Annotated in this window: 62 protein-coding genes, 1 other RNA gene and 1 pseudogene (1 of these 64 running past the window's edge); 21 read left to right on the forward strand and 43 right to left on the reverse strand. The window is 43.8% G+C overall.

What is annotated here, in order from left to right; genetic code table 11:
• The 15 genes from pgi to B9T20_RS08675 all read right to left on the reverse strand — a co-directional run.
• Window positions 1-1364: glucose-6-phosphate isomerase (pgi, locus tag B9T20_RS08605; RefSeq protein WP_148138455.1), on the reverse strand; the 1364-nt coding region annotated here is incomplete at its 3' end.
• Window positions 1352-2530 (reverse strand): UDP binding domain-containing protein, encoded by a 1179-nt coding sequence (locus B9T20_RS08610; protein WP_094490676.1) that lies wholly within the window; start codon window positions 2528-2530, stop codon window positions 1352-1354. The genes pgi and B9T20_RS08610, both read right to left, overlap by 13 nt.
• Complete coding sequence (gene galU, locus B9T20_RS08615; RefSeq protein ID WP_094490677.1) at window positions 2530-3402, reverse strand: UTP--glucose-1-phosphate uridylyltransferase GalU; 873 nt, start codon at window positions 3400-3402, stop codon at window positions 2530-2532. The genes B9T20_RS08610 and galU overlap by 1 nt, the downstream gene beginning before the upstream one ends.
• Window positions 3403-3487: 85 nt before the next feature.
• On the reverse strand, window positions 3488-4765 hold the full coding sequence (locus B9T20_RS08620) for an exopolysaccharide biosynthesis polyprenyl glycosylphosphotransferase (RefSeq protein WP_094490678.1): 1278 nt from the start codon (window positions 4763-4765) through the stop codon (window positions 3488-3490).
• A gap of 58 nt (window positions 4766-4823) precedes the next feature.
• Window positions 4824-5954 (reverse strand): glycosyltransferase family 4 protein, encoded by a 1131-nt coding sequence (locus B9T20_RS08625; RefSeq protein ID WP_094490679.1) that lies wholly within the window; start codon window positions 5952-5954, stop codon window positions 4824-4826.
• A 4-nt stretch (window positions 5955-5958) separates the two neighbouring features.
• Window positions 5959-6849 (reverse strand): glycosyltransferase, encoded by an 891-nt coding sequence (locus B9T20_RS08630; RefSeq protein ID WP_094490680.1) that lies wholly within the window; start codon window positions 6847-6849, stop codon window positions 5959-5961.
• Window positions 6842-7837, reverse strand: a complete 996-nt coding sequence (locus B9T20_RS08635) for a glycosyltransferase family 2 protein (RefSeq protein ID WP_094490681.1) — start codon at window positions 7835-7837, stop codon at window positions 6842-6844. The genes B9T20_RS08630 and B9T20_RS08635 overlap by 8 nt, the downstream gene beginning before the upstream one ends.
• Window positions 7834-8949 carry an EpsG family protein gene (locus B9T20_RS08640; protein ID WP_094490682.1) on the reverse strand — a complete coding sequence of 372 codons (1116 nt, stop codon included), beginning with the start codon at window positions 8947-8949 and terminating at the stop codon, window positions 7834-7836. The genes B9T20_RS08635 and B9T20_RS08640 overlap by 4 nt, the downstream gene beginning before the upstream one ends.
• 25 nt (window positions 8950-8974) lie before the next feature.
• Window positions 8975-10219 carry a flippase gene (locus B9T20_RS08645; RefSeq protein WP_094490683.1) on the reverse strand — a complete coding sequence of 415 codons (1245 nt, stop codon included), beginning with the start codon at window positions 10217-10219 and terminating at the stop codon, window positions 8975-8977.
• On the reverse strand, window positions 10219-11493 hold the full coding sequence (locus B9T20_RS08650) for an exopolysaccharide biosynthesis polyprenyl glycosylphosphotransferase (RefSeq protein ID WP_233491655.1): 1275 nt from the start codon (window positions 11491-11493) through the stop codon (window positions 10219-10221). Before B9T20_RS08650 ends, B9T20_RS08645 begins: the two co-directional genes overlap by 1 nt.
• A 149-nt stretch (window positions 11494-11642) precedes the next feature.
• A complete protein-coding gene (locus tag B9T20_RS08655; RefSeq protein WP_094490684.1) occupies window positions 11643-12614 on the reverse strand; it encodes a glycosyltransferase family 52 in 972 nt (323 codons plus the stop codon).
• A complete protein-coding gene (locus tag B9T20_RS08660) occupies window positions 12596-13807 on the reverse strand; it encodes an oligosaccharide flippase family protein (RefSeq protein WP_094490685.1) in 1212 nt (403 codons plus the stop codon). Before B9T20_RS08660 ends, B9T20_RS08655 begins: the two co-directional genes overlap by 19 nt.
• Window positions 13804-14478: a cytidylyltransferase domain-containing protein gene (locus tag B9T20_RS08665; RefSeq protein ID WP_158520536.1), complete on the reverse strand. Its 675-nt coding sequence runs from the start codon at window positions 14476-14478 to the stop codon at window positions 13804-13806. Before B9T20_RS08665 ends, B9T20_RS08660 begins: the two co-directional genes overlap by 4 nt.
• Window position 14479: 1 nt before the next feature.
• Window positions 14480-15616, reverse strand: coding sequence for a UDP-N-acetylglucosamine 2-epimerase (gene neuC / locus B9T20_RS08670; RefSeq protein ID WP_094490687.1), 1137 nt, complete (start codon window positions 15614-15616; stop codon window positions 14480-14482).
• Window positions 15609-16640, reverse strand: coding sequence for an N-acetylneuraminate synthase family protein (locus B9T20_RS08675; protein WP_094490688.1), 1032 nt, complete (start codon window positions 16638-16640; stop codon window positions 15609-15611). The genes neuC and B9T20_RS08675 overlap by 8 nt, the downstream gene beginning before the upstream one ends.
• Before the next feature lie 183 nt (window positions 16641-16823).
• Here B9T20_RS08675 and ung point away from each other — a divergent pair, with 183 nt between their 5' ends.
• Window positions 16824-17501, forward strand: coding sequence for a uracil-DNA glycosylase (gene ung, locus B9T20_RS08680; protein ID WP_094490689.1), 678 nt, complete (start codon window positions 16824-16826; stop codon window positions 17499-17501).
• On the opposite strand, the gene B9T20_RS08685 is transcribed toward ung, so the two are convergent.
• The 11 genes from B9T20_RS08685 to B9T20_RS08735 form a co-directional block, all read right to left on the reverse strand.
• Window positions 17493-17924 carry a GNAT family N-acetyltransferase gene (locus B9T20_RS08685; RefSeq protein WP_094490690.1) on the reverse strand — a complete coding sequence of 144 codons (432 nt, stop codon included), beginning with the start codon at window positions 17922-17924 and terminating at the stop codon, window positions 17493-17495. The genes ung and B9T20_RS08685 overlap by 9 nt on opposite strands.
• On the reverse strand, window positions 17905-18795 hold the full coding sequence (locus B9T20_RS08690) for an NUDIX hydrolase family protein (RefSeq protein ID WP_094490691.1): 891 nt from the start codon (window positions 18793-18795) through the stop codon (window positions 17905-17907). The genes B9T20_RS08685 and B9T20_RS08690 overlap by 20 nt, the downstream gene beginning before the upstream one ends.
• Window positions 18796-18803: 8 nt before the next feature.
• Window positions 18804-19391 (reverse strand): ABC-type transport auxiliary lipoprotein family protein, encoded by a 588-nt coding sequence (locus tag B9T20_RS08695; RefSeq protein ID WP_063504048.1) that lies wholly within the window; start codon window positions 19389-19391, stop codon window positions 18804-18806.
• A 9-nt stretch (window positions 19392-19400) separates the two neighbouring features.
• Window positions 19401-20342 carry an MlaD family protein gene (locus B9T20_RS08700; RefSeq protein WP_094490692.1) on the reverse strand — a complete coding sequence of 314 codons (942 nt, stop codon included), beginning with the start codon at window positions 20340-20342 and terminating at the stop codon, window positions 19401-19403.
• Window positions 20332-21117: an ABC transporter ATP-binding protein gene (locus tag B9T20_RS08705; protein WP_094490693.1), complete on the reverse strand. Its 786-nt coding sequence runs from the start codon at window positions 21115-21117 to the stop codon at window positions 20332-20334. The genes B9T20_RS08700 and B9T20_RS08705 overlap by 11 nt, the downstream gene beginning before the upstream one ends.
• Window positions 21117-22232 carry an ABC transporter permease gene (locus B9T20_RS08710; protein ID WP_094490694.1) on the reverse strand — a complete coding sequence of 372 codons (1116 nt, stop codon included), beginning with the start codon at window positions 22230-22232 and terminating at the stop codon, window positions 21117-21119. The genes B9T20_RS08705 and B9T20_RS08710 overlap by 1 nt, the downstream gene beginning before the upstream one ends.
• On the reverse strand, window positions 22229-22843 hold the full coding sequence (locus tag B9T20_RS08715) for a PH domain-containing protein (RefSeq protein WP_094490695.1): 615 nt from the start codon (window positions 22841-22843) through the stop codon (window positions 22229-22231). The genes B9T20_RS08710 and B9T20_RS08715 overlap by 4 nt, the downstream gene beginning before the upstream one ends.
• Window positions 22844-22859: 16 nt before the next feature.
• Window positions 22860-23471, reverse strand: a complete 612-nt coding sequence (locus tag B9T20_RS08720) for a thermonuclease family protein (protein ID WP_233491657.1) — start codon at window positions 23469-23471, stop codon at window positions 22860-22862.
• On the reverse strand, window positions 23464-23961 hold the full coding sequence (locus B9T20_RS08725) for a phosphatidylglycerophosphatase A (RefSeq protein ID WP_094490696.1): 498 nt from the start codon (window positions 23959-23961) through the stop codon (window positions 23464-23466). Before B9T20_RS08725 ends, B9T20_RS08720 begins: the two co-directional genes overlap by 8 nt.
• Before the next feature lie 13 nt (window positions 23962-23974).
• A complete protein-coding gene (orn, locus tag B9T20_RS08730; protein ID WP_094490697.1) occupies window positions 23975-24517 on the reverse strand; it encodes an oligoribonuclease in 543 nt (180 codons plus the stop codon).
• A 79-nt stretch (window positions 24518-24596) separates the two neighbouring features.
• Window positions 24597-25199: a TIGR00730 family Rossman fold protein gene (locus B9T20_RS08735; protein ID WP_094490698.1), complete on the reverse strand. Its 603-nt coding sequence runs from the start codon at window positions 25197-25199 to the stop codon at window positions 24597-24599.
• A 102-nt stretch (window positions 25200-25301) separates the two neighbouring features.
• Here B9T20_RS08735 and ubiD point away from each other — a divergent pair, with 102 nt between their 5' ends.
• The 10 genes from ubiD to B9T20_RS08785 all read left to right on the forward strand — a co-directional run bounded on the left by ubiD (window position 25302) and on the right by B9T20_RS08785 (window position 35344).
• Entirely contained in the window at window positions 25302-26774 is a 1473-nt protein-coding gene (gene ubiD / locus B9T20_RS08740; RefSeq protein ID WP_094490785.1) for a 4-hydroxy-3-polyprenylbenzoate decarboxylase, read from the forward strand.
• Window positions 26764-27348, forward strand: a complete 585-nt coding sequence (locus B9T20_RS08745; protein ID WP_094490699.1) for an SIS domain-containing protein — start codon at window positions 26764-26766, stop codon at window positions 27346-27348. The genes ubiD and B9T20_RS08745 overlap by 11 nt, the downstream gene beginning before the upstream one ends.
• A gap of 13 nt (window positions 27349-27361) precedes the next feature.
• Window positions 27362-27838 (forward strand): Slp family lipoprotein, encoded by a 477-nt coding sequence (locus tag B9T20_RS08750; RefSeq protein WP_094490700.1) that lies wholly within the window; start codon window positions 27362-27364, stop codon window positions 27836-27838.
• On the forward strand, window positions 27838-28935 hold the full coding sequence (locus B9T20_RS08755) for a glycosyltransferase (RefSeq protein ID WP_233491659.1): 1098 nt from the start codon (window positions 27838-27840) through the stop codon (window positions 28933-28935). The genes B9T20_RS08750 and B9T20_RS08755 overlap by 1 nt, the downstream gene beginning before the upstream one ends.
• A 90-nt stretch (window positions 28936-29025) precedes the next feature.
• On the forward strand, window positions 29026-30303 hold the full coding sequence (hemA, locus tag B9T20_RS08760) for a glutamyl-tRNA reductase (RefSeq protein WP_094490701.1): 1278 nt from the start codon (window positions 29026-29028) through the stop codon (window positions 30301-30303).
• 26 nt (window positions 30304-30329) lie between these two features.
• The gene (locus tag B9T20_RS08765) at window positions 30330-30884 is read left to right on the forward strand and encodes a hypoxanthine-guanine phosphoribosyltransferase (RefSeq protein ID WP_094490702.1); all 555 of its coding nucleotides are present in this window, start codon (window positions 30330-30332) and stop codon (window positions 30882-30884) included.
• Window positions 30885-30906: 22 nt separating this feature from the next.
• A complete protein-coding gene (tolB, locus tag B9T20_RS08770) occupies window positions 30907-32163 on the forward strand; it encodes a Tol-Pal system beta propeller repeat protein TolB (protein WP_094490703.1) in 1257 nt (418 codons plus the stop codon).
• 41 nt (window positions 32164-32204) lie between these two features.
• Window positions 32205-32726 (forward strand): peptidoglycan-associated lipoprotein Pal, encoded by a 522-nt coding sequence (pal, locus tag B9T20_RS08775; RefSeq protein ID WP_094490704.1) that lies wholly within the window; start codon window positions 32205-32207, stop codon window positions 32724-32726.
• A 104-nt stretch (window positions 32727-32830) separates the two neighbouring features.
• On the forward strand, window positions 32831-34582 hold the full coding sequence (msbA, locus tag B9T20_RS08780; protein WP_094490705.1) for a lipid A export permease/ATP-binding protein MsbA: 1752 nt from the start codon (window positions 32831-32833) through the stop codon (window positions 34580-34582).
• A 243-nt stretch (window positions 34583-34825) separates the two neighbouring features.
• Window positions 34826-35344 carry an OmpA family protein gene (locus B9T20_RS08785; protein WP_008316219.1) on the forward strand — a complete coding sequence of 173 codons (519 nt, stop codon included), beginning with the start codon at window positions 34826-34828 and terminating at the stop codon, window positions 35342-35344.
• 55 nt (window positions 35345-35399) lie between these two features.
• Here B9T20_RS08785 and B9T20_RS08790 read toward each other — a convergent pair whose 3' ends face one another.
• From B9T20_RS08790 to rpiA, 10 genes are all read right to left on the reverse strand, one after another.
• A complete protein-coding gene (locus tag B9T20_RS08790; RefSeq protein ID WP_094490706.1) occupies window positions 35400-35948 on the reverse strand; it encodes a 5-formyltetrahydrofolate cyclo-ligase in 549 nt (182 codons plus the stop codon).
• A gap of 10 nt (window positions 35949-35958) precedes the next feature.
• Window positions 35959-36144, reverse strand: a non-coding RNA gene (ssrS, locus tag B9T20_RS08795) — 6S RNA.
• Between the two features lie 26 nt (window positions 36145-36170).
• Window positions 36171-36860 carry a ComF family protein gene (locus B9T20_RS08800; protein WP_094490707.1) on the reverse strand — a complete coding sequence of 230 codons (690 nt, stop codon included), beginning with the start codon at window positions 36858-36860 and terminating at the stop codon, window positions 36171-36173.
• Complete coding sequence (locus B9T20_RS08805; protein WP_094490708.1) at window positions 36861-37847, reverse strand: tetratricopeptide repeat protein; 987 nt, start codon at window positions 37845-37847, stop codon at window positions 36861-36863.
• Entirely contained in the window at window positions 37835-38677 is an 843-nt protein-coding gene (locus tag B9T20_RS08810) for an endonuclease/exonuclease/phosphatase family protein (RefSeq protein WP_094490709.1), read from the reverse strand. The genes B9T20_RS08805 and B9T20_RS08810 overlap by 13 nt, the downstream gene beginning before the upstream one ends.
• 3 nt (window positions 38678-38680) lie before the next feature.
• The gene (gene sbcB, locus B9T20_RS08815; RefSeq protein ID WP_094490710.1) at window positions 38681-40093 is read right to left on the reverse strand and encodes an exodeoxyribonuclease I; all 1413 of its coding nucleotides are present in this window, start codon (window positions 40091-40093) and stop codon (window positions 38681-38683) included.
• A gap of 2 nt (window positions 40094-40095) precedes the next feature.
• Window positions 40096-40818, reverse strand: a complete 723-nt coding sequence (gene lptB / locus B9T20_RS08820; protein WP_008316211.1) for an LPS export ABC transporter ATP-binding protein — start codon at window positions 40816-40818, stop codon at window positions 40096-40098.
• Window position 40819: 1 nt separating this feature from the next.
• On the reverse strand, window positions 40820-41305 hold the full coding sequence (lptA, locus tag B9T20_RS08825) for a lipopolysaccharide transport periplasmic protein LptA (RefSeq protein ID WP_233491662.1): 486 nt from the start codon (window positions 41303-41305) through the stop codon (window positions 40820-40822).
• A complete protein-coding gene (gene lptC / locus B9T20_RS08830) occupies window positions 41289-41876 on the reverse strand; it encodes an LPS export ABC transporter periplasmic protein LptC (RefSeq protein ID WP_094490712.1) in 588 nt (195 codons plus the stop codon). The genes lptA and lptC overlap by 17 nt, the downstream gene beginning before the upstream one ends.
• Complete coding sequence (gene rpiA, locus B9T20_RS08835) at window positions 41877-42536, reverse strand: ribose-5-phosphate isomerase RpiA (protein ID WP_094490713.1); 660 nt, start codon at window positions 42534-42536, stop codon at window positions 41877-41879.
• Between the two features lie 157 nt (window positions 42537-42693).
• Between rpiA and B9T20_RS08840 the strand changes: the two genes are divergently transcribed.
• The 6 genes and pseudogenes from B9T20_RS08840 (at window position 42694) to B9T20_RS08865 (ending at window position 46386) form a co-directional block, all read left to right on the forward strand.
• On the forward strand, window positions 42694-43179 hold the full coding sequence (locus tag B9T20_RS08840; RefSeq protein ID WP_008316206.1) for a peptidylprolyl isomerase: 486 nt from the start codon (window positions 42694-42696) through the stop codon (window positions 43177-43179).
• Window positions 43180-43196: 17 nt separating this feature from the next.
• On the forward strand, window positions 43197-43937 hold the full coding sequence (gene minC / locus B9T20_RS08845) for a septum site-determining protein MinC (protein ID WP_094490714.1): 741 nt from the start codon (window positions 43197-43199) through the stop codon (window positions 43935-43937).
• A gap of 23 nt (window positions 43938-43960) precedes the next feature.
• Window positions 43961-44770: a septum site-determining protein MinD gene (gene minD, locus B9T20_RS08850; RefSeq protein WP_094490715.1), complete on the forward strand. Its 810-nt coding sequence runs from the start codon at window positions 43961-43963 to the stop codon at window positions 44768-44770.
• A 3-nt stretch (window positions 44771-44773) separates the two neighbouring features.
• Window positions 44774-45031: pseudogene (gene minE / locus B9T20_RS08855) on the forward strand (cell division topological specificity factor MinE); the annotation flags it as partial.
• A 67-nt stretch (window positions 45032-45098) separates the two neighbouring features.
• On the forward strand, window positions 45099-45467 hold the full coding sequence (locus tag B9T20_RS08860; RefSeq protein WP_094490716.1) for an RNA-binding S4 domain-containing protein: 369 nt from the start codon (window positions 45099-45101) through the stop codon (window positions 45465-45467).
• Window positions 45460-46386 (forward strand): tyrosine recombinase XerC, encoded by a 927-nt coding sequence (locus tag B9T20_RS08865; RefSeq protein WP_094490717.1) that lies wholly within the window; start codon window positions 45460-45462, stop codon window positions 46384-46386. The genes B9T20_RS08860 and B9T20_RS08865 overlap by 8 nt, the downstream gene beginning before the upstream one ends.
• Window positions 46387-46416: 30 nt before the next feature.
• Here the strand turns inward: B9T20_RS08865 and B9T20_RS08870 are convergent, their stop codons facing one another.
• Window positions 46417-46992 (reverse strand): peroxiredoxin, encoded by a 576-nt coding sequence (locus B9T20_RS08870; RefSeq protein ID WP_008316196.1) that lies wholly within the window; start codon window positions 46990-46992, stop codon window positions 46417-46419.
• Window positions 46993-47189: 197 nt separating this feature from the next.
• Window positions 47190-48803 (reverse strand): DUF2813 domain-containing protein, encoded by a 1614-nt coding sequence (locus B9T20_RS08875; protein ID WP_094490718.1) that lies wholly within the window; start codon window positions 48801-48803, stop codon window positions 47190-47192.
• Window positions 48804-48951: 148 nt separating this feature from the next.
• Between B9T20_RS08875 and cysS the strand changes: the two genes are divergently transcribed.
• The 3 genes from cysS (at window position 48952) to B9T20_RS08890 (ending at window position 51123) form a co-directional block, all read left to right on the forward strand.
• Window positions 48952-50328, forward strand: a complete 1377-nt coding sequence (cysS, locus tag B9T20_RS08880; RefSeq protein WP_094490719.1) for a cysteine--tRNA ligase — start codon at window positions 48952-48954, stop codon at window positions 50326-50328.
• A 20-nt stretch (window positions 50329-50348) separates the two neighbouring features.
• Window positions 50349-50624: a DUF493 domain-containing protein gene (locus tag B9T20_RS08885; RefSeq protein WP_094490720.1), complete on the forward strand. Its 276-nt coding sequence runs from the start codon at window positions 50349-50351 to the stop codon at window positions 50622-50624.
• Between the two features lie 103 nt (window positions 50625-50727).
• A complete protein-coding gene (locus tag B9T20_RS08890; RefSeq protein WP_094490721.1) occupies window positions 50728-51123 on the forward strand; it encodes a hypothetical protein in 396 nt (131 codons plus the stop codon).
• On the opposite strand, the gene B9T20_RS08895 is transcribed toward B9T20_RS08890, so the two are convergent.
• From B9T20_RS08895 to B9T20_RS08915, 5 genes are all read right to left on the reverse strand, one after another.
• Entirely contained in the window at window positions 51120-51965 is an 846-nt protein-coding gene (locus B9T20_RS08895) for a DUF805 domain-containing protein (RefSeq protein ID WP_094490722.1), read from the reverse strand. The genes B9T20_RS08890 and B9T20_RS08895 overlap by 4 nt on opposite strands.
• 159 nt (window positions 51966-52124) lie before the next feature.
• Window positions 52125-55316 carry an efflux RND transporter permease subunit gene (locus B9T20_RS08900; RefSeq protein WP_094490723.1) on the reverse strand — a complete coding sequence of 1064 codons (3192 nt, stop codon included), beginning with the start codon at window positions 55314-55316 and terminating at the stop codon, window positions 52125-52127.
• Between the two features lie 17 nt (window positions 55317-55333).
• On the reverse strand, window positions 55334-56527 hold the full coding sequence (locus tag B9T20_RS08905; RefSeq protein WP_094490724.1) for an efflux RND transporter periplasmic adaptor subunit: 1194 nt from the start codon (window positions 56525-56527) through the stop codon (window positions 55334-55336).
• A 23-nt stretch (window positions 56528-56550) separates the two neighbouring features.
• Window positions 56551-56994, reverse strand: coding sequence for a MarR family winged helix-turn-helix transcriptional regulator (locus tag B9T20_RS08910; protein ID WP_094490787.1), 444 nt, complete (start codon window positions 56992-56994; stop codon window positions 56551-56553).
• A 103-nt stretch (window positions 56995-57097) separates the two neighbouring features.
• On the reverse strand, window positions 57098-57535 hold the full coding sequence (locus B9T20_RS08915) for a universal stress protein (protein ID WP_094490725.1): 438 nt from the start codon (window positions 57533-57535) through the stop codon (window positions 57098-57100).
• Window positions 57536-57632: 97 nt separating this feature from the next.
• Between B9T20_RS08915 and ispD the strand changes: the two genes are divergently transcribed.
• Window positions 57633-57671, forward strand: the start of a protein-coding gene (gene ispD, locus B9T20_RS08920; RefSeq protein ID WP_094490726.1) for a 2-C-methyl-D-erythritol 4-phosphate cytidylyltransferase. 660 nt of this gene lie beyond the right edge of the window; 39 of the gene's 699 nt are visible here — the first part of the coding sequence; its start codon is at window positions 57633-57635; its stop codon lies off the right edge, out of view.

Here is a 57671-nt window from a genome sequence, read left to right on the forward strand (position 1 = left end):
CCATCATAATGCTGATATCGTGGCAAGTGTGCCAATTCATCTGTAGACAAGGATTGACTGCCAAAGGCCAACAAACGCGATTGCGCCAAGCAATTGGCCAAGGCCAAATGGTGCTGTTCAATGAGCGCTGCTTCACTTTCAGCATAGGTAAATTGCTTGGCTGTATAGCGCTCAATGGGTGCAATGAAGTCACAACTCACCGCGTGCGTGCCTTGGTGCAATAACTGATAAAACGCGTGCTGTGCATTTGGCCCCACTTCGCCCCAGACAATTGGGCAGGTGCTCCATTCAACGGCCTCGCCATTTCTTTGCACCGATTTACCATTCGATTCCATCTCCAATTGCTGCAAATAAGCGGCAAAATATTTTAAGCGGCCATCGTATGGCAAAACAGCGTGGGTTTGAATGTTCAAATAATTGGCATTCCAAATGCCAATCATGGCCAGCAACATCGGAAGATTCTCTTTAAATGGCGCTTGTCTAAAATGCTCATCCATCGCGTGTGCACCTGCTAAGAGCGATTGAAAGCCATCGATGCCAATGGTTAATGCAATCGGCAAACCAATGCAGGACCACAATGAATAACGGCCGCCCACCCAATCCCATAATTGCAATTGATGATCCGGATGAATGCCCCATGCGGTCATTTTTTCAACATTGGTAGAAACGCCCACAAAGTGATTTTTTAAAACACGTTCATGATGCCCAAGCGCCTTTTCTAGCCATACGCGCACCGTTTGCGCATTAGACAATGTATCAATGGTGCCAAACGATTTTGAAGAGATGATAAAAAGCGTCGTTTCAGGGCGCAATTGATGCAGCAACGCAGAAAGCTGACTGCCATCCATCGTAGAGACAAAATGCATGTTCAATGGTTTGACGGTCGGCACTTTAAAATCAGACAAAGCATGCGTCACCATTAATGGCCCTAAATCCGAACCGCCCACGCCAATGTTCACCACATCTGTGATCACTTCTCCGGTGGCACCGCGGCATTGCCCTGCGTGAATTTTCGTCACAAGCGCATACATACGCTCAAGTTCGCCATGCACAGCGGCATTAATGTTCGGTAGCGCTGCATCATCACTCGGCGACCTCAAAGCCCAATGCATCGCTGCGCGCGCCTCTGTATCATTGATGGGCTGATCCGAAAAGAGCTGATTCATCCATCCTTGTAAGTCATGCTGCTCAGTCAAGGCTTCTAATGCATCGAGCACCGCTGACGTCAAGCGCTGCTTACTGAAATCGAAGCATAAACCATCAAATGTGCGGGAAAAATTGGCGAAACGATGCGGATCATCCGCAAACAATATGGATAAATCCACCGTTTTTAGCTTTGTTGCCAACTCTATTAACGTTTGCATGGTCGCCCCACTCCTTCATACAGCAATCCTTGCGCCACAACATACTGAGCATCATAGATATTGCGCCCATCTAATAATAACGGATGGCGCATCACCGTTTTTAATCGTGCATAATCAGGACTAAAATATGCTGGCCACGGCGTCAGCACGCACAAAGCATCGGCGCCCATGGTGGCAGCGTAAAGATCATCACACAAAATTAAATCCGCTCGCTCACCATATTGTGCGGCGATTTTTGGCAAAGCTTTTGGATCATGCAGCTGAACAATCGCCCCTTGCGCCCACAATGCACTCAACATTTTATGAATGGGCGAATGCTGAATGCTCGATGTGTTTTCTTTAAAGGCAGCGCCCCAAATGGCGATCACTTTGCCCTGTAAATGGGTGTCAAAATGGTGCCAAAGCTTACGAAAAAGAATCTCTTTTTGATCCTCATTGATCTCCCACACTTGCTGAAGCAAACGACTTTTGCCGCCATTTTCAGCAAATTCTGATGCCAACATGGTAATGTCATGGGAAAAATTCGCGCCGCCAAAACCAACGCCGGCCGACAAATAACTACCGCCAATGCGCGTATCTGCCGCCATTCCTTGCTGAACATTGAGAATGTCCACGCCGAGTTTCTCAGCAATGTTGGCCAAATCATTCATATAGCTGATGCGCGTTGCGAGCATGCCGGAAATGGAGAGTTTTGTGAGCTCTGCATCCAAAATGGGCATCCATAAAATTTGCTGCGGGCGCGGAAAAAATGGGCGCAATAACTCTTGCATGAACATCTTGCCATGCTCATCATCACAACCCACAATCATCTGTTTGGCATCCACAAAACTGTCAATGGCATTGCCCTCTTGAATGATGTCCGGCAGATAGCACCAAGGCGCTTGATCATAGATATGCGCCAATTGTGCGGTGCCATGTAAACCAAAAGTGGCGCCATTAATCATGAGTTTTGGCGGTGCATGCGCCACAAAACTGCGTAGAAAATCAGCGGCTCGCTCCAACTCATGAGAAGGCACGCATAAACAGAGAATGTCCATCTGCGCGGGTAAACGCTCAATGTCAATGCCTTTTAAACTTGGCTCATGGTGCACGCAGTTGCCCACATTACGCCACAATTCTGCCAAAACATTGGCCTGCAGCGTTTGCCCAATCATCGTAATGTGCATTATTTTAACTCGTCAATCATTGCCTTAAAATCTGCCCCAAGGGTTGGGTGATCCAGCCCATAATGCAAGACCGCCTTTAAATAACCAAGCTTGCTGCCACAATCAAAAGTTTGCCCTTGCATGCGATATGCTTCAATCGGTGCCTCTTTTTGTAACATCGCAATGGCATCCGTGAGCTGAATCTCATTGCCCGCGCCTTTTGGCGTTTGTTCTAACAGCGCCATGATGCGTGCCGGCAATACATAGCGACCCACTACGGATAAGTTAGAGGGTGCATCATCCACTGCCGGCTTTTCCACAATCCCACGCATCACGATGCTTTCCCCTTCTTTAGGCACCGTTTCAACATCCACAATGCCATATTGATCCACCAAATGTTCAGGCACTGACTCCACCATGATTTGGGCATGTTGTGTGGCGGCAAAGCGTTCGATCATCAAAGTTAAATCATGGGAATTGTCTTGATTTTTAATGAGTACATCTGGCAATAACACCACAAAATCATCATCGCCAATCACGCTTTTTGCACACAAAACGGCGTGCCCAAGGCCAAGGGGCTCAGGCTGGCGCACCGCCACAATGCTCACATCACTGGGCACGATGTTGGTGATCTCTGCTAAAAGATCAAATTTCTTTTTCTGAGTCAATGTGGTTTCAAGCTCAAAGTTGCGATCAAAGTAGTTTTCAATCGATGCTTTTGACGAATGCGTCACCAAAATGATCTCTGTAATGCCCGCTTTAACGGCTTCTTTGACCACATATTCGATCACGGGGCGATCGACCACCGTCACCATCTCTTTTGGGATGGCTTTGCTTGCAGGTAAAAATCGTGTGCCTAAACCGGCAACAGGAAGGATGGCTTTTTTGATCATGTTATGTCTCTAATGAATGGATTCAATGTCCAATAGTTTACATATTTTATAAATATCTTAAACCGTAATCAAAAATTCTTTATATTTACCTTGCCCCAAATCCTGTCAGCATTGTTTTAATGGTTTTAAACACAATGAGCACATCGAGCCAAAATGAAAAATGTTTAATGTAGTAAAAATCATATTGTAATTTTGTTGTCATGCCTTCTACTTCTGCGGCATAACCTTGCGTAACCTGTGCCCAGCCTGAAATACCAGGCCTTACAATATGTCGGTAGCTAAAAAAAGGCACTTCTTTCTCATACCACACAGACAAATCTAAAGACTCTGGACGTGGTCCAATAAAGCTCATGTCCCCTTTTAACACATTCAGTAACTGTGGTAATTCATCAATTCTATATTTTCGAATCACTTTGCCAATACGTGTGATTCTAGGATCTTCACCTTGCTCAGTAAAACCTTTACCCGCTAAATCTATACGCATACTACGCAACTTATACATTTTAAATACCTTATTTTTATAACCGATGCGTTTTTGAATATAAAAAACAGGGCCTTTACTATCCAATTTAATCAATATACCTACAATAATTAATATCAATAAAACTATAGGTAACAACAAAATAACTGCAATAATATCTATGCAACGTTTAATAATCCCATAAAAAGCAGAAGGCTGTAACGTTCCAAACACATTTTCTGATAAATGTTTAATTTTTACTCTTCCTGTGAATTGTTCCAACATTTGCCGACTATGATAAACAGGAATGCCTGCAATTGCACAATTACCTAAAAATCTAGCCCATTCATCAGGCATATCAGCTCTCAGATCAGCTACAACAGCATCAAAACGTGTACTACCCAAATGTGGTGTTTCTAGAGTACGGCTATCAACATTACGAAATCTTTGTATTTCCCCAATATCTCCAAATGGAACAATCGCTAATTTCAAACAATAATATTTTCTTCCTAAAACATATCCAATCACTGTCCATACATTTGCAAACATATATGCTAGGAATAGTACTGTACGCGAATACTCTAATTTGAATACAATAATTATACCTATGATAACTAGCCACGCAATTGTTACAGAAGGCAACAAATAGATGATAGAACGTGCATCTGGAAATTTTTGTATTTTTTTATACATCAAAAAAGATAAGAAAAATGCAAAGATGTTTGCAGATGTTGTATAGAAACGCGTAGGGGTAATATAGTAGGCATCAAAATGAAGTACTTTAGGCCATATCAAAATAGATGGTAAAATTCCAACAAGCATCATCCCACAGATTAATTGAAACCAAAAATTAAATAACACTCTCTCATACCAGCGAGAATGTCGCCTGTGTTGATGTTCCATGGAATATACTCTACCCTTTTAACTTATATAAATTTTAATTATTGTAATTCAAAAAAGATTATCTTCCAAATAGTTTACACAATGTGATATTCACTTTCTTGGCATCAAATTTTTCTTCTGCCATTTTTCGGCTTGCTTGCCCCATTTCATTGATCTTTTCTGGGTGTTCAATAAAATAGAGCATCTTTTCTGCTAAGGCTTCAGGATTCCATTTCGGCACTAAAAAGCCATTGACGCCATTGATCACTGTTTCACGGCAACCGGGGACATCCGTTGTAATCACAGGGCGGCCAATCGCCATCGCTTCTTGAGTGCTACACGGTACACCTTCACGATATGATGGCAACACAAAGACACTACTCTCTCTCACCCATTCAGAGACATTATTGACAAATCCTGGGTATTCAAATAAACCTTCTTGAATGAGATCATCGAGCACTTCTTGGCCAATCCCGCCCTTATTTTGCGCATCAATCCCTCCTAAAATAACAAATTGCGCATTCGGCTGATGCATCTTCACTAGACGCATGGCGGCAATATAATCAAAAATCCCCTTCTCTTTTAATAATCGACCGATAAAAATAAAGCGCACAGGATCAGTTGGCGCAGGGCTATATGAAAACTTCTCTAAATTAATACCGATACCACCTAAAATCGTGAGTGCTTTAACGGAAATATGATGGGCATCGATTAAATCTTTTTGATCATCTGGATTTAAAAGAATGAGTTGATCTAGTTTAGGCAATGCCAATTGATACAATTTAATCTGTATCGCACGAATGAGCTTAGCTTTAGTGCTCAATCCCTCAGGTTGTTCCGTAAATGCATACCCTAATCCCTCAAGCATTCCCACAACGCGTGGCACCTTCGCCCATTTAGCAGCCAATGATCCATAGACCACTGGCTTTGCACAAAAAGATAACACCACATCCGGCTGCAGCGACTTAATTTGACGATGCAATTTATACAATGCAATTAAATCTGCAAGGGGATTGAGCCCACCACGACTCATTTGATACGTCATCGGAATGGCACCTAACTCAGTGATGGCATCTAAGTCATATTGTGTGTATTCACACGTCAATGCATAGACTTTAACGCCCTGTTTTACAAGCGTACGAATTAAATCACCACGAAAGGTACGAAAATCTAGGGCTTTGGTGCCGATGATAAGGAGTGAGTTGTTCATAATATTATTCTTGCATAATCTGATATAAAAAAGACTCTAATCTACTGGTATTTAATACTGTATCCCAATTATATTCATACATATTTGGAAAACTTTCTGTTTTCTGATCTAGCTCATCTGTACACAACTCATCACTTAGCCAAATCGGCTGATAATCATGATGATTACAAAATTGCACAATCCATTCATATTTATTTGAGATGACATTTAATCCAGAAGCAAGATATTCTAATGTCTTTGTGCTAGTTTGCATGTTAAATGGATAAATATCCGGTGTGTAATTTAACCCCGCTCGACATTGTCGATATAATTTTGGCAATTCATCACGGGAAACCTTGCCTGTCAATGTAATATTCGGATGTTTTACCTGGCAAAGGTCATCAGATGATAATTCTCCAACCAATAGAATCTTAAAACCTTTGTGAGCCAATTTGAGAATGGTTTGAATTAATCCGACTCGACCTGTCACGGACCCTGCATATACAACATCATACAAAGGATTCAAGTCAGGCGTTTGAAATAATGTTTCATCAATCCCCATATCCCTTTGTATCGAGGGTATATGATCTCTAAAATTTAATGCTCGTTGTACATATTGATTCAGAAAAATACGCCCATCAGGTTTTCCATTAATAATCTTTTTAATACCATCTTTGAGACGAGGACAGCACGGCACAGATAAGCTTTGATACTCATGAATTTCTTTAGCCCGCCCCTGCTTTTTCTTCCAAAAAGGACGAGTGCCCATAAAATAAATATTCACATCATTATTAGGATCTAAAGCAAAATCTTCTGCTAATTGCACTTGCCAGCCTTTTGCTTCCAAATATTTTTGATAAGCGAAAGCTTCCGGGGTATAGGCATGGGGTTTGAGGGTGATACCTATTTTACCCATATGTTCTACCTAAATTTGGAATCACTTTTTTCAAACATCTCCAAGTCACTTGCAATAAACTAGGAGAAATTTTTAACATTAAAGCAACAATAAAAAATTTTGACCGATAAGAGAAATATTTACCTATTTTATTTAATGTAAAAATATTCTTATCCAATTTTTGTTCTAAGCTGCGTACATCACTAGAAAAATTAGGCGAGTAATTTAATAAATGTAGCAATTCAATAAAGACACAACTTCTTAAATAGGATTCTTCATAATATACTTGATATTGTGAATATAACTGATGAGATTGTAAAAAATTTTTATATTCAGCATAAATATACAAATACGAATCTATCGATTTTTGATTATAAGAATGCATAATTGAACCAGATGCCTGCACATAAAAATACATATATTCTTCAATAACGTATAATTTTTTATTATATAAGAGCTTATAAGAGATTTCTTTATCTTCATACAATAACCCTTCTATAAATCTGATACCATTAAAAACATCTCTTTTATAAAGACGATTCCAAACACTATAATTGATCGAATGGTTACTTAAAAAAATATCTTGCGTTACATAATATTTCTCAACATTTGGCAAAAACTGACTGATTATTTCACCTTCTGTTGTTACTTGTGAAAAACCAAACAAAATAATATCTAAGCTAGGATCTTCAGCAATCTTCACTATACACTGACTAAAACAATCTAATGACAAATAATCATCTGAATCTAAAAAAGCAATATAATCTCCCGTTGCATGATCTAAACCATAATTACGAGCACTAGATAATCCCCCATTTTCTTTTGCAAAAAAAATAAAACGTGGATCATCACCCACCATTTCTTTTACGATTTCTATCGACTGATCAGGACTGCCATCATCCACAATTAAAGCTTCAAAATTAGTATAGGTTTGATCTAATAAGCTTTGTATGCATTTGCCAATATATTTTTCGACCTTATAGACAGGTACGATCACAGAAATTTTCATAATGCCCCCACTGATTGACTAAAAATCGTTTTATACGGTGCAAGCATTGGATCCCCATAGACCGTTTTAATAGACAAAATATCTTTTTGAAAAGCCAAACACAGTAATATCAAAAATAAACATAACAATCTCTCAGCCACTAAATTATCTTTAAAAACTGTTCTGATGGTAAAAATTGCATAGATAAATGCGGGAACAAATATGTACATGAATCGCTCCATAATTGCGATCTCTTTAGCCATCAGCAAACTAATACCATAAAAATAAATCAATAGTAATAATAACCAATAATGATCATTTTGAATAATAAAGTATCTAGAATAAAACAAAATAACACTTACAAAAAGAATCTTTGCTGTAATTATAACACCATATCCCCAAGTCACTTTCATAAACTGCTTTTGACTGTCTACTAAATGTGTGTACTTAGGCAATATATACTGAACCAAATCCCCCATTATATATACCAATTGAGAAACAAAAAAATATCCGATCAGTAAAGTCAAAATTGCGATCATTGGAAAAATCTTTACTTTAAAATTGATTGATAATGGTACCAAAGACAATAAATAAATGGGTACCAATATGATCGTGCTAGTATGGAACAATATTCCTATCCCTAATATTGTTAATGATAATAAAATACGCCCTTGATAATATTGTTTCAGTGACAACAAGGTCAAGGCAATCGCTAAACTATGTCTTACAATATTAAAACTCGGAAATAACATAATCAGCCAAACAATAAAATTAAAAAGATAAGCATCTTCTTTTGGATAAGAGAGAAAAATCAATGTGCTGAATAAAAATGCATATACCGCAATCCCCCATTGAGGATTATCCGTAAATATACGGATGAATTTTGTTAAATAAGTAAATCCCAATTCTATATGATAATAGTTATTAATATTGTTAAATATATTAATGTATCCATAATAATCTGTACCGATTTCAAATCGTATGGCGGATGGAATCGTTACAATTAAAAATGCTGCCAGTAACAATATCAGCTTAAACTTCACTTGCTCTGGCTGCACTATCTTTTCACGCACGTATAATAAACCTGTACTGCCTAGCAACATTAAATTATATATTAAATATGTTTGTATCATACCTTGGTTACACTCACTTCAATTTCTATTTTCTAATCAAATTAGTTTTTATATATACACATACCGCTAATACACAAAATGTTAAAAACTCCGTCAATAAAATGGACCCACTTGCACCAATCGCACCAAAATAATGACTGAATACTATTGTATACATCACGTGTAAAATACCTAACACCAATGGCACTAAATAATAAATTCGTTGATGCCCAAGTGGTAATAAGAGGTTATGCGCAAATACAATAGAAAATGGGATCAAAAATAACATTGGCGCCATGATTTCTAATGTAATTTGTGACGCTTTAAATTGTTCACCTAATAGCCATGGTGCAATAATCGGTACAGTAAAATAGAATATAATTGTACTCACCAACATCACTGGAAACATATAAATTAATAGCTTTTTGACAAAGCGGTAACCTGACTCAGGACTCTTTGCAAATAAATGATTCACTCGTGGATAAATCACTTGCCCTAATACAGAAAATACACCAATCGCTGCCATTTGCACTTGGAAACTTGCTGAATAAATTCCCACTTCATCATAATTGCTGACCAATCCTAAAATAATGGGTGTACTTGTATTATATAAGCTAATCGCTGCCGCCCCGATAAATAGTGGCAAAGATTGCTTCAATGCATACTTAATTTTGAGCTGCGAGTATTTAATGACAAAAATCATCTGCTCTTTTTTCACCAGCATCATATTGATCAATGCCGTCACTAACAATAACCCTGATTGAATTAAGGCTGCAATCTCAACATCGTTTGGCGAGCGCACGAATAAAATTAACAAAGGGATGTTTAATAGTCTTACAGCTGAGCCAATGAGCGATATTTTTTCTAACTTTTCAATGCCTTGAAAGAACCAAAGCGGATCAAGTGCCACTGACAATAATTGTAAGAATAAAATAAAGACTAACCAACGAATGACATAAAAACTCTCTATATTCAATGTGATTAATGTCAAAAGCACACAAGCTATGACAAACAACCCCATTTTAGCCATCATCGTTTCCCAAAATGACCGGCTGATTAACAAGGGTTGATGACGATGCCTTGCAATATATTGTGTTGCACTTAAGTTAAATCCAAAATTAATGAATAAAATGCCATATTGCGTGAGACTCAGCGCGACATTAAACGCTCCATATTGTTCCGCACCAAGTGTGCGTGTTAAATAAGGCAGGGTAATTAAGGGAACTAAATACTTAATGACCTGCATCGCAAGCAAGGCAAATGCATTGCGTTTTAAAGAAGGTTCACTCACTACCTTGCCCCAAATCCCGTCAGCATTGTTTTAATGGTTTTAAACACAATGAGCACATCGAGCCAAAAAGAGAAATGCTTAATATAATAGAGATCATATTCTAGTTTGATGCTTGTTTCATCGCTGTTTGCCGCATAGCCTTGCGTCACCTGCGCCCAGCCCGAAATCCCTGGGCGCACCACATGACGATATGAATAAAAAGGAATCTCTTGCTTAAATTGCTCCACAAAAACGCGCTGCTCCGGCCGTGGGCCAATGAGGCTCATGTCGCCCTTGAGAATATTAATAAACTGTGGAATCTCATCAATGCGCGTTTTACGGATGAATTTGCCTATACGCGTCACACGTGCATCTCCTTGCGTGGCAAACTGCGCCCCTTGTTTTTCAGAGTCTTTGCACATGCTGCGAAGCTTATACACTATAAAATCCTGATTCCCAAGCCCCACGCGCTCTTGAGTAAAAAACATTGGACCTTGGCTCTCAAGTTTCACCAAGAGACCAAAAATCAGCATCAATGGCAGCCAAATGGGTAACAGCAGGAGCACAAATACAATCTCTGCACAGCGTTTGACCATGCCATAAGTGGATCGCGTATAGAGCGCACCAAAAATATTTTCAGACAAATGCGTGATCTTAATGCGCCCCGTCAATTGCTCCACCATCTGCCGACTGTGGTACACAGGAATGTTTGCCAGTGCACAATTGGCCAAAAAGGTTTGCCACTCGTTTGGCATATCGCTGCGTAAATCTGCCACAACTGCATCAAAGCGCGTATTACCAAGCGTGGGATCAATTAAAATTCGGGTATCGATGGATTTGAACTGCTCAAGCTCTTGATAATTGCCATATGGGACAACCGCAATTTTCAACTGATGGTAACGCCGCCCAAGGGTAACCGCTAAAGCCACGCCAATATTTGCCAAGATAAATGACAACACAATGGCAGGGCGAGAATAATCCAACCGCAAAAATAAAATGCCCACAACCACCAACGACCAATTGACGAGTACCAATGGCAATAAATACGTTAAAGATCGTGCGCCAGGAAAGGCTTGAATGCGCTTATACATCACAAATGTCAGCACAAATGCAATGAAATTTGCAGCTGTTGTGTGATATTGCACTTGATCATCAAACAAGCGCGTTTGATAAAGTACAGGCCAAATCACCAATGTGGGCAACAATACAATCAACGCCACACCCACCACAAAATGGAACCCGCCATTAAAGAGTATGCGCTCATACCAACGTGAGTGTCTGCGTTCGTGTGCCATAAAATCGTATTCGCCTCTATGATCGATCTTCAAATAATTCGTTATTGTAATACACTTTGCACAGAAAAAACGATCATATGATACACCACGCATCAAAAGCGCTTATTCAACCTTGCACCAGCCCTCCCCTTGCTCAGAACAATCACCAATTACATGCTGTGCTCCTCAAGCTTCACCCGCTCAACCCCAACCGCATCGAGCACTGTATAAATGTCTCGATCAATCGCATCAACATCAATGGCATATGTTTTGACAAATGGATAATGGGCAACATTGACCAAGACAGAGCTGAAAAATGAATAGACATTGATCACCGCCACATCATGGGTTTGATACAACTTTGCAACGTACGCTTCAAAAATGAGCGGCGAATCCATTACATTAACTGCATGATTCAAAACATATTTTTCTCTCGGGTGCGGAAAATAGTGTTCAATTTTTAAGGCGTCAATCACCTGTTCCATAAAGGCTTGATCACATTGCGGATACATTTCATACAACGGTTGCCCAAGCAAAATATTGATCTGTCCTGTGCGTGGCTGATCATCCATTTCAATGGGAAATAATGTCAATGGCTCAATCTTCTCAATGATGTTCGGATGATTTGCATAAATCGTCCAATGCTTTTTACTCAATGCCCGCATTTCTCGCGTTGAATGTTTGCCCACTAAATATTGCCACACTCTTTTTTTATAGCTCTGCGTACAATCATCCGCGTAATAATGGGAATGCGGATAGATGTTTGCTAAACCATCATCAAACGTATGTAAAGCCTCAAAAGGCAGGCGGTACACCAATGCTTGTAGATACAGATGGCTAATCGATGCCAAATAGAGCGTATCAATCGTATACATTGACAATGCTTGCAGCATCTTTTGTCTAAAGGCTCGCACGGCACGAATCACGGACAATCCATGCAACCCCGTGGGCTGTACATAATGGTGATGCCAGATCGCATCCTTTGTTAAGCGCTCAAAATAATATCTATGCTTCGATTCATCAGCAAAAATGCCAAGCACGCCATAGCGCTGAATGTTATTGTCACGAATGATGGCTTCTGCAATCACCATCTGTAATGGCGTCAAACAGATGAACACCGCTTCTAATGTTTCTTTACGCATCGCACTAAATACCCAATTAAAAAGAGGTTACTGATAATCAAAGCAAACGGAATCCATTGCATGGAAAACTGTCCAAAGATCAATAGCAATCCTAAGTACACCACCGCACTGATCAAGCTACCGGCGGCGATCTGTTTATTTAAACCTAAATAAAATAGATAATTGACCACAATTAAATAAGGCACCGTCAATCCATATCCTAAAAGATAGAATACGGTGTAATATTGGCTCTCGCCATAATGTTCCCCTAAAAACCATAGATATAAACTGTTTGGCAGTGCAGCAGCAATCATTGCCGGTAAACATACGCCGCCTAAACTGATCACAAAATAACGGGGGAGTTTTGCCCGCACGGCAGCTTGATTGCGTTTAAGGCTGCCATAAAAATGGGGCAATAATGCCTTATTCACGGCCATCAATAAAATGGGGAGAATCGCCGCTAGTTGTACACCTGCTGAATAAACCCCAAGCTCAGAGGACTCATAATGTTGATAAATGAAAAAGCGATCCACTTGCCCTTTGACAAAAAAACTCAGATGATGAAAAATCAACGGCACACCAAATGCCAAAATGTACTGCAAACCTAAGCGCAATTGCCGAAAGGATGGACGAATGCGCATGTTTAATGTTTGCCTGCCCCATCTGATCGCCACCATAAAGGCAATGCCATTGGCCAATAACATTGCCAATAAACGATCATTAACGAGCGTTGCTGTTGGTTGCCACACATGCAAAAAAAGCAAAGTCAGTGCAACATTGCTGAGGGAAAATAGACTTTGAATGGTAATGTAAGCCACACTTTGTCGCTGGCATTGTCGAAGGGAGAGCTGCACGCCCAATGCCGTTTGCAATAAAGCGATCAGCGTTAAATAAATGCCAACGGCTGAGCCATAGCTGATGGCGATGATCATCAGTACCAATGCCACAGCTCCGCTCATTAAGTAGCCCGCCCACATCACCATCGGCAGTGCACGACGTCCATAAAAATAGTAATACCGGGCAATCGCACCCTCTTGACTCATGCTCATGCCAATACTGATGAGTGCTAACCACACCATGTAATAAGAGAGTTCACCAAATCCTTCTGTGCCAAGGGCGCGCGTTAAATAGGGCAACAATAAAAATGGCAGCGCTTTACTGATCAATTCTCCACCTAAATAAATGCTGCTCTCTTTCAATAAAGTAGACTTCATGGCATCGCCTGCTGCAATAAAAACTCTGCGTATGCCAGATCTAATGGCGTGTCGATGTCCACGCTGCTCAGTGCATCCATCTCATAAATGGCCAATGGCTCTGCAAAAAAGCTCTGCGCATTTAAAAAAGCAGCCACTTGGCAGATATATATGGCACCATTGATGTGATGTGTCTCGGGCAATTGTTGCCTTGGCATGCTCAAATGCGCCCAATCAAACAACGGCTGATAATCATCCCCAACCTTCACCAAACATTTATGGGGCGGATGCGTTGTGGCACATACACTCACCAAAGCTGCAGCTGATTGACTCTGATAACACTCAATGGCGGCACAAATATGCGCCGCTGTACGTAGAGGCGATGTGGGTTGAAGCAGCATAAAATCTTCTGTCTCAGGAATTTGGCAAGCAGATAAAACATGTGCAACCGTATCAACACTGCTTGCCGTGTCCGTGGCCAGTGATGCAGGACGCAACACCACCTCAACAGGATATGCTGCACACACATCCGCAATGGCAGCACAATCAGTGGACACAATAATGCGCGTGAATGCATCAGCATCGATTGCTGCTTGCAATGTGTAGACAATCAGCGGTGTGCCGGCTAAGGGCGCAATGTTTTTTTGTACAATGCCTTTGCTACCGCCACGCGCAGTGATGATGCCAATCATGCTATGCCTCCACCACGACATCATGAAACACTTTTTGCAGCGGCATTTGCCACATTGACTCATCGGTTAGCATCTGACAAAAGCGTGCCTGACTGTCCCCGGTGCCAAAATACTCACACGCTGCAAAGCGTTCCGTCAATTGATTCACTGTAGCAATCGCCTGCATAATCTCCCTTTGATCATAATCACAATCGATGATGGATTCACTCTTAAAGCGCAAGCTTTGACGCGTGCCAATATTGATGGAAGGCACACCAAAAATCGGCGCTTCCCGAATGCCCGCACTTGAATTACCAATGATGGAAACCGCATGATGAATCAATGTTAAAAAATATTCAAAACGCACAGAAGGATAGATTTTAATGCGTGGATTGCCTTCTAAACGCTCATATTCACGTAAAATGTCATGGGTGCCATTGTCATTGTTTGGATAAATCACAATGAATGCATCGCTAGATACCAATAATGCATCCACCAATGCCCGCGCATGTTGTGCCATCTGCTCAACTTCTGTGGTCACAGGATGAAAGAGCACAATATGATAGCGATCAAAAGGAATGTCATAATGATCTTTGACTTCTGTTAAGGTGGGCAATTGCTCAGGATTCATATAATCAATGTCCGCAGAACCCATCACATAAATGGATTTCGCAGCTTCACCTAACTGCATCACGCGTGCTTTTGCCTCTGCATTGGCCACACAATGTACATGGGATAACTTAGTAATGGCATGGCGCAATGAATCATCAATGGTGCCACTTCGCTCTCCACCTTCAATGTGAATCACACGGATGTTGCTGATGCTGCCCACAATTGCGCCCGCAAGCGCTTCCACACGATCCCCATGAATGACAATAGCATCTGGCCGCATCTCATGCACATAACGCGACAAACCATTGATGGTATTAGCTAAAATGAGATCCATCGGCTCATTGGGGTATTGATTGCAATATTTTTCCATCGTAAAGCCAGATTTTTCGATCTCCCGATACGTATGACCATAACGTGCCATCATGTGCATGCCCGTCACAAATAGACGATACTCAAACCCTTCTAGCATGTCTGTGGCTTGAATAAGGGCTTTTAACTTGCCAAAATCTGCACGCGTACCGGTCACAAATAAGATGACTTTAGCCATCGATGTCACTCCAACGCAACTGCTCATCAAGAGCAATGTCACGCGTTGCTTTTTTACCCAGTAAACTTTTAAAGTGCTCTGCTTTAATGTCACCCGTACCAGGACGCTTGACCCATACATTGTCCATCGTCAATGTTTCACCTTTAGCGATGTTACGAATGCTGACAACCGTGGCAAAGGCAAAGTCAATGGTCACTTGCTCTTCAGGTGCTGCTTTTTTCTCCCCGCCTCGCATTTGATGAATGAGGCGGCTACCATGAATGAGTTCAGACAATTCTTGGGCATCCATCGAATTGATAATGTCTGGTCCAGGGCGTGACTTATGATCCGTAAAGTGGCGTTCTAACAACGTAGCGCCCAGTGCCACAGCAGCAAAACAAGCCAAATTTGAAGTGGTGTGATCAGAAAGCCCAAACGGTGCATTGACAAATGCATCGGCCAGTGCCTCCATCGCCCCTAAACGCACCAAGTGCGGCGGCGTTGGATACAAATTAGTAGTGTGAAGCAAAGCATACGGCACCCCATGGGCCTCAAAAATTGCCACAGCTTTTTGCACACTTGCCAAATCATTCATGCCCGTACTTAAAATGATGGGTTTACCAAATTTTGCAATATGTTCAAGCAATGGATAATTATTGCATTCACCTGACCCAATTTTATACGCGGGCACATTCATACGTTCTAAACGATCAGCGGCCGCCCGTGAAAAAGGCGTGCTGATAAAGACCATCCCTTTAGATTCCACATAATCTTTTAATGCCCGCTCATCTTGCTCATTGAGCGCACAGCGCGCCATAATCTCATAAATTGACACATCTGCATTGCCAGGGATGACAGATTTTGCCGCTTGGCTCATCTCATCTTCCACAATATGGGTTTGATGCTTGATGATTTGTGCACCTGCCTGATGGGCAGCATCCACCATTTCAAAGGCTGTACGCAATGAACCTTCATGATTGATGCCAATTTCCACAATCACAATCGGCTGACTCGTGCGACTGATCTCTAAATGACCAATTTTCATAATGATTCCTTGGAAAATAAAAACAAAAAACGGTGACACATACAATTGTTATATCTCTTTAACTGAATCATTAAGTGATTAATAGAGTGGTAAAAATTGTATGTGTCACCGCCATTTGGTGGCATTATAAACAAATGTTATAATCCAGGGATATTAATTTATTTTATTGTCAAACATTTATCCATGTCAAACCACCTAAAATCCTGGCAGCCCTTCCTACAATCAGAAGGCAAAAAGCCCTATTGCCAACATATTTATGCATATTTAAATGCTGAATTAAATGCCGGAAAAACCATCTATCCAACAGAGGCTGAGCGCTACAGTGCCTATCAACTGACGCCGCCTGATCAAGTGAAAGTCGTGATTTTAGGACAAGATCCTTATCATGGACCGAATCAAGCCAATGGCCTTGCTTTTTCTGTGCATCATGGCATTAAAGTGCCGCCTTCGCTTCGCAATATCTATCAAGAGCTCAGTACAGACATTGAAGGATTTACGCCGCCCGCTCATGGCTCACTCATCAATTGGGCAAAGCAAGGGGTGTTTTTATTGAATACTTCTCTATCCGTTGAAGCTGCAAAAGCCGCTTCCCATGCGCACATTGGCTGGCAGCAATTAACGGACGAAACCATTCGTATGATCAATCAAAACTGCGAACATGTTGTCTTCATTTTATGGGGCAGCCATGCACAAAAGAAACGCGTCCTCATTGATGAATCAAAGCACTGCGTAATTGCCTCTGTGCATCCTTCACCTTTGTCAGCATACCGTGGATTTTTTGGCTCGCGCCCATTTTCCAAGGCAAATGCCTACCTCATCGCACATGGGAAAACGCCGATTGATTGGGCAGACTTAAGCTAGTTTTTTCACCATATGAATGTGCGGCTCGCCATCTTCTAGATAAATCTCACCTTCCGCCACAAAGCCTAATTTTTCATAAAAGGCAATGGCATGCACTTGTGACGAGAGCACAAGTGATGTGATGGGCAATTGTTTTGCCTGCATCATGAGCGCCTGCATCAGAAGTAATCCTATGCCCTGCCCACGATGAGATTTTAACACCGCAACGCGCCCTATTTTACCAATATCCCCCAAAGGAATGAGACGCGCTGTGGCAATGGCTTGATCATCCTGATACACAATCACATGAAAGGCAATGTCATCATAATCATCGATGTCAATCTCTGCGGCGTAGCCTTGCTCTTGTGTAAAGACAGCATCACGAATGGCAAAAGCCTCCGCAATCGTTGGGTCTGTACGACCCTTAATGATGATGTGGTGCATAATTTCCTGAAAGTGATAAATGTTCAGCTAAATAACGAGCTTCCGCATTAGAGACATCTAGCCAACCGCGGCGCAATAAAAAATGAAGCATCACCCAAGCTGTGTTTGGTTTAAATTGATCAGGCTTTTTCAAAATTGCCCATAATTCTGGCAAAGGCAAACGCATAAAGCGCGCCACTTCACCATCTTGATTGTGGGGCATAAAATCAATGGGCAGCTCAATGTCAAAGGCATGAAGCATGTCATTGCGAATGCCAAAGCCATCTTCAGCGGGCGTTAGATATTGCAAGCTGCCAAAAGGTTGAGCAGTACGCGCCACCACCTCAGGAATGCCGGCTTCTTCCCCGGCTTCTTTACAAACATTCTCAAGCAACGTGAGATCCGCAGGCAAGCCACCTGCCACCAATTGATCCAACTTTAAAGGGGCAATCGGGCGCGTTGCTGAGCGCTCTGCAATCCAAATGTGCGGCTCACCTTCGATTAAAGTGAAACCATTTAAATGCACACCGTGCGCTTGTAACCCAAGGACTGGCAACACACCACGCTCGATTTGAAAGAGTGGCAAAGTGCGCGCGGCATCTAAATACACAGTAAAGAGTTCATCTCGCCAATTAGGCACCACATGATGCGCTTTTAAATCATGACTGACGATCTCAAGCAATGCAGAACGCTTTGCAATGTCGAGCGCTAAAAACTCATCCGTAAAGCGCATTGCTTGTCCATCCACATCTTGAAAAAGATGTGGATATTTTGCCAATAACGGCACAATGCGCGCATGCATACAACCCACAGCATGATGTTGCCAATTTAACGGCACAAACTCTGAAAAATCTGGCGCGGGCAACGCCTCAATGATGTGTTGATACTGCATGATGGCCTTTATGATTGTGTCGTAATGTCGCGGATGATCTCTGGCAATAAACGTGCTAACGCCCTGTTATAAGCCGCAACGCCGCCCTCTGCATTTAAGCTTTCGACAGGCTCTTTAATGCTGTATTTTTTCGAGAACACCAATTTTTGTTGGCTATTATTGAGTAAACGCACCATCAAACTCAACTCCACATAACTGTGGCCATTGTCAAAATATTGCTGCATTTTTTGAATGGTGGTGTCCACTTTATACGCACCCGTCAATGACGTCGGTGACACCACCACATCACGATAGGCATTCGATGCCATCAAACCATTGGCAATTGCCACTTGAATTTGCTGAACAGGTGGCTCGACCCATGCACTTTTCGTATAGACTTCCACTGTATTGGCATCACGCGAATAGGTCATGTCCACATTGTTGCCCATGCCAAAACTTTTCACATCACCCACCACAATGCCATAAGGCTTTTGATGCGCTGTTTCAACAATGTTCGCGCCCTCAGTGGCTAAGGTGTATTGTGTTTTATACGGCGCAGAAGAACACCCTGCCATCACAAGCATTGCCGCCATTAAACCTGTTAATTTCATCTTCATCATCACTCCTTATTCACCTGGGCCTGGTTTTGGTTTGCCTTTACCCATGATCAATGAGTTCGGCTGATTGTTCAGTTGTGTAATCAACAATGACATTTGATACAACACATTGTTGAGCTCTGTAAATGTTGAATTCAAGTTTGGCACTTGTGAGCGCACAGATTGCCCAAAGTTGCGCCATTCCACCGCTGTTGCACCCCATGCTTTTAAGGTGCTGTCTGCATTGTCAAGCGTTGAGGTTAAGCCATCGGAGGCGGTTTTTACATTTTCTGCAATGGCACTGAAAGAGTCAATGGCTGACAATGCTCTGTCAATCTTCGGCTCTAAACCACGGAAGAATTTAGTGGCATCATCCGCCATCTCTTTGAGATCCTCTGAGCTTTCTGCAAAGTTACTGGTGACCACATCAAGGTTACGCAAAATATTGTTCACATGCTCAGCATTTTGTGTGGTGAGCACCATGTCTAATTTTTCAGATACGCCACTTAGTGCACGCGTGGCATCATTAAATGCCGTGTCTAAACGCTGCGATAACGAAGGACCATTTTTGATCTCTGGCACAGGATCACTTTCAGTGGGCACCACATTCGGCGCACTCTCTGTACCACCACGCAAGCTCACGCCCACCAAACCTGTAATGCCACGGCTCGTCAACACCGCTTCCGTATCCGATTTAATGGGTGTACCCGCTGCAATGTCAAGGGAGATGATCACATAACGAGGATCTAAATCATTGAGTTCGATTTTACGCACCACGCCCACATCCACGCCTTTATAATCCACCACAGAATTGACGGATAAGCCAGAGACAGATTCATTGGTCACCACTTTATAAGGCAGATATTTTACCTTATCTGTGCCCACGGTGAGCCAAACCACAAGCGCTAAGAGCGCAATGCTAAAGCCCACCACAAATACGCCAACGGCGGCAAAACTGAATTTATTTTCCATAAGCTTCCTCTGTTGCTCGGCCCCTTGGCCCTTGAAAATACTTTTGAATCAATGGATGCGGATCTTTCACCAATTCAGGCATTGGTTTGTACGCTAAAATTTTCTTCTCACCCAAAAAGGCCACTTTATCCGTCACAGCCCATAAAGAATCGAGATCATGAGTCACCATCATAATGGTCAGCGAGAGAGATTCTTTGAGCTGATTCATCAAATCATCAAACTCGCCTGCACCCACAGGATCAAGCCCTGCAGTTGGTTCATCTAAAAAGAGCAATTGCGGATCAAGGGCTAAAGCGCGCGCTAAAGCTGCTCGCTTGATCATCCCGCCTGACAATTCACGCGGATAGAGATTTGCAGCATGGGCAGGCAAACCAGAGAGCACAATTTTAAGCTCCGCCAACTCCTTCATCTCCGCTGTTGATAGCTTTAAATGCTCCTTCATGGGCACCATGACATTTTCCAATACCGTCAACGAGCTAAACAGCGCGCCGCTTTGAAAGAGCATGCCAAAACGCTTACGCAACTGCATTTGTTGCTGATTGCTGATGCCCCAAATGGGCTCACCAAACATATACACTTGCCCAGAATAGGGTTTGAGCAGCATGATGATCGAGCGCAATAATGTGGTTTTCCCTGAGCCTGAACCGCCCACCAAGGCCACCAATTCGCCCTTTTGTACCGTCATATTGAGATCTTCATGCACTGAATGGGTGCCAAAACGGTTATAAAGGTGCTCAATCTCGATGGCAATGTTGTTGTCTACTGTTTCTGTCATTAGATCGGCACATTCCTTGTAATAATGGAGAAAATGGCATCGCAAATGATCACTAAAAAGATCGATTGCACCACAGAAATGGTGGTTTGTTGCCCTACGCTGTCCGCACCGCCACTGACGCGAAAGCCTTGATAGCAACCGGTCAAAGAAATGATGATGGCAAACAGCGGGGTTTTCGCCAAGCCCACCAATAAAGTATCCACCGTCATCACTTGCGGAATACGCTCGACGAAGGTGCTAAAAGAGACATCTAAATAGGTGTTTGCGAGCACCATGCCGCCAAAGACACTGCACACATCGGCAAAGACCGTTAAAAATGGCAATGCCACAATGAGCGCCATCATCTTTGGCACCACAAGCTGATCTAAGGGATTGATGCCAATGGTGCTCAACGCATCCACTTCCTCATTGACCACCATGGTGCCAATTTGTGCAGCAATCGCAGAACCTGTTCGCCCTGCCACAATGATGGCCGTCATCAAGGGCGCCAATTCTCTGAGCATCGAGATGGAAATCAATTCCACCACAAAGATGTTCGCACCATACTGTTTTAATAAAGCGCCACCTTGATAGGCAATCACGATGCCGATCAAAAAGTTCAAAAGGCCAATGATGAAAAGCGCTTGTACACCGCCCGTTTGCACATTTGACCACATGGTTTTCCAACGGATCGACCAAGGATGGGCAAGATTTTTCGCCGTCACCATCGCCACTTGACCAATGAAGTCAAAAAAACGATACGTTTGATCTTTTGCCAAATAGGTGCGTTTACCCACTGCCACAAAGAAAGGATCTTTTTTCGGATCATCTAAAGCATCGGGCTCAAATGCGGCCATTTTATCGGAGATAAAATCCACCAAATTGGCAAACTCACCATGAAATGCGGTTAGATTCGCTTGGCCATTTTTGGCTTTCAAGGCTTTGACAATCGTGCCCATCCAATAGGCACCGCTTGTGTCTAACGACGTTAAAGCGCTGCCATTGATCTCGATGGCTTGTGATAAATCAAGTTTAGACCAATCAATCGCCGCAATCGATTTTTCAATGATGGGCGTATTGCCAATCGTCCATTCGCCCTCAAGCATCAACTGATTATTGTTTTGCGTCAGCATCATTTTTCATTCTCAACAACGCATGTGGTCAAGACTTCAGGCATTTTGATGGCGGGCAAACGTGCCGTTAAACCACCAGAAGCTTGAATGATCAAAGTGCCCACATCCATGAATCGGCTCAGGAGACCTTTTTTAATGTGAAAGGCATCCACATGTAAACGCGCAAATTCAATGCGCTGTGGGCGAAATAGCCCTGTGACCACTAAAATGCGTTGATCTGTCACCATCACTTTAGTGGTTAAAAACGTTAATGTGGCGCGCACTAAGCGATATAACGCATAAATGAGCACCAATTGGCTAATCCACTTACGCGGATGCAAGCGGATGCCATTTAAAAACTCATACATCGAACGCGGCAAATGTTCTTGAATCACCTCAGAACCCATCGCTAAATAACTGTGGATCGTATGACTCAATCCTGTGCCACTTTGTGGCATCGGCCAAATCAACAATGAATAGAGCGAAAAAGAGCCATGGAGCGCTGCATTAAGCGCTAAATAGATGCCGGCCAATAGCCATAAAGCAGGCGCGACAAAAATCCACCAATGCGTGTATTGTGACAAAAGGAGGGATTCGTTGTGGGCTAATTCTTCTTCTCGATGACTTAAATACATATCTATACCAAATGTTTTACGGATGCAGCCGCCGCCATTGTTCGGGTTGTTGTTGCGCGCCAGCTGTTTGCCAAATGCCTAATCGTGACATTTTAGCGCGTTTTTGTGCATTTATGTAGTCTTGATCATGATTATAGCGGGCATAAACAATCGCTGCCCCTGCTTCCACCATCTCAAGCCCCACATCTTGCGCTTGAATAAACAGTTTAGCCAATAATCGGCCATATTGATCTTTTTCCATCACTTGCAGTTCAATCGCTCGATGGTCACCAATCATATTTTTTAGGGTTTGTGTGGCCATTTCACCCCAAGGTTTTTGCCCGGTTTCGGGCGCATCAATGCCCCAAATGCGCACAGAGCGGCGTGATGTTTCACGTGGATCATGAGGTTTTGGGCATTGCATCACCACCGTATCTCCATCAATGATGCGCTCTAATTGGCATGTGAGGGTAATCGGATAATGATCATAAGGTTCATCATCATACCAACGGCCTTTGGGCACATATAAGCTTGAGACAATGAACAGCAGAAGGCAACAAATCGGCACCAAAAGATGCTGATAAAAGCGCGGATGCGTACGCGCTTTACCAATGCGCCATCGAACATAACGCCCGATGCGTTTAACCAAGCACCGCATAACCCCAAAGGATCAAATGAATGCTGATCAAGGCCATGATGCCCGCTAAGACATCATCCACCATAATGCCAATGCCACCTTTCATCTTTTGATCCACCCATTTAATTGGCCAAGGTTTAATCACATCAAAAATGCGAAAGAGCACAAAGCCCAAGATCGCTGTGTAAATGTTCACAGGCACTAAAAACATCGTGATGAAAAAACCCACAAATTCATCGATCACAATGCCACCGTGATCATGCACATTGAGCTCGCGGCTTGCTTGATCGCTGACAATGCAGCCTAAAACAAAGACAAAGGCTGTGATCACGGCATACCATAAATCTGGTAAATACGTCATCAAGAACCAAAATGGCACTGCCGCCAATGTCCCAAAAGTGCCGGGCGCCACCGGTGCACAGCCTGAACCAAAACCAGAGGCTAAAAACTGCGCCGGGGTTTTGATGGTGATTTTCACAGAGTGATCATGTTTGCTGTGCATCGTGCGCTCCTTATTAATGTTGTTGTAAATAGTGAGTGCGATAGAATTTTAACTCGCCAATCGACTCACGAATGTCATCTAAAGCCTTGTGTGTGTTTTTCTTTTCATACATTGCGCCATTTGGATACCAACGCTTGATCATCTCTTTAAAGGAGCTCACATCCACATTGCGATAATGCAAATATTGATCAATGTGCGGCATGTAACGTTTTAAAAAACGGCGATCGGTGCCAATGCTGTTGCCACACAAAGGCGAAGTGCCTTTTGCGATCCATAAACGCAAAAATTCATACGTCATCTCTTCGGCTTCTGCAAGGCTGATGTTGCTTTGGCGCACGCGCTCAATTAAACCAGATTCACCGTGCGTTTTTTGATTCCAATCATCCATCAACTCCAAAACATCATCCGGTTGATGAATGGCGATCACAGGACCTTCGGCCACAACATTTAAGTCGCTGTCCGTTACGATGGAGGCAATTTCTATGATGTGATCAAGATTTTCCTCCAATCCTGTCATCTCTAAATCTACCCAAAACAAATAGCGATCTGACTGCATGTTCTACCTTTTCAATAATTGACTCAATAAAGCGCCATTTTATCACGGCTACTTTGTGCTGTGTGCCCTTGCATGATGGTTATTTTTTATCAAGGATCGCCAAAACCTCATCCACAGAATCCACCAAATGCAGCCAATCAAAAGTGTCTGTGCTGATGAGCTTTTTCTCTAGTAACGTCGTTTTAAACCATTCAAATATGGGCGCCCAAAAGCCGCTGTCATACAACATTACCGGCGAGCACTGTAATTTACCGGTTTGCACCAGCGTCATCACCTCAAACAATTCATCTAGCGTGCCAAAACCGCCGGGCATACAAATGTAGGCACAAGAATAATTGAAAAAGCTCATTTTACGTGGATAAAACTGAGAAAATCGCAGTGAACGGGTTTGATAAGGATTCGGATGTTGCTCACGGGGCAAGATGATGTTTAAACCCACAGATTCTGTGCCGCCCTCAACCGCGCCTTGATTGGCCGCTGCCATAATACCGGGGCCGCCGCCTGAAATAATGGCGTAACCTTGTTCGGCAATCGCTTTGGCAACATTGACCGTTGCCACATAATAAGAATCATCTTCAGGAATGCGTGCAGAGCCAAAAATGGTGACGGCGCGCCCTAAATCATTGAGTACGCGTTTTGCTTCTTTCAATTCTGAATCGATCTGATGCACATCCCACAACATGTTTGTCGCCTTCATTCTATTTTGTCTGTTCACGGGCGGGGAATTATAACAGACCATTTTCATTAATGTTATAATCGATTTTTTTGGATGAGATCAGTGGGCATGCAATTTCAAGATTTACGAGAATTCATCGATTATTTAGAAAAAAACAACAAACTACAGCGTGTTACCCATGAAATGGACACGAATTTAGAGATGACGGAATTCTCTGATCATGTGTTGCGCCAAGGTGGCCCTGCCCTTTTATTTGAAAATCCCAAAGATCACACCATTCCTGTGCTCACCAATTTATTTGGCACGCCTGAACGCGTTGCCCTTGCCATTGGCGAGACTGATCCTGCCCGCTTAAGAGACATTGGCAAGCTGCTCGCCTTTTTAAAAGAGCCCACGCCGCCAGAAAGCCTTCGCAGCATGATCAAGCAGTTCCCGATCTTTAAAAAAGTGCTCTCCATGAAGTCAAAAACCCTCTCATCACCGCCCTGCCGCGATGTGGTGATTGAAAAAGAAGAGGTAGATTTGAGCACTTTGCCCATTCAAAAATGTTGGCCAAAAGATGCAGCGCCCTTGATCACTTGGGGTTTGACCATCACCAAAGGGCCACACAAAAAACGTCAAAACATTGGCATTTATCGCCAGCAAGTGATCGGTAAAAACCGCATCATCATGCGTTGGCTTGCACACCGTGGCGGCGCATTGGATTTTCGTGAGTTTCAACTGAAAAATCCTGGCAAACCTTTTCCGGTTGCCGTTGCTTTAGGCGCAGATCCTGCCACCATCATCGCAGCTGTTACTCCCATTCCGGACACTTTATCTGAATATGCCTTTGCAGGCTTATTGCGCGGCAAAAAAACCTATGTGGCGCCTTCCCTCATCTCCGATGAATTAACGGTGCCAGCTTATGCTGAAATTGTGCTAGAAGGTTACATTTATCCCGATGACATGGCGCCCGAAGGCCCATATGGTGATCACACCGGCTACTACAATGAAGTGGACAACTTCCCTGTGATGACCGTTGAGCGCATCACGCATCGCAAAAATCCCATTTATCACTCCACATATACAGGTCGCCCACCCGATGAACCGGCGATGCTCGGCGTTGCGTTAAATGAAGTGTTTGTGCCCATCATTCAAAAACAATTTCCGGAGATTGTGGATTTTTATCTACCACCTGAAGGCTGCTCGTACCGCATGGCGGTGGTGAGCATTAAAAAACAGTATCCGGGGCATGCAAAACGCGTGATGCTGGGCGTTTGGTCATTCTTGCGCCAATTTATGTACACCAAATTTGTCATCATCGTGGATGAAGACATCAATTGCCGCGATTGGAATGATGTGATGTGGGCGATCACCACACGCATGGATCCGATTCGCGACACCGTGATGGTGGACAATACGCCCATTGATTATTTGGACTTTGCTTCCCCCATCTCCGGGCTTGGCTCAAAAATGGGTTTAGACGCCACCAATAAATGGCCGGGCGAAACGGATCGCGAATGGGGCGAGCCCATCGAAATGACGCCAGAAGTGGTGGACAAAGTGAGTACAATTTTAAAAGAGTACGGATATGAAAGATAACATCATTGCACAAATTCAAGCATCGATTGCCACCAAAGCCGCCATTTTAGAAGATGCCAAGCTCATCGCAACCCTTGAGAGCGTGGCCGAAACATTGATTGATGTCTATCGCAATCACGGCAAAATCCTCATTGTGGGCAATGGCGGCTCAGCTGCTGATGCACAGCACATGGCGGCAGAACTTGTGGGTCGCTTTGAATTAGAGCGCGAAGGCTTGCCGGCGATTGCATTGACCACCGATACTTCCATTTTAACGGCAGTGGGCAATGATTATGGCTATCATTATGTCTTTGCGCGCCAAGTTGAAGCACTCGCGCAACCAAGCGATGCGCTGATTGCCATCTCAACTTCCGGCAACTCTGAAAGCATTGTCAATGCTGTAAAAGCGGCCCGCGCCAAAGGCATTTACACCATTGGCTTAACCGGCAGCAAACCCTGCACGATGGATCAATGGTGTGATGTGATGATCAAAATCCCATCGACGCACACGCCACGCATTCAAGAATCCCATTTATTGGTGGAACACATGCTCTGCCAATTGATCGAAACGGCGCTCTTTGCCCCATCATTATAAGAACGAGAGAACCATGCAAAAAATCTTCCAAATTTTACCTTTAACCTTGTTATTAGCCGCTTGCTCATCCACATTTGGCTCAGCTGCCAAAGATGCTTTAACGTATGAAGCGGCCGTTTCACAGCCGGTAAAAGCCATTTTAGGCAAAAAAATGATTGTCGGCGGCCCTGTGATTGCGTATCAATATTCGCCTTCACAAACACAAATTGAGATCGCGAGTGCACCACTGAATGAAGAGTCCGCGCCGGCCAAAATTGCCAACAATAAGGATCGCGCGATCGTCATCGTCAATGGTTACATTGCACCTGAAGAGCTCGACAATGTGCGCTTTTCCGCCATTGGGCGCATCACTGATGTGGCACAGATCGAACGCTATGGCAAAAGCACCGTCATCATGATCACCGCCGATGATTACCGCATTTGGCGTGCATCAAAACCCATGTTCGGCCCAAGCAGCAAACCGCGTTATGGGTATAAATACGATCTCTAATGACGATGAAAATCCTGCAAATTCTCCCCGCCCTCAATCAAGGGGGCGTGGAATATTATGTGCTTGAAAATTGCGCCCACATTGCCACGTATGCAAACAGCTACGTGATCTCAAGCGGCGGGCGATTGGTTTCACGCTTAGAACAAGCAGGATCAACGCACTTTACGTTGCCCATTGAGAAAAAGCGTGTGCGCTCTTTACTGCAAATTGGCAAATTAGCACGCCTCATCAACGAGATTGAACCAGACATCATTCACATTCATTCACGCTTGCAAGCATGGCTTGTGCATTTTGCTTTAAAACGTGTGAAAACTCGCCCGCACATTGTCACCACCGTGCATGGCTTTAACTCCATCAGCCGCTATAGCGAGCAAATGCTCAAAGCTGATCGAGTGATTGTGGTGTCTAAAGCGCTAGAGAATTACTTAATCAATGCTTATCCACGCGCGGATATGAAGCGTTTTGCCATCATCACGCAAGGCATTGACCCAACGATCTTTCATCGAAATGTTACGGTGCCCGATGCCATGCATGCGCGCCTTCAAACCCTTGGCATCACTGAGCAGGATCAAATTTTGTTGCTGGCCGGTCGCATCACGCGCATCAAAGGCATTCCCCTTGTAATTGAGCTCATGGCCAAGCTTAAAGCAAATGGCATTACGCACATTAAAGCTTTAATTGTGGGCGGTTATGATGCACGCAATCGCGCATTTTATGAAGAGATGAAGGCACTCATTGCCGCAAAAGGGCTCACAAAATCCATTCTTTGGTATGGCACTTGCGATGAGATGGCGGCCATCTATACACGGGCAAACATTACATTATCTCTCACCACAAAACCTGAATCCTATGGCAGAACCGTACTTGAAGCCCTCGCTTGTGGCACGCCCGTGATTGGTTTTAATTATGGCGGTGTTGGGGAAAATTTATCACGCTTTTATCCAAATGGTGCAATTAGGCCACATCATTTGCCTACGCTTTATGACAAAACGCTAGAGATTCTGGCGATACCGAAAGCGCAAGCACAGATTGCCCCCATCACCGATACCATTGCATTGAGTCAGGAAAAATTGCGCGACTTATATCAATCCCTCTAACGATCGTTTTCTTTTAGATGTAGAATGGCGTAAAATTTGCTAAGATATGCAACTTTTACGAATTCACTCTTTCTATTATTCAAACCACCAATGACAGTAATAGCTATCGGCATCAATCACAAGGCTGCTCCCGTTGAAATTCGCGAGCAAGCTTCCGTATTGCCTGAAAAAGTGCCACAATTTTTACACGCCCTCAAAAATCATGGGTGGGCGACCGGCGCTGTCATTCTTTCCACATGTAACCGCACAGAGTTTTACATTGACAATTTAACTGTGCCTTTGCAGGACTTTTTTGCCCTCTGGACTGAGCATGCAAAAATCTCCATGGAAACCATCGAACAGTATCACTATTATTATGAAAATAACGACGCTGTGGCGCATTTGTTGCGCGTCACCGCTGGGTTAGACTCCCTGATTTTAGGTGAGCCACAAATCATGGGGCAACTTCGCAATGCATTTGAATACTCAAAGCAAGCGGACACCTTATGCAAAACCCTCAATCGGCTCTTTCAACTTGCTTTTCAAACGGCTAAAAAAATCCGCACAGAAACCAACATTGGTGCATACACCATTTCTGTGGCTTATACCGCTGTACAGATGGCAAAGCAGATCTTTGATCTTTCTGAGCAGCGCGCACTGTTAGTGGGCGCCGGTGAAACCATTGAATTGGTGGCTGAACATTTAATTGAGGCAAACATTCAATCGTTAGCGATCGCTAACCGCACAGAAAGCCGCGCTAAAGAGATGAGCGCGCGATTGGCCATTCCTTCGACGGTGCACAGCTTAGATGAGATCCCAGAATTATTAGAAAAAGCGGACATTGTCATTGCGTCAACGGGTGCGCCATTTTCATTGATCTCCAAAGAGATGGCCGCACGTGCCTTAAAAGCCCGCCGTAACAAGCCCATTTTAATGGTGGACATTGCTGTGCCGCGCGACATTGATGCCAACGTCAATGAGCTCGATGATATCTATCTTTATTCAGTGGATGATCTCAATAAGATCGTTGAAAAGAACTATCAATCACGCGAAGCGGCCGCAAAAGAAGCTGAAACATACATTCAACGCAGTGTGTCTGAATGGGACGATTGGTTGCAACTTGCGGACTTATCGGTTCATTTACAAGCCATTTTCCACTATGTGGACGAACAAAAAGGCGTAACGTTGCGTAAAGCGAAGCAACTGACTCACCGTGAACAGACTCAGTCGATGGACGATGTGATTGACCAAGTGGTCACACAAATGAGCAATCGCGTCCTGCATCCTCTGATCAACCTGCTCAAAACCCTTGAGCAAGAAGGCGACAGCGAAACGGTCAATAAAATTTTGGCACACTACACCGCTGCCCCGAAACACAAAACTCGTTAGTTTAATCATCTAAATAGGTAAAATTCATGTCAAATCCCGACAATAAGGCGCAACAAATCCTTGCGAATTCCGAAGAAATCATCTCAGCTCAAGCCGTCAATGATGCCCTTGACCAAATGGCTGTTGTGATCGAAAAAGATCTCCATGACGCAGATCCTGTGGTGTTGGTGGTGATGAATGGTGCGTTGATTCCGGGCGGTTTATTGTTATCTCGTTTAAATTTCCCATTTAGAATTGGTTACCTACATGCCACACGTTATCGCGGTGAAACCACCGGCGGTGAATTGCAATGGGTGGCACCACCAAGCATTCCGGTCGAGGGTCGTCCTGTGTTATTGGTCGATGACATCTTTGATGAAGGTAATACACTTGAAGCGATCACGCATGCATTGCGCGATATGGGCGCAACAAAAGTGTACACAGCCACATTATTTAATAAAGTGCACACTCGTAAACCTAAAAACTTTAAAGTAGACTATATTGGATTAGATGTACCGGATCGCTACGTTTTTGGTTGCGGTATGGATTGTCATGAATACTGGCGTAACCTCAGCAGCATCTGGGCTCTTAACGAATCATAAAATCATCTCAAGGGGTGTAACAATGAAAAAACATGTCGTCAAACTCTCATTTTGGTTGTTCTTCTCGCTGTTATCTTTGATCACCTTTAGTCATGCCCAATTAAAAATTCAGGTGACGAAATCAGCGAGTAACGCCATTCCGATTGTGCTTTACTCGAATGATCAATTGGGCAACTTTGTTGAGCAAGTGGCAGGCGGCGACTTAGCGCGTTCTGGCCGCTTTATTGCGTTGCCCTCTAAAAACTCACCGGAGCCAACTGCGGGTCCTGCTGCCATCAATAGCGAAGCTTGGATGCAGCGCGGCGTGCAATATGCTGTGTTTTTAACCGTTCGTGGCAATCAGATTTCTGTGGATTTAGTGAATACATTCTCTAAGCAATCAATGCTTCAGCGCGTGTATACAGTGGGTGCAAACAATGAACGCCAATGGCGTAAAACAGCACACCAAGTGGCCGATGCCATTTATGAGAAGATCTTAGGCGTCAAAGGCTCCTTTGACACGAAAGTGGCGTATGTTGCGAAAAATGGTCGTCAATATCAATTGATTGTCTCGGATGCTGATGGCGCATATCCAAGCACCATCTTTAACTCCAATGAACCCATTTTATCGCCTTCATGGTCCCCTGATGGTCGATCAATTGCTTACTCTTCATTAGAAGGTAAGAAAAGTAAAATCGTAGTGCAAGATGTTTATTCAGGTAAACGTCACGTGGTGTTAGATTTACCGGGCATCAACGGTGCACCTTCATGGTCACCAGACGGTTCTCGTCTTGTGTTCACCTTATCGAAAGATGGCAACCCTGAGATTTATACCTCTGACATTTACGGTAAAGGCTTGACACGTTTAACAAATCACGCGAGCATTGATACCGAACCTGTTTGGGGTAAAGACAATATGATTTACTTTACGTCTGACAGAACAGGTGCACCACAAATTTATCGCATGAGCCCAAATGGCGGCACACCAACACGTGTTTCCACTTCGGGTAACTACAATGCGAGCCCTTCCATTTCCAATGATGGTCGCTATTTAGCAGTGATGAATCGTGGCAGTGGCGGCAATGGCTTTGGGATTGCCATCATCGACTTACAAACCGGTGCAACCAAACGTTTAACCAACGGCGGCAAAGATGAAGCCCCAAGCTTCTCTAGCAATGGTCACATGATCATTTATGCCAATGGCGTGGGCGGTTTGAATGCTGTGTCTAACGATGGCAGTGTCACGCAAAAATTCTCAAGCAACGCTTCAGATGTTCGAGAGCCAGCTTGGTCTAATTAATCACGACAATGTACCGATCAATTATTTAATTGGGAGAAACCATGAAAAAAAGTAGTCTCAAGCTTTTGGGCATCGTTTGCCTTTCTACCTTCATTGCTGCTTGTTCTTCCACATCAGGCAGTGGTGAGAATGGATATGGCGATGGTGGTTATGGCAGCGTCAATGGCGGCGCTGGCACAGGCTACAATGGCGAACAAGCAAGCACCTATTATGATGCAATGTATGGTAAACGCGGCACAGAAGATCGCATCATCTACTTTGACTTTGACTCCGACCGTTTACGCCAAGAGTCTTACAATGTAGTGAGCGCGCATGCAGCTGAGCTTCGTAAAAATCCATCACGCGGCATCATTTTAGAAGGTCACACCGATGATCGCGGATCACGCGAATATAACATTGGCTTAGGTGAGCGCCGTGCAAAAGCCGTCTCCACTTTAATGACCTCCGAAGGCGTGAACCCTAACCAAATTCGCATCGTCAGCTATGGCAAAGAACGCCCAGCTGTTGGCGGATCCGGTGAAGGTTCTTGGGCACAAAATCGCCGCGTAGAGATCATCTACTAAGTTTTTTGCCGCATTTCCAGCAAAATCAAAGCGCACGGGAAGATTCTTTCAGTGCGCTTTTGCTATCTATGGCATAATTATTTTATTTTGATGCCCCAGAAATTATGCAAACCACAAGTCTTCAACTATATAAACGCTTATTGACCTACACCAGTCAGCGCAAAGGCATTTTGATCTTCGCATTGGTGGCCATCGCTTTATCTGGCATGTTTGAAGCGGGGCTCTTTGCCCTTTTAAAACCCATTTTGGATCAAGGTTTTTTTGATAAAGACCCTGAGTTCATCAAAATGATGCCTTTTATTTTAATTGGCGTTTTTCTCATTAAAAGTGCTTTTGGCTTCTTTGGGAATGTGGGCATGCAATTTATCGCCCAAAAAGTGATTAAAACCTTGCGTCAACAGATGTTTGATCGCCTCATCACATTGCCGATTGCCGAATACAATAAAACCAGCTCCGGCGCCCTGCTCTCTAAGCTCACATTTGATGTGAACCAACTGTTAACCATCAGCTCTTTTGCATTGGTGACGCTCATTAAAGACAGCGCTGCCATCATCGGCTTACTCTTTGTCATGTTTTACAACAGCTGGCAGATCAGCTTGGTGATGTTTGTGGTGGCGCCTTTCATTGCCATTACGCTGCGCATTGTGTCTAAACGCTTGCGTAAGCTCTCGCACCGTGCGCAATCTGAAATGGGCGAGCTCAACCACATCACCGAAGAGACCATTCGCGGCAATAAAGAGATCAAACTCTTTAACGCCTATGATTTTACGCGTGCGCGCTTTGAGAAAACCAATGAACAATTGCAACGGGTGAATGTCAAAATTATGGTGGCTTCTGAAATTGCCAGCCCACTTGTGCAACTCCTCATTGTTTTTTGCATTGCTTTTATCATCAGCTATGCGGCTCATCAAGTGAGCCCGGATGGTTTAACGCCCGGCGCATTTTTAACCACGCTTGGCGCGATGGTGGGTTTACTCAATCCTATTAAACGTTTAACGCGCTTAAATGAATCCTTACAGCGTGGTTTAGCCGGTGCTGAAAGCGTCTTTAGCCTCATTGATGCACCGATTGAAAAAGATGTGGCCACCCACCACAATCCTGAACATTTGCCTTTACACATCTCTGGCGACATTCGCTTTGATCATGTGGGCTTTCGTTATGGGGATGATTTAGCGCCCATTTTTAAAGATCTCTCCATCAACATTCGCCCTAAAGAGACCGTTGCCCTTGTGGGCGCTTCTGGCAGCGGGAAAAGTACCTTTGCCAATCTCCTTGCGGGCTTTTATACACCAACGGAAGGCAAAGTCTTGGTGGATGATTACAATGTGGCCGAGCTCTCTTTGCGCGATTACCGCCAACACATCAGCTATGTGAGCCAACATGTGGTGCTCTTTGCAGACACTTTGGCCAATAACATTGCTCTTGGCGATCCCAATCCTGATTGGCAGCGCATCGAAGAGGCGGCAAAAAATGCCAATGCTTGGGGATTCATCAGTGCAATGCCAGAAGGCTTACACACACATGTGGGTGAAAATGGCGCCAAACTCTCCGGTGGACAACGTCAACGCATCGCCATTGCGCGCGCCCTATATAAAAAGGCGCCCATTTTGATCCTCGATGAAGCAACCAGCAGCTTAGATACAAAGAGCGAATTTGACATTCAAGAGAGCATTAAAGTGCTCAGCGAAGACACAACCACCATCATCATTGCGCACCGTTTAAGCACCATTGAGCAAGCCGATCGCATTGTTGTTTTTGAACAAGGTAAAATTGTCGAAATGGGCACACACCAAGAATTGTTGGAAAAAAACAACATTTATGCCTCGCTTTATCGTTTAGGAGAAGAATCTGCATAAATCCAATAATATACTGAAAATCATACAAATTTTATAAAACCACTGCTTTCTACGGAAAAGTGATTCTAAAAATTTGTATGATTCAGGATAATATATTTTCATTTTTGACACAAAAGTGTATTTTTTTTGTCAAAAATGCGGTATCATTCTGACATCAGTTGTGTTATTCTTGCGCTGAATATATTTACACTTATAACTAGTGTTGATTTTTTATTTAGTTTAAGTCCTTATTGGAGGTTAAATATGAAAAAGCAATTAACTACATTAGTAATTGCTGGGCTTGTTGCTTCTACATCAGCAATGGCTCAACTAGAAGGTTTGGTTGACAGACAAGGTGATTTCGTAAGAGATCGTCAAGGCGAATGCGTATTAGTATTAGATGGTACTCCTGGCTGTGGTGCTAGAAGTGTTTCTTTAAGCGCGGATACTTTCTTTGATTTTGACAAAGCTGTATTAAAACCAGCGGGTAAAGCAGAATTGAACAAATTAGCAGCTCAAATCAAACAAGATGGCGCTAAAGTTAGATCAATCTCTTTAGCAGGTTACACAGACGGTATCGGTAGCCAACAATACAACTTAGGTTTGTCTGAGCGTCGTGCTAAAGCTGTTGAAGCTTACTTAGTAGAAAACGGTGTTTCTCCAAGCATCATCACTACAAAAGGTTACGGTAAAGAAAACCCAATCGCAACAAACGAAACAGCTGAAGGCCGTGCGAAAAACCGCCGCGTTGACGTTGTCATCAATGGCGTTGTTGGTAAATAATTGAATTTTTCAGTTATTTAAAACACCTAGCACGCTAGGTGTTTTTTTATGCCTGTCATTTGGCAGAAAAATCTATAATGCCACTTGGGGAAATGAAATAATCCATCGGCACATCATGTGCTTGTCGCTCAATGATTTCTGAGCGCATTTGACAATCAAATCCCACACCAATCTTGATGATCGATGCTGGCACAGTGGCCAAATAACGATCATAATAACCTTTGCCCATGCCAATGCGCGTGCCACGCTGATCAATCGCAACCAATGGAATGATGAACGCTTCAGGCAGCGTTGCAATCTCTTTTGATGTGGGTTCAGGAATGCCAAAGGCGCCAATGGTCCATAATCGATCGGTTTGATCCTCGACAAACACCAAGCGATCATCATCACCAATCTTAGGCAATGCAATGGTTTTATCTGTTGCCCTTAACGCATCCACCGAAATTTCCCCACGCACAGCACAATAGATGCCAAGGGATGAAAATCTCTGACAAAATGATGATAAATGTTGATTGAATGCCACTTGTTGTGAATGCCGAATGTTGGCATCTAAGTGATTGCGCTCTTTGATGATTCGCGCACGAATCGCAGCTTGTTGATTCATAAGAATGGAGTGGATCCCAAAGTACCGTTAAGTATGTCATACCCTTGAACCGAACGGTTCAAATGGATATAAGTTTAAATGCCTTAGGCTTCTGATTCAAGATCAGCCTGCTCACCGGCATCTAGTAATATATCTTCGATATATACTTAGGATCAAGGGGACTTAGACATATTGAACACGCATGCTTCAGAAATCCACCCACAAACGAAGTATACCATTTTTTCATGCTTTCGCAATCACCAATGCGGTGACAGTTTGCGCACCGACATCTTTTAAGGCAGATGCCGCATGTTGCAAGGTTTTGCCGGTGGTCATCACATCATCTAGGAGCAATAAATGCCCATTCACAGGATGCGCTGATAAGGCTCCGGTTAAATTTGTCAAGCGCGCCTTTCGATTGAGCCCACTTTGTGGAAGTGTGAAGGCCTGCTTATGCAGTACATTCGATAAAATGGGCGCCGCCAACATCGGCTGCAATACTTTGGCAATCTCATGGACTTGATTAAAGCCCCTTTCCGCCAAACGCACGCGATCAACCGGCATCGGTACAATGGCATCAATCGTTGATAACCAACTTTGATGCATCAAAATCACGCCATTGATCCATTCACCAATGGCTCTGACCATATATATTTGACGTTTGAACTTTAAGCCCACAATGGCTGTGCGCACCGCATCTTTATAGTGATAACCCATGATGATGTGATCAATGGCCGACGGCTGCGCCTCATTGCAATGTAAACACCCAATGTCCGGCAACAGATCACCGCCGCATGTGGTGCAATAATCCACAACTGGCCACAACGTACCATGGCAAGATGCGCACACATAACGCTCAAGCGTCATGGCATTTTGGCAGATCAAACACCGTTTCGGATACAGTCCATGAAAAAGTGTGGCAAAGCGTGACATTTAAACATCCTTCACCTGCGAATAATTCGGTATCACTAAGCGCCCATCGGGATCTTTAAGGCGAAGTGGCAAATCGGCTTCAAATGCATCAGGATTGAGGCGCTGTACGGCTCTGACAATGTCATTGATGTGCACGCCATAACTGTTTGCTAAACTTTGAAACACCGGCACAAGCTTTTCATCAATGTCCAATGCCTCAACAATCGGCACAGCATGTTCGCCCACCATTCTCCGCGGACGCAAAATCACATCGGTGCTGTAACGGCTACTATTGAGCATCGGGCGATAGCCAACAAATCCATATCGATTAAGCTGCAATGGCAGCGTCACAAACGTGGCTTTATAGCTTGGTGCAGATGCCACATGATGATTCTCTTCGGTGATCTTTTGTACATCCTCTTGAATGATGGTGATTTCACCTTCAGCATTGAGGCGCTCAATGCGATCAATGGGTTTAGGAATCGGTGTTTCCCGCGCGGCAATACGCACATTATTCGGCAATAACCAACCGACAGAAGCTTCATATTGCATAAAGCCCTCTAAAATCTTTTGAGCCGATTCTGAGCCTTTCTCTAAATCTTCTTTCGTCAACTTTGTGGCCAAAGCATCACGATACGCCACCAAATCACTGGCGCCATGGCGCGCTGCAATCACAGACCAAGCATACGCTTCGCTCATGTCTTTTGCTTGCCCAATGCCTAAGCGCAATAACGTTGAATAATTAAAAGCAGCATCCACATGGCCCGCTGCCGCTGCTTTTTGATAAAGCTCGGCCGCTTTCACGTAATTGCGAGGCACACCGCGCCCTGTTTGGTACAACGTGGCTAAATTATTGCTCGCATCCACATGCCCAAGGGCAGACAATTGACTGAATAAGTGCGCGGCCTCTTCATCATCATGGCGATCATAAGCAGCAACGGCATCTTCAAAGCTGTCAGCATATGTGATGCCAAGCGCAAGCAGCAATGTCATCATCACTTTGAACATAATTGCCCCGTCATTAAAATCGGATCGTGATCACTGTAGCGCCGTTCGCTCATCACATCGGTGTTGATGTGTGCAATGGCGCCGGCAACCGCTTTAAAGTGTTCATTGTACAAAATATAGTCGAGCAAAATCGGCTTTTTCTGATATTTATACGTATAGATTTGATATTTCAATTGTGCATGGACGCTCTCAAACCCAAGTTTAGCAATTGCTTGCACCGTTTTACTGTTAAACGTGTCATTCATATCCCCTGCAATGATCAAAGGATGCGCTTTGAGATCATGCGCTTCAATGAATTCTGCCACCACTTTCGATTGCTGATTGCGCTGCTTTTTGGCCTGTTTTTTCGTTTGATTTTTAAGGCTCATGGATTTGAGATGGCAATTGATGATGTAAATCACCTGCCCTTGATACACAAATTTCCCCACAAGCGGCAACCTTGATGGCACACAATCAAGTTCATCGCTGCCAATGAAAAAGGGGGAATCGCTGCCAATTTGTTCTAAGCCATGAAGCTCAATGGGCGCGCGATACAAAAAACCACAGCGAATGTTCATATTTTCAGCGCCGCCGGTTGTTTCTGGCAAGGGTGCGATGTCCGCATAATGATACGTCCATTGATGAGCGGCCAATTTTTGAATGATCCTCTCGGCCACCACTGCTTGAACCGCTTCATCGCCCATCGCCGCCGCACCAATCTCTTGAATGGCAATGATCAAAGGTGCGCCTAAATCCGTCACCATCGACGTCACAAAGGCATCAATGCGCGATTCATCAGACCATTCACCTAAATTTGCTGCATTGATGGATGCAAAAGAAAATTCACTCATACATCATTCAAAATATAACGAGCGGCAATCGGCCAGCAGCTTCGATTTCACAGGATCATCCGCATATTCAGCGACTTTAGCCGTGTACAAAGCTTGCTGTTCACAGAGCGTACGCTCGCGGCGTGCATCACAGTACGCTTCCCATTCTTGATACTCTTCACTCGTTAAGCTCATCGGAAAGTTTTTTGCACGATACAAAAAGAGCAACGGTGCAATGCGTGCATCTTTAAATTGATAATGGCTATTTTTCAGTGCTTCTTCGGATAAATAGGGAATCTCTTCCATGATTTTTTTATCGCTGAATTCAAAAAAGCCATCATACAACATCGATTCTACACGGGACAATAACGGCTGATCATCATAAGAGGGCGCAGTTGTTGGCGCAAAAATTTCGCGCGCTTTTCGTTCAAGCTCCGCATGGTGACCATTGACAATGGCGACTTTATCAAGCGCGGCATTGAGGTCTAACCCATATAAATTTTGTGTGTATTTTAAAACATTCACCGGCGAAATGATCGGGCATTTATTGAGATGAATGAGCTTTAATGGCACACGGCTTCTGCCTTCCCCAAGATCTTCATTCGCTGTATACATCGCCGCTTTAATCTCTTCAGCGCTGTAATTGAGCAACTCATCTAAATCGCCGCGTAAATCCACCACCACAACAGCATTTTTATTCCAAGGATGCATGGTGAGCGGCACAACGACAGAGAAATAACCATTGTGTTCCCCAAACATGCCAGAAACATGCACCAACGGTCGCCCAAAATGTTGCTCAATGATGGGCAAAAGATCTTTAGCACGGCGGTGCTGATAGAAATAATCATAAAAGCGCGGCTGCTTCTCTTTGATGAGCTTGAGTACATCAATCGTGGCATAAACATCACTTAAGGCATCGTGAGCATTGTCATGACTTAAACCATTCGCTTTTGTGAGCAATTCTAATTTTAAACTGGTTTTACCATCAATCTTTGGCCACTCAATCCCTTCAGGGCGAAGGGCATATACGCCGCGCACTAAATCTAAAGCATCCCAGCGGCTGTTGCCATTTTTCCATGCATATGCATAGGGATCAAAAAAGTTACGATAAAAGAGATAACGGGTCATCTCATCATCAAAGCGGATGGAGTTAAATCCCATCACGCAAGTATCAGGCTTCATGAACTCATCATAAATCTTGCGGGCAAATTCATGTTCAGGCAAACCGTGCTCATTGCAATAATCTGGCGTAATGCCCGTGATTAAAATGGCTTCAGGCGAGGGGACATAATCGTCCGCTTGCTGACAATAAATATTGATGGGCTCACCAATGATGTTGAAATCGCTGTCCGTACGGATTGCCGCAAATTGCGCAATGCGATCATATTTTGGTGAAATCCCGAAGGTTTCATAATCGTAAAAGAGAAATTCAGCCATGATTACAGTGAGAAATTATCCCCTAAATAGGCAGTGCGCACGATCTGATTGTCTAAAAGTTCAGCTGTTGAACCTTCGGCAATCACCTGCCCACCACTTAAAATGTACGAACGCTGACAGATGCTGAGCGTTTCACGAATGTTATGATCTGTGATCAAAACCCCAATGCCACGAGCAGACAGCTCTAAAATAATGGTTTGAATGTCCGCAACCGATAAAGGATCAACCCCGGCAAAAGGCTCATCTAACAGTAAAAATTTTGGATTGAGCGCAAGGCTTCTAGCAATCTCAACACGGCGACGTTCGCCGCCTGATAACGACATGCCAAGCGAGTTGGCAATGTGCGTCACTTTAAAATCTTCCAGCAATTGATCGGCCAGTTCATGCTGCTCTTTTTTCGTCAAATCCTTGCGAGTTTGACAAATGGCGAGAATATTATCCCGCGACGTCATTTTACGGAAAATGGAAGCCTCTTGCGGCAAATAGCCAATGCCGCGATGGGCGCGCTCATGCATTGGCAACTTTGTGATGTCATGCTCACCTAAAAACACGTGTCCTTCATCGGCAACAATCAAACCCACCGTCATGTAAAAGCTGGTGGTTTTACCGGCGCCATTGGGGCCAAGCAATCCCACAATTTCACCGCTGTCCACATGGAATGAAGCCCCATTGACCACGGTGCGCTTTTTAAAACGCTTAACGAGTTCTTTGGCTCTCAATTGCATGCTATTTTCCTTTTGGCTTGATTTCAAAGAAGACACGATCAGATTTTTGATTGCTCAATGCTTTCACTTTTTTATTGATGGTGTCATATTCAATGCGATGCGCTTCCACCACATCATCTTCTTGCGTAAGCTTCGCGCGTTGGCTGAGCACCAATAGATTTTTCTTAGGATAATACTCTAAGCGCTCCCCTTCCCCAAATACCCAAGGTTTATCGGCTTCGGGTAGATATTTAATTTTGATGAGGTTGCCTTTAGCAATCACTTCTTCAAGTTCATCATTGACCATTTTAAACTGCGCATGATCGGCGTGAATTTCTAATGTACCCTGCACCATCACAACGTTACCATCATAAAAGCCTTCGTTGATCTGATGATCATATCCGCCTGTATCTGACGTAATTTTAATGGGCTCGGCGCTGTCTTCTGGCAAAGCGTGCGCCATGGTGAACAATCCAAAAGCCACGAGCAAACTACTGAGTGTTTTCATCTTGAATGGTTTCATAATAACTGTGAACATCCTTTAATAAGTTAAACTGCCCGAGATTCGGATAGCCAATGAGGCCAATGCCTTCGATGGTGTTGTTCGGATAAGAGCGGATTTTGGTCCACACATCATTGGTGACCTTCTCGCCCTTATTGTGCACATACAATTGTGAGGTGTTCAACACAGTGGTTTTCGCATTCTCAGCATTGTATTTTGTCAGCACCACGTTTTCATTCATCGTGATCAACGATTGATCTTCATTCACGATCGCTTCATCGCTGCGCGCCGTCCAATCAATGCCGCCTTGATCCGTAAAATGGGTTAAAAATGGATGCTGTAATGTCGAGCCCCGATCATCGTCATAATGCTCTAATTCAGGGCCCTGAATCGTATAAATGCGATCACCTTTTGCATCAAAACGCACCAAATCATACCCTTTGATCTCAAAGAGTGGGAATGGTGATTTTTCCGAAGTCAGCGCATTATTTTCGTTGTACAAAGTCATCGAAACATAGGCTAAACCACCAATGGCCACCACAAAAAATGCGTTTTGAAGAAAAGATTTAGGGAGCACTTATTTTGCCTCGATCACTTGAACGCCGTTGTCTGTAGCCAACACCAATAAATCTGCCGGACGATGCGCAAAAATACCATTTGTCACAACGCCCACGATTTGATTGATGTGGGTTTCAAGGGCAACAGGATCTGTGATCTTTAAGCCAAACACATCAATGATCGGGTTGCCATTGTCTGTGATCACGCCTTCACGCACGCGCGCATCCCCGAGTTTATTCAATTCGCGTTGTACATGGCCAAGCGCCATCGGAATCACTTCCACCGGCAATGGGAATTGACCCAATACATCCACATATTTTGATTGATCAGCAATACAAATGAAGCGATCTGCATGCGCAGCCACGATTTTTTCACGCGTTAATGCAGCACCGCCACCTTTGATCATCTGTAATTTGTCATTAATTTCATCGGCGCCATCAATGTACAATGTGAGTGATTCCACATCCGTCATTGGCAACACGTTAAATCCTAATTCTAGCAACTGTTCTGTTGAGCGCTCAGAGCTTGAGACCACCACATCAATGTGATGACGAACCTCTGGTAACAGCGCAATTAAGCAGTCAACAGTGGAGCCTGTGCCCACACCTAAACGCTCGCCTTTTGAAATGTATGTCAACGCTTTTTCGGCGGCTAACTGCTTTAATGTTTTTTGACTCATTGATAATCCCCTACACAAAAACTATTGCCATTATAGGTGTTTTTATCCCTAAAAGGGAGCTTATTTATGACAAAAAGCAACGATTGCATCTAGTTGTTAGCAACTGTTTGCTGTATAGTGGGAGACTTATAAACCGAAAAACTGAAAGGATTTTATAATGAGCATTGCACCGAATAAAGTGGTATCTGTTTTCTATACATTAACAGACGACCAAGGTAATGTGATCGACAGCAACAAAGGTCAAGAGCAACCATTAACTTACATCCACGGCGCTGGCATGATGATTCCTGGCTTTGAAAAATCTTTAGCCGGTGTAGAAGCGGGCCAAAACATTGCATTTAGCGTAACACCTGAAGAAGGTTACGGTCTTCGCAGCGATGAAAACGTATTTGTCATCAGCCGCAGCCAACACTTCAAAGATTCTGATGACATTCAAGCAGGCGGCATGATTGCAGCAGAAGAAAATGGTCATCAACGTCATTTTGTGATCTTAAGTGTAGAAGGCGACGACATCACTTTAGATGCAAACCATTTCTTAGCGGGCAAAACATTGAACTTTGACGTTGATGTGGTTGATGTTCGTGATGCAACAGAACAAGAATTGGCACATGGTCACGTCCATGCAGGTGGTCACGATCACTAAATTAGGATTTATTCTTCATGTCTAAACCTTGTTTTCAATTGAAGGGCGGTCTATTTACCTTGACCGTGCTTCATTTACAGTCAAACGACTTAAAAGATTTTGAACAGTCTCTGAATGCAAAAGTGTCAGAGTCTGCTGAGTTTTTTCAACAATTGCCCATCATTGTTGATTTAAGCCAATTACCGGAAAACACGCACCACTTAGATTTTGCGTGGCTCAAGAATTTGTTGACGAACCAAGGCATCATTCCGGTGGCACTCCATAACATTCCAAAAAATTTGCTCGCACAAGCAAAGCGCAGCGGTTGGCCCATTTTTCCGAACATTCAACCCAGATACGACAAAGCCGAACAAGATAAAAAAGCGGCACAAGAGAAAGTTGAAGCGGCCAAAGTGGCTGAAAAATCCGTTGAGGCAGCCTGTAAACCCGTGAAATTGATCTCAAGCCATATTCGCTCAGGTCAGCAGGTGTATCACAATGGTGATCTAGTGATCATCAATACTGTCAACACAGGCGCTGAAGTCTTAGCCGATGGCAACATTCATATTTATGGTCCTTTGCGTGGCCGTGCATTAGCGGGCGTTAAAGGCAACACTTTGGCTAGAATTTTTTGTCAATCGTTAGAAGCTGAGCTTGTTTCCATCGCCGGAAAATATAAAGTAATCGAAGAACTCACCGAAGATTGGCGCGGCAAAGCGGTACAAATTTATTTGGATAAAGATGAATTGATCATTGAACCATTGACCAAAGAATTTTAAACATAACACTTAGGAGTAAAAACGTGGCACGTGTAATAGTTGTAACTTCAGGTAAAGGTGGCGTTGGCAAAACCACAACAAGTGCTAGCATCGCAGCAGGTTTGGCAAAACGCGGTCATAAAACAGCGGTCATCGATTTCGATGTGGGCTTGCGTAACCTTGATTTAATCATGGGCTGTGAGCGTCGCGTTGTTTATGACTTTGTGAATGTGGTCAATGATGAAGCGACCCTTCAGCAATCCCTCATTAAAGACAAACGTCTTGAAAATCTCTTTATTTTACCGGCATCACAAACCCGTGATAAAGATGCATTGTCCACAGAAGGCGTGGAAAAAGTCATCAATGGCTTAAAAGAGATGGATTTTAAATTCATCATCTGTGATTCACCTGCAGGCATCGAAAAAGGTGCACAGCTTGCCATGTATTATGCCGATGATGCGATTGTGACCACAAACCCAGAGGTTTCCTCCGTGCGAGATTCTGACCGCATTTTGGGCATTTTAGCCAGCAAAACGAAAAAAGCTGAAAATGGCGAAGAGGTCAAACAACATCTTGTGTTAAACCGTTACAGCCCTGAGCGCGCAGAATCAGGCGACATGCTCTCTGTGACGGACGTATTAGAAATCCTCGGCATCCCGCTCCTTGGCGTTGTGCCTGAGTCAGAAGCCGTCTTACAGTGCTCGAATGCGGGTACCCCTGTCATTTTAGAAACTGAATCCGATGCCGGACAAGCGTACGAAGACATCGTCGCGCGCTTCCTTGGCGAAGATAAGCCCCATCGCTTTATTGAAGCGACGAAAAAAGGTTTCTTCCAAAGACTGTTTGGAGGTTAAAGCATGTTCAGCGCGTTATTTAAAAGAAGAAAGAAAACAGCCTCAGCATCCATCGCTAAAGAGCGTTTACAAATCATCGTCGCCCATGAGCGCAACCAAAACTCACCGTCTCAGCAACCGGATTTCTTAAAAGCATTGCAGCAAGACATCTTAGAAGTGGTGCGTAAATACATGTCCATTGATGGTGATCAAATCAAAGTGGCGATGGATAAAGAAGATGGTTTTGATGTCCTTGAACTCAACATCACTTTGTCTGAAAAAGAAGAAGAGGCATTAGAAGCCCAAGCAGCTGATGCTGAAGAATCTTCTTCACAAGCAGAGCCGAGCCATGAGACTCGATAAATGGTTATGGGCGGCGCGTTTTTATAAGACGCGTCGTTTGGCGGTTGAAGCGATTGAGAAACACCAAGTGAGCGTCAATGGCGACAATGCCAAACCTGCTCGCATGATTAAAATTGGTGACACACTCGTCATCGAAAAAGCGGGCGAAACCTTTGTCATCATCATTGATGATTTAAGCGAAGTGCGCGGCCCTGCCCCAAAAGCTCAACTTTTATATCATGAAACGGAAGAGAGTTTAGCCAAACGCTTAGCAGATCGTGAAATGCGTAAGCTTGTGCACGCACCAAAGCCTGACAAAGCCCCGGATAAAAAAGATCGTCAATTGTTGCGCAAAATGCGCCACAGCCATGAGTAATTTACAGCTTGCCATTGATGATTTCTTAGCCAAATTTGCCCAGCGCTACCGCGAACGTAGCGTTGAGGCGAAAGCCTTAGCACTCCATCAATTAGCGCATCATCTCGAAGATCAAGGGCTGACAGAATGGTCACAATGCGATCAGCAGTTATTGCAAAAGTACATCATCTACCGCAACAAAGGCGATAAAAAGCATGAGTGTTTTCAGCGCCCTTTAGCCTTAACGAGTTTAAAAACTCATTTAGCGGGCATCCGTGTCTTTTTTGACCATTTAGTGGAGGAAGCCATCCTCACGGCCAATCCTGCACGCTTAGTGAAAATGCCTAAAGTTCAGCAATCGCTGCCCAAAGTGATTGCGGTAGATACCATCACGCAAATGCTCGATCAAACGGCAGAGACTGAACTTGAAACCCGTGATTTTGCCATCTGTGAGCTCTTTTACAGCACCGGTTTGCGTTTATCTGAATTGACGCAGTTAGATCTCAATCACATCTCTTTAAGCAATCTTGAGGTGAAAGTCATCGATGGTAAAGGCGGCAAAGGACGCATTGTACCCCTTGGCACAAAAGCCAAAGACGCCCTTGAAAAATGGCTACAGCTTAGAGCCACATGGAAAAATTTAGACGATGCCCTTTTTATCACCAAACGCGGCAGCCGCATGACATCTCGTCAAGTGAGTAATCGGGTCAAACACATTGCCGATAAGATGGGGAAAAGCCTGAAAGTCCATCCGCACATGTTTCGTCACTCCATGGCGACCCATGTTTTAGAGTCAAGCCAAGACATTCGCTCTGTGCAAGAGCTCCTTGGGCATGCGGACATCTCCACCACACAAATCTATACCCATTTAGATTTTGGGCATTTATCCAAAATCTTTGATGCGGCTCATCCGCGCGCGAAAAAAAAGCCACGCAAATAGCGTGGCTCATATTCAGTGTGGAACGAAAGCTTATAAAGTTTCGCCGCCCACTTGACGGTTACATGGGCATAATTCGTCAGTTTGTAACGCATCTAAAATACGTAAAACTTCTGAAGGGTTACGACCTACGTTCAAACCATTTACAGATACGTGTTGGATAACGTTGTCAGGATCTACGATGAAAGTTGCGCGAAGTGCAACGCCAGCTTCTTGATCACGAATACCTAACATATCAACCAATTCACCTTTCACATCAGCGAAAGAGTAGTGACCTAATTTGTCTAAATCTTTGTGATCACGTCTCCAAGCGAGTTTACAGAATTCGTTGTCTACGCTACCGCCCATTAATACAGCATCACGGTCTTCAAAATCTTTTGCTAATTTGTCAAAAGCAACGATTTCAGTCGGACATACAAATGTAAAATCTTTTGGATAGAAATAGATCACTTTCCATTTGCCTGGGAAAGATTTTTCATTGATTGTTTCAAAAGCAGATACGCCGTTTTCTTCGTGGTGGTTAAAGCCAGGTTTTACGCCTACAACTTCAAACGCATCTAAACGATCACCAACAGTTTTTGAGTTACCAAAAGTGAAATCAACATCCATGTTAATACTCCTTTTAAGTTAATTGAAAGAACATACTTGACGCATTCATACTATATATTTACGGCCATATATTCAAGGATATTACCCATTAAAATACTAAACTCGAACCATTAATATTTTTAATTGCATGAGTTACTTAATGTAACTTCGTGGCGCAATATCTTTTCTATTGCCTTCATAATTATAGTATACACGGTTTATTCCTGAGGGATACCCTTTGATAAGGCAATCACTTTTTTAAATGTTTTGCGCAACAACGGCGGTACAGAGCGCATGCCACGTAAACGGGCATGATCACACACAGCAATCGCTAAATCAGGTTTTGATGTTTTTTGTACCGCTCGCTGAATGATCTCATGAATGGGCTTATCCACAAAATCATCATTACCATAGGCAATCTCTTTATACACGCGGCTAAAGCCCTTTTGAAAGAGGAAATTTTCAATGTCTCGCGCAGGCAATCGCGTCACATGGCGGTAATACTCATCTTTATTTTTACAGTGTGTACGCACCAATTTCGCATAATGTTTGCCGGCCGCATCGCCATCAGCCATCACATACCATTCAATGCCCATCGCCTCTGCATATTCCACAAGTGGCATCACGCCACATTGGGCAAATTCCACCAGCGTAATGCCTTCTGCACTGAGATTATAGCCGCACACTTCGGCCAACTCTTTTAAGAGCCAAATCTCTGTCTCGCCTTCTACTAAAAACCAACAGCGCGCAAAGAGCGCAATTGGCCGACGATGAAAAATATGAAACGTCACTTTGCGTTGTGTGCTGCGTGACAAACTGTTTGGCAACACTTGATTGACGACAATTTCATTGTCGGCACGCGAGATTCTCAACACATTATGCAAAGAGACGATTGGAATTAAATCACTGCTGTTGCTCGTCAGAATTTTTTGAATGGGCAAATTGCCAAGCAGACGCATGCCAACGGACATAATCGTCGGGTGAATGCTGCCACCAAAATCTTTTAGAAATAAAATGGGCAATGCATGTTCAGACAATGAATAACCCATGCGATGGAAAATCACACTCGTAAAAAAGCGCATCATCACATTGCGCGCCGCCGAGTTATCAAGTTGATCCAATAAATCATTGATTTTATCCAGCACCTGCCAATCTTCTAACGTCGGTTTCCGGATGTGCTCTTCTGTACTTTTGTGGCTCACTAAATAATAGGTTAAAAGAAGCGTTGCGGCATATAAGCCCTGCTCTAACTCGCGATCAGTCAATTGATGCGTGTCTTTCGTCAATTGCTGCACCAAAAGATTGTAATACGATTCGATGCGCTCATTGTCTTTACGCGTCACCGCTTCATAGGCCGCGCTGCCCCGCAAAATCAACAATGGATTGAGGTCAATCAAACACTGCAAACGCGCTTTAAAATCATCCACCACAATTGGTTCACGCATGCCATCCACAAAACGATGCTGCGTGATGACAGTGTCCTGCATTTTACGAGCGCTCACTTCATAACAGATGCGTGACGCGTTGCCTTCGTCTAGATAACTGATGGCTTTAAGCTCAGGATAGATCGGCAAAATCGGCTTTTCTGTCGGATGCTCTTGATAAATAAAACGCACGCGTAGGCAATCATTTGGGCAATCGCGCTCCTCAAAAAAGTCATACGGTTGGCATTGATAGAGAAAGTTCTCTTTTGTGATCATGGCAAGGGCTGAAATGAGGCTCGATGACCCCCAGCTATTTTCGCCAATTAAAACGCTCACATCATCATTGAGGTTGATCGTTAATTCACGAATCCCTTTGAATCCTTGGATTTCGATGGAATGCAGTAACATTCACGCTCCTTTATTATCATCATAATGATTCATCTTTAAAGAATATAGGAAAGTAACCGTTTCCCAAAGTCTTATTGTATTGAAAGCTTCAGAAATGTCCCCATCATGGTAGGATATAAGATCATTTTTTTAACACACGGACACACTTATGCTCTCTATTTTTAACAGCTTAACGCGCCAACAAGAAGATTTCATCCCCATTGAGCCCAATAAAATTCGCATGTACGTGTGCGGCATGACGGTGTATGACTATTGTCACATTGGTCATGCGCGCTCTTTGATCGCCTTTGACATGATCCGCCGTTACTTAATGCACAAAGGGTTTGATGTGCATTTTGTGCGTAACATTACAGACATCGATGACAAAATCATCAAACGTGCCAATGAACGCGGCATCACCATTCATGAATTAACAGATGAATTCATCACGGCGATGCATGAAGACTGCGCAAAACTCAATGTATTAGCACCGGATTCTGAACCACGCGCCACAGATGCCATCGCTGGCATGATTGAACTCATTGAGGGCTTAATCAACAAAGGCCTTGCCTATGCTGTACCAGATGGCGATGTCTATTATCGCGTGCGCAGCTTTAAAGATTATGGCAAATTGTCCAATCAAAACATTGATGAATTGCGCTCAGGCGAACGCGTTGAAGTGCAATCCGATAAAGAAGATCCGTTGGATTTTGTGCTTTGGAAACGCGCCAAAGCCGGCGAACCTTACTGGGATTCACCTTGGGGACAAGGTCGCCCAGGTTGGCACATTGAATGCTCTGTGATGAGTAAAGAGACCCTTGGTCACCATTTTGACATTCATGGCGGCGGTATGGATTTAAAATTCCCGCATCATGAATGTGAAATTGCCCAATCTGAAGGCTACCACGAAGAACCGATGGCCAATTATTGGATGCACAATGGCTTTATTAACATCAACAACGAAAAAATGAGTAAATCTCTCGGTAACTTCTTCACCATCCGCGATGTGCTCAAATATTTTCCGGCAGAAGTGTTGCGCTTTTTCATGCTCAACAGCCATTATCGCACCCATGTGAACTATTCAGATGATTTGCTCAATCAAGCATGGAATGGTTTACGCCGCTTGTACACAGCCCTTAATGATGCGCCTGATGAATTGCCAGCCTTTGATCCTCATCATCCGATTGCTGTACGTTTCAGTGACGTGATGGATGATGATTTCAATACGCCACAAGCCATCGATTTACTCTTTGAGGCGGCCAATCTTTATAACAAACATCATGATCCTAAAGATTATGTGGTGCTCAAAACATTGGGCAATGTACTAGGCTTATTAGAAGCAAATCCGGATCACTTCTTAAAAAGTGCCCCTAACCAAAGCGATGATGACACTGATTTGATCGAAGCATTGATTGCAGAACGCAACGAAGCCCGCGCCAATAAGAACTGGGCAGAATCAGATCGCATCCGCGATGAACTCAAAGCGCGCAATGTTGTCCTTGAAGATAAACAAGGCAAAACCACATGGCGCCGCGAAACACAATAATTGAACAATAGGAGATACTGATGATCAATCCTGAAACCCAACAACCGTTAGTAGATTTTCCAACGCACTTTTTATTCAAAATCACGGGTAAAAATGAGCCAAACTTTGAGTCAGACATCATTGCGCTGCTCAAAAAAGTTGATCCCACCATTGATGATTCAAAAATCACACGCAAATTGAGCTCATCGGATAAATATTTATCATTATCCGTCAATGTTTGGGTGACCAAACAAGAAGAGATTGATGAAGTTTACACGCTTCTCAAAGCTGAACCGCGCGTTGTGTGGGCACTCTAAAGATTGATCCCTTAGCTTGCTAAGGGATTTTTTTTGGCATTTTGCCACAATTCGATTATAGTGATTGAGCCATCATTAACCATTGATAATAACGAGGATACCTATGAAAATACTAAAATTTTCTTCTCTATTGATCGCCGGTGCCATTTTATCTGCCTGCGCCACAACGCCTGCAGAAAAAGCAGCCTATCAAAAACAGCTGCTCGATACTCAAGTGAGTTTAGCCGCGCAATGTAATCCAAAAACTGCAGAGTTAATGGCACAATTGCCAACGGCACAAAAGTTACCAGAAGCTGAGAAAAAAGCGTTTGAAAAAGCTTATGTCAACCATTTAAATAACCCTGTTTTCCAAGCATGTTACAAAATGGCTTGGACAAACTATAAAGAGCAAAACCAGCTAGAGATCGCACGCATGCAAGCATTAGATGCAACTGATGCTTGGGATTGGGACAATGGCTTTTTCTACAATGATCCATGGGCATTTAACTATTACGACTAACGCATCCACTGCGTCGTCGATTGTCGCTCAGCAGCTTGACGCAACGGTTCGTTGAACAAGCCGCCTAACAGCAAGAGCGCCAATAAAATCAGCACACCGTACCACGGTCCTTGTGGTACGGGTCTGCCATACTCGTTTTCTTCACTTGAGCCTGGCATCAGCATCACAAAGAGTAAAAATGCGACATTGAGTGCTGGAATAAAATAAAAAATCACCCACCAACCGCTTAAATTAATGTCGTGCAGACGCAACACCATGATGCGAATTGAGGCAATCATCGTCAGCACAAGCAAAACTAAAATGAATAATGTTGGTAAAAAGAGCATGCTCACCACCATTGCGAGCATCAATACACCATAGAAAATCACCCATGCATTGATGAAGTTTAAGCGGCCATAACGGCCATCAAAGGATAAAGAAAAGAACTCTGGCACCGCATCTTGTCCATCTTCATAACGATCAATGCGCTGTGGCGCTAGGCTTTGTTTGCGCTCAATGTCCGCTTGCATGCGCTCAATGCGCTGATAATCATAGGGATCTTTTTCTGTCGTAACCGGTGAAGGCTCAAGCTTTGGTGGTGGTTCTGGCACATCAAAAGAGAGGTTCATCATGGATTCAGAGCTCATTTCCATCATGAGCCCCAAATTCTCTAAACGATTTTTGAGCGTCAATGCATCGTTCATGGACAGATGCTTTTTCAATGGAATGATTTTGCCTGAAAAAAATGCAGGGATTTGCTCCGCTGGCACTTTAAGTTTTTGCTGAACATCTCGCTTGACGGCGTCAACGTCAAATCCCGGAATCACTTGACCGGTAAAAGAGACCGTGTATTGATCCTGCATTGTTTCTCCTTGATGATTTATCGTTATTATTCATGTACAAAACGACTACATGTTATACAAGAAATGTGATGGAAAATCAAAATATTCAATGAAGTGCAAAGATAAAAAAGCCGCCCGAAGGCGGCTCTGTCTTTAAAGGATCCACGAAGGATCCACGGCTTATTTGTGCGCTGCGTCCTCATGATTTTTCTCATAAATGGCATGCTCTTTTTGACCAAAGCGCTTACCGATTAAAGAGAAGAAGACTGGCGCATAAAAGAGCACCAACAATGTCCCGCCAATCATCCCACCAATCACGGTTCGACCCACAACGTTTTGTGCACCAGAACCTGCGCCATTACTGAGCGCCATTGGCAATACACCAAAACCAAAGGCAAGAGATGTCATGATGATCGGACGCAAGCGAAGATGCGCTGCTTCCACCGTTGCTTCCACAATGTTTTTGCCTTGTAAGAGCAAGTCCTTGGCAAACTCAATGATCAAGATGGCATTTTTAGAGGTCAAACCAAGCACTGTCAATAAGCCCACTTGGAAATAGACGTCATTTTGAATGTCCACCAAGTTTGCCGCAGCCACCGCACCAATCACACCCACCGGCAATGTGAAGATCACCGCAAATGGAATCGACCAAGATTCATACAATGCAGCCAAGCTTAGGAAGATGACAAAAATAGAGATGATATAGAGATAAATCTGCATGTTCCCTGTTTTGCGCTCTTCATAGGATGTGTCTGTCCATTGCACTTGCACGCCATCTAAATATTGCTGTGTAATGGCCTCAATCTCATTCATCACTTCACCGGTACTAAAACCATGTTTGGCTTCAATGGAAAATGGGAAGGCTGAATAACCATCAAAGCGGTTCAATTGCGGTGAACCTTGTGTCCAACGCGTGCTGGCAAAGGCACTGAATGGCACCATTTGACCCACTTTATTGCGTACATACCATTTATCAAAGTCTTCAGGTTGCATGCGATACTCAGCATCCCCTTGCAATAAAACTTTCTTAATGCGACCGCGATCCACAAAGTCATTGACATACAAGCTACCCCACGCAATCGCTAAGGAGCTGTTGATGTCACCGACGGTAATTTGTAATGCACGGGCTTTTTCTTGGTCAATGTCCACATGCAGCTGCGGACCATCAAACTGACCACTTGGGCGCAATGTCTGAACGTTCATGGTTTTTGATTGTGTGGCCACAATGCCCATAAACTTCATCACTTCACCCATAAATTGCTGATGCGGCAATCCGGTGACGTTTTGCAATGTGAACGACACACCAGAGGCTGTACCAAGCTCAATAATTGCAGGCGGCGCAAATACGAAACCTTGTGTACTTGGAATCGTATGTAAATACTCTGCCAAACGCTTTTGAATCGCCGCCAATTTCTGAGCAGGATCCTTACGCTCGCTCCAATCTTTAAGTTTTAAGAAGAATAAACCATGCTGACCACCGCGACCGCCAAAGCTAAAGCCTGAAATCGCCATAATGGCATCGATGGAGTTTTTCTCTTCCGTCAAAACATGATTGGAGATTTGCTCCAAAATATCGCTTGTGATGTCAAGCGCGGTACCATCTGGGCCAATCGTCATCCCAATCAGAATCCCTTGATCCTCATCAGGCAAGAAGCTTGTGGGCAAGCGTGAAAAACCATAATAGATCAACGCAAGCATCGCAAAAAATGCCACAACATAACGTTTCGGATGCGTCACAGCATGCGTTGCACCGCCACGATAACGTTGATTCATGCGATCAAACCAGTTGTTAAACTTCGTCACCGGCCAATCCACAACGCGCCCAACGGCTGCAAAGATTTTACCAATCCCTTTAGGTTCCGTTTTATCATGCGGCGATTTTAAAATCGTGGCACACAACGCGGATGTAAAGATGATGGCACACACCACAGATAACGACATCGCCGTGATGATGGTAATCGAGAACTGACGATAAATCACGCCGGATGCACCACTTAAGAAGGCCATCGGCACGAATACCGCGGACAATACAACGGCAATCCCCACCAATGCACTGGTGATTTGATCCATCGATTTACGGGTGGCTTCAATGGGGGATAAACCCTCTTCTTCCATAATACGCTCAACGTTTTCCACCACAACAATGGCATCATCCACAAGCAAACCGATGGCCAATACCATCGCAAAGAGCGTCAGCGTATTGAGGGTAAAACCAAAAACATCTAACACCGCAAATGTCCCAAGCAACACAACAGGAATCGCCAATGTGGGAATGATGGTGGCGCGAATGTTACGTAAGAAGAGATACATCACCACAAACACTAAAGCCACGGCTTCAATCAATGTTTTGACAACGTTGTGAATGGAGATTTCAACAAATGGCGTGGTGTCATATGGAAAGGCATAATCAATGCCTTCTGGCAATAACACAGATAAACGCTTTAAGGTGTCTTTAACATCATGCGCGGTGTCTAAAGCGTTCGCACCAGAAGCTAGACTTAAACCCAATGCCGCTGAAGATTGGTTGTTATATTTTGCATCAAAGGCGGTGGATTCTGCTGCCAATTCGATGCGCGCCACATCGGCTAAACGCACTTGGCTACCATCTTCATTCACACGCAATTGAATGTCTTCAAATTGTTCGACCGATTCCAATTGTGTTTGTGCGGTGATGGTAAAGTTAATCTCTTGACCGGGCACCGTTGGCGTTGCACCCAATTGACCAAAGGCCACTTGCGTATTTTGCTCTTTAATGGCGGATAAAACATCCATCGGCGTCATGCCATATTTATTCAGCAGATAAGGATCTAGCCATACACGCATCGCATAACCTGAACCAAAGAACTGAATGTCCCCAAGCCCATTAATACGACTAATGGTGTCTTTAATGTTGGTGTTGATGAAATCGCCAATGTCCGCATTGCTGTATTTGCCATCTTTAGAGTAGAAACTCACCACCATAAAGAAGGAACCGGAAGATTTTTGTACCGTCACGCCTTGGCGCTGTACATCTTCTGGCAATGTGGATAATGCGGTTTGAATCTTGTTTTGTACCTGAACCTGTGCCATGTCAGGATCGACCCCTTGGTTAAAGGTCAACGTAATCTGAAAGCTCCCTTGGCTCGTGCTCGATGAGTTCATATAACGAAAACCATCTAAACCCGATAAGTTCTGCTCGATCACCTGCGTGACACTGTTTTCAATCGTGGTGGCGTTTGCCCCAGGATACATCCCGACAATGGAGACTTGAGGCGGTGCAATTTCAGGATATTGTGCCACTGGCAAAGAGCGCAGCGACAAAATCCCTAAAAACATGGTTAAGATCGCAAGCACCCATGCAAAGATGGGGCGATCTATAAAAAAGCGAGCCATATGTATTCCCTTCCCTGTTAGTGAGTTTGCGTCGGTGCATCATTGGCAATGTTCAGCGGCACTTTATCCGTACGGCGCATCATACTTTGCACCTGCTGAATGCCCTCAATCACCACTTGTTCACCGGCTTTTAAACCTTGGGAGATGAGCCAGTTATTGCCATTGGCATGCTCAATTTCCACAGGACGCACCTCAGCAATGTTGCCTTGACCCACCACGATCACAAAGGCTTGACCTTTTGGATCACGATAAATGGCTTTTTGTGGAATCTGAATGGCATCTTTCTGAATGCCTTGATCCACAATCGAACGCACAAACATCCCCGGCAACAATAATTGATCAGGATTGGGGAATTCGGCTTGAATTAAAATGGAGCCCGTTGTAGGGTCAACTGTGCGATCAGAGAATTTCACCACGCCAGCCTCAGGATAGATTGAGCCATCATCCATCACTAAGTGCACAGTGAAATTATTATCATCAATGGCACCCGGCACAGGATTGATTAATGTGCCATCACGGAATTTCTTCTGCATGCGCGTAAAATCTTTTGCAGAATAGGTAATGTCCACACGCATTGGATCATTTTGCTGAATCACAGCCATTTCCATCGCTTGCCCTGCCGTCACCAATGCACCTTGCGTATAATTAGAGCGGCCAATTTGACCACTAATGGGCGCCAACATTTTGGTGTAATTTAAGCTGATTTCAGCATTATTCACTTCTGCTTTTGCAGCGGACACTTGGGCATTGGCTTGGATCAATGCCGCATTGGCATCATCGACATCTTGTTTGCTCACCGCTTTTGATGAAGACAACGCATTGATGCGTTTTGCCTTTTCAGCCGCGGCATATTGATTGGCTTTGGCCTGTTCTAATTTTGCTTCGGCAATTTTAAGCGCTGCATCATAAATGGCCGGATCAATTTGATAAAGCGTCGTGCCCTCTTCAACATAAGAGCCCTCTACAAAGTGACGATTTAAAATGATGCCACCCACTTGTGGGCGCACTTCAGCAATTTTAGAAGCCTTTGTGCGGCCGGGTAATTCTGCTTTGACCAACACATCTTGGGCTTGTGTGGTATAAGTCACCACTTTGACAGGCGGCACACCTGCAGCTTGCTGAGCACTTTTATCGTCGGAACATGCCGATAGCGCCAATGCGCCCGCCATGACCAACAGCCATTTCTGATTGGACAACAATTTTCTCATCATATCTACAGTCTCGATTAATAGTACTAAAGCTTGGTTAAGTGAATCATGATCTTCATGGCATTTTCGATCTCAGCATCGCTGAAATCTTTCATTGAATTGAGCATCCATTCCCCATAAATTTCATCGAGTACACGCTGACACAACGCATCACCTTGATCCGATAAACAATAATAGGGAGAACGTTTGTCACTCTCATTCTCTTTAATGCAGATTAAACCTTCATCTAACAATGGCTTCATGTGCTTTTGGACAGCTTGGCGAGTAATGAGTAAATCTGCGGCTAATGCTGCCGTTGTCATGCCTTGTTTTTCATATTTTTCATGCGTGGCAATGTGAATGACCAATTGCCAAGACGGAAAATTCAGCCCTGTTGGCTCAATCAACCGTTGGTTGATCTTCATTAAATTGGTTCGGGCTTTAAAATAATAAGTAAAAAACTCATGAATTGTATCGAAACGCTCTGCCATCATGACCTAAATAACACACAAAAGAAGATGACCTATATTAATGTTCGACAACAAGGTTGTCAAACATTAATCGAGACTATAAATTGTTTCTATGAGGGGAAAATTAGACTTTTACCACCAAAACATCACACGGAGAATCATTGATGATTGAACCCGATGTTGAGCCCAATAACAGCGCCAAACCTTGACGTGTGTGTGCACCAACCACCACCAATTCCACTTGTAGGGATTCGGCTGTTTTGATGATGCCTTCTTTGGTTGAAAAGGCAGAAACCACGTGTGTGTCCGCATCCGGAATGCCTAAGCGATCGGCTAAAGCACGGGCATTTCTTTTTGCCTCGGCCACAACTTCTGAATCCGTTTGTTCAGAGATAATCGGCATCAACTCATAGCCAAGGGCAATGTTAATATCTTCTAACACATGCAGTAATGTGATTTTTGCATGGTTACGTTCTGCCACCACCATCGCTTGTTTGACGATTTTCTCTGAATCGGCTGAATGATCAATGGCCACTAATACATGTTTATATTCATTACTCATAATTATTCCTCTAGGGTTAGGGTTTGATGCTTTAGATTTATCATAACATTCTATGACCGAATGGGATAAAATAGCCATTTTATTATTAATCTAAATCATGGCAAGTCTCTTTTTTATTGTGCCTGCAGGTGGTGTT

It is taken from the genome of Wohlfahrtiimonas sp. G9077 (genome assembly GCF_002252155.1).
Taxonomy (GTDB): Bacteria; Pseudomonadota; Gammaproteobacteria; order Cardiobacteriales; family Wohlfahrtiimonadaceae; genus Wohlfahrtiimonas.

Coding starts and splice junctions, on each gene's coding strand:
- B9T20_RS08675 (WP_094490688.1), bottom strand. CDS start 16,640: ATGAAAATTGGTCATTTAGAGATCAGTCGCACGAGTCAGCCGATTGTG.
- hemA (WP_094490701.1), top strand. CDS start 29,026: ATGACAGTAATAGCTATCGGCATCAATCACAAGGCTGCTCCCGTTGAA.
- B9T20_RS08690 (WP_094490691.1), bottom strand. CDS start 18,795: ATGCAGTATCAACACATCATTGAGGCGTTGCCCGCGCCAGATTTTTCA.
- B9T20_RS08620 (WP_094490678.1), bottom strand. CDS start 4,765: ATGGAACATCAACACAGGCGACATTCTCGCTGGTATGAGAGAGTGTTA.
- pal (WP_094490704.1), top strand. CDS start 32,205: ATGAAAAAAAGTAGTCTCAAGCTTTTGGGCATCGTTTGCCTTTCTACC.
- B9T20_RS08860 (WP_094490716.1), top strand. CDS start 45,099: ATGAGACTCGATAAATGGTTATGGGCGGCGCGTTTTTATAAGACGCGT.
- B9T20_RS08755 (WP_233491659.1), top strand. CDS start 27,838: ATGACGATGAAAATCCTGCAAATTCTCCCCGCCCTCAATCAAGGGGGC.
- B9T20_RS08890 (WP_094490721.1), top strand. CDS start 50,728: ATGAAAATACTAAAATTTTCTTCTCTATTGATCGCCGGTGCCATTTTA.
- B9T20_RS08710 (WP_094490694.1), bottom strand. CDS start 22,232: ATGATGCTGACGCAAAACAATAATCAGTTGATGCTTGAGGGCGAATGG.
- B9T20_RS08810 (WP_094490709.1), bottom strand. CDS start 38,677: ATGAGTGAATTTTCTTTTGCATCCATCAATGCAGCAAATTTAGGTGAA.
- cysS (WP_094490719.1), top strand. CDS start 48,952: ATGCTCTCTATTTTTAACAGCTTAACGCGCCAACAAGAAGATTTCATC.
- B9T20_RS08640 (WP_094490682.1), bottom strand. CDS start 8,949: ATGATACAAACATATTTAATATATAATTTAATGTTGCTAGGCAGTACA.
- B9T20_RS08630 (WP_094490680.1), bottom strand. CDS start 6,849: ATGGGTAAAATAGGTATCACCCTCAAACCCCATGCCTATACCCCGGAA.
- B9T20_RS08715 (WP_094490695.1), bottom strand. CDS start 22,843: ATGTATTTAAGTCATCGAGAAGAAGAATTAGCCCACAACGAATCCCTC.
- galU (WP_094490677.1), bottom strand. CDS start 3,402: ATGATCAAAAAAGCCATCCTTCCTGTTGCCGGTTTAGGCACACGATTT.
- B9T20_RS08915 (WP_094490725.1), bottom strand. CDS start 57,535: ATGAGTAATGAATATAAACATGTATTAGTGGCCATTGATCATTCAGCC.
- B9T20_RS08885 (WP_094490720.1), top strand. CDS start 50,349: ATGATCAATCCTGAAACCCAACAACCGTTAGTAGATTTTCCAACGCAC.
- minC (WP_094490714.1), top strand. CDS start 43,197: ATGTCTAAACCTTGTTTTCAATTGAAGGGCGGTCTATTTACCTTGACC.
- B9T20_RS08705 (WP_094490693.1), bottom strand. CDS start 21,117: ATGACAGAAACAGTAGACAACAACATTGCCATCGAGATTGAGCACCTT.
- B9T20_RS08865 (WP_094490717.1), top strand. CDS start 45,460: ATGAGTAATTTACAGCTTGCCATTGATGATTTCTTAGCCAAATTTGCC.
- B9T20_RS08805 (WP_094490708.1), bottom strand. CDS start 37,847: ATGTTCAAAGTGATGATGACATTGCTGCTTGCGCTTGGCATCACATAT.
- B9T20_RS08685 (WP_094490690.1), bottom strand. CDS start 17,924: ATGCACCACATCATCATTAAGGGTCGTACAGACCCAACGATTGCGGAG.
- tolB (WP_094490703.1), top strand. CDS start 30,907: ATGAAAAAACATGTCGTCAAACTCTCATTTTGGTTGTTCTTCTCGCTG.
- B9T20_RS08735 (WP_094490698.1), bottom strand. CDS start 25,199: ATGTTGTGGGATGTGCATCAGATCGATTCAGAATTGAAAGAAGCAAAA.
- B9T20_RS08870 (WP_008316196.1), bottom strand. CDS start 46,992: ATGGATGTTGATTTCACTTTTGGTAACTCAAAAACTGTTGGTGATCGT.
- B9T20_RS08635 (WP_094490681.1), bottom strand. CDS start 7,837: ATGAAAATTTCTGTGATCGTACCTGTCTATAAGGTCGAAAAATATATT.
- B9T20_RS08875 (WP_094490718.1), bottom strand. CDS start 48,803: ATGTTACTGCATTCCATCGAAATCCAAGGATTCAAAGGGATTCGTGAA.
- neuC (WP_094490687.1), bottom strand. CDS start 15,616: ATGGCTAAAGTCATCTTATTTGTGACCGGTACGCGTGCAGATTTTGGC.
- B9T20_RS08840 (WP_008316206.1), top strand. CDS start 42,694: ATGAGCATTGCACCGAATAAAGTGGTATCTGTTTTCTATACATTAACA.
- B9T20_RS08700 (WP_094490692.1), bottom strand. CDS start 20,342: ATGGAAAATAAATTCAGTTTTGCCGCCGTTGGCGTATTTGTGGTGGGC.
- B9T20_RS08725 (WP_094490696.1), bottom strand. CDS start 23,961: ATGCACAGCAAACATGATCACTCTGTGAAAATCACCATCAAAACCCCG.
- B9T20_RS08750 (WP_094490700.1), top strand. CDS start 27,362: ATGCAAAAAATCTTCCAAATTTTACCTTTAACCTTGTTATTAGCCGCT.
- B9T20_RS08665 (WP_158520536.1), bottom strand. CDS start 14,478: ATGATTGGCATCATCACTGCGCGTGGCGGTAGCAAAGGCATTGTACAA.
- B9T20_RS08610 (WP_094490676.1), bottom strand. CDS start 2,530: ATGCACATTACGATGATTGGGCAAACGCTGCAGGCCAATGTTTTGGCA.
- B9T20_RS08790 (WP_094490706.1), bottom strand. CDS start 35,948: ATGAATCAACAAGCTGCGATTCGTGCGCGAATCATCAAAGAGCGCAAT.
- B9T20_RS08625 (WP_094490679.1), bottom strand. CDS start 5,954: ATGAACAACTCACTCCTTATCATCGGCACCAAAGCCCTAGATTTTCGT.
- orn (WP_094490697.1), bottom strand. CDS start 24,517: ATGCAGTCAGATCGCTATTTGTTTTGGGTAGATTTAGAGATGACAGGA.
- B9T20_RS08745 (WP_094490699.1), top strand. CDS start 26,764: ATGAAAGATAACATCATTGCACAAATTCAAGCATCGATTGCCACCAAA.
- msbA (WP_094490705.1), top strand. CDS start 32,831: ATGCAAACCACAAGTCTTCAACTATATAAACGCTTATTGACCTACACC.
- B9T20_RS08895 (WP_094490722.1), bottom strand. CDS start 51,965: ATGCAGGATCAATACACGGTCTCTTTTACCGGTCAAGTGATTCCGGGA.
- lptB (WP_008316211.1), bottom strand. CDS start 40,818: ATGCAATTGAGAGCCAAAGAACTCGTTAAGCGTTTTAAAAAGCGCACC.
- B9T20_RS08785 (WP_008316219.1), top strand. CDS start 34,826: ATGAAAAAGCAATTAACTACATTAGTAATTGCTGGGCTTGTTGCTTCT.
- B9T20_RS08910 (WP_094490787.1), bottom strand. CDS start 56,994: ATGGCAGAGCGTTTCGATACAATTCATGAGTTTTTTACTTATTATTTT.
- B9T20_RS08800 (WP_094490707.1), bottom strand. CDS start 36,860: ATGTCACGCTTTGCCACACTTTTTCATGGACTGTATCCGAAACGGTGT.
- B9T20_RS08650 (WP_233491655.1), bottom strand. CDS start 11,493: ATGGCACACGAACGCAGACACTCACGTTGGTATGAGCGCATACTCTTT.
- rpiA (WP_094490713.1), bottom strand. CDS start 42,536: ATGAGTCAAAAAACATTAAAGCAGTTAGCCGCCGAAAAAGCGTTGACA.
- B9T20_RS08655 (WP_094490684.1), bottom strand. CDS start 12,614: ATGCGTAAAGAAACATTAGAAGCGGTGTTCATCTGTTTGACGCCATTA.
- B9T20_RS08695 (WP_063504048.1), bottom strand. CDS start 19,391: ATGAAGATGAAATTAACAGGTTTAATGGCGGCAATGCTTGTGATGGCA.
- ung (WP_094490689.1), top strand. CDS start 16,824: ATGTCAAACCACCTAAAATCCTGGCAGCCCTTCCTACAATCAGAAGGC.
- sbcB (WP_094490710.1), bottom strand. CDS start 40,093: ATGGCTGAATTTCTCTTTTACGATTATGAAACCTTCGGGATTTCACCA.
- lptA (WP_233491662.1), bottom strand. CDS start 41,305: ATGAAAACACTCAGTAGTTTGCTCGTGGCTTTTGGATTGTTCACCATG.
- B9T20_RS08905 (WP_094490724.1), bottom strand. CDS start 56,527: ATGATGAGAAAATTGTTGTCCAATCAGAAATGGCTGTTGGTCATGGCG.
- ubiD (WP_094490785.1), top strand. CDS start 25,302: ATGCAATTTCAAGATTTACGAGAATTCATCGATTATTTAGAAAAAAAC.
- B9T20_RS08900 (WP_094490723.1), bottom strand. CDS start 55,316: ATGGCTCGCTTTTTTATAGATCGCCCCATCTTTGCATGGGTGCTTGCG.
- B9T20_RS08660 (WP_094490685.1), bottom strand. CDS start 13,807: ATGAAGTCTACTTTATTGAAAGAGAGCAGCATTTATTTAGGTGGAGAA.
- B9T20_RS08765 (WP_094490702.1), top strand. CDS start 30,330: ATGTCAAATCCCGACAATAAGGCGCAACAAATCCTTGCGAATTCCGAA.